The sequence below is a fragment of the Intestinibacter sp. genome (assembly GCF_034113885.1).
Taxonomy (GTDB): domain Bacteria; phylum Bacillota; class Clostridia; order Peptostreptococcales; family Peptostreptococcaceae; genus Intestinibacter.
Genome location: NZ_JAXEWM010000217.1, coordinates 1 through 51,283 on the forward strand (window position 1 = coordinate 1; position 51,283 = coordinate 51,283).

General features: G+C 30.2%; 43 protein-coding genes and 2 other annotated features. Of the genes, 4 read left to right on the plus strand and 39 right to left on the minus strand.

All coding sequences use genetic code 11. The annotated features are described in order from the left end of the window. Positions 1 to 219 precede the first annotated feature (219 nt). The 14 genes from SPD90_RS13130 to infC all read right to left on the minus strand — a co-directional run bounded on the left by SPD90_RS13130 (position 220) and on the right by infC (position 15,378). Complete coding sequence (locus SPD90_RS13130; protein WP_320925526.1) at positions 220 to 1,665, minus strand: aminoacyl-histidine dipeptidase; 1,446 nt, start codon at positions 1,663 to 1,665, stop codon at positions 220 to 222. A gap of 120 nt (positions 1,666 to 1,785) precedes the next feature. Next, the gene (locus tag SPD90_RS13135) at positions 1,786 to 2,829 is read right to left on the minus strand and encodes a M42 family metallopeptidase (RefSeq protein ID WP_320625008.1); all 1,044 of its coding nucleotides are present in this window, start codon (positions 2,827 to 2,829) and stop codon (positions 1,786 to 1,788) included. 27 nt (positions 2,830 to 2,856) lie between these two features. Next, the gene (locus tag SPD90_RS13140; protein WP_320925527.1) at positions 2,857 to 3,405 is read right to left on the minus strand and encodes a flavodoxin family protein; all 549 of its coding nucleotides are present in this window, start codon (positions 3,403 to 3,405) and stop codon (positions 2,857 to 2,859) included. A gap of 129 nt (positions 3,406 to 3,534) precedes the next feature. Further along, positions 3,535 to 3,987 carry a hypothetical protein gene (locus SPD90_RS13145; RefSeq protein WP_320625693.1) on the minus strand — a complete coding sequence of 151 codons (453 nt, stop codon included), beginning with the start codon at positions 3,985 to 3,987 and terminating at the stop codon, positions 3,535 to 3,537. Positions 3,988 to 4,000: 13 nt separating this feature from the next. Then, complete coding sequence (locus SPD90_RS13150; RefSeq protein WP_320925528.1) at positions 4,001 to 6,415, minus strand: DUF3656 domain-containing U32 family peptidase; 2,415 nt, start codon at positions 6,413 to 6,415, stop codon at positions 4,001 to 4,003. A 138-nt stretch (positions 6,416 to 6,553) separates the two neighbouring features. Further along, positions 6,554 to 7,165 (minus strand): cell division protein ZapA, encoded by a 612-nt coding sequence (gene zapA / locus SPD90_RS13155; RefSeq protein ID WP_320625913.1) that lies wholly within the window; start codon positions 7,163 to 7,165, stop codon positions 6,554 to 6,556. 28 nt (positions 7,166 to 7,193) lie between these two features. Then, positions 7,194 to 9,587: a phenylalanine--tRNA ligase subunit beta gene (pheT, locus tag SPD90_RS13160; RefSeq protein WP_320925529.1), complete on the minus strand. Its 2,394-nt coding sequence runs from the start codon at positions 9,585 to 9,587 to the stop codon at positions 7,194 to 7,196. A gap of 85 nt (positions 9,588 to 9,672) precedes the next feature. Continuing rightward, entirely contained in the window at positions 9,673 to 10,695 is a 1,023-nt protein-coding gene (pheS, locus tag SPD90_RS13165; RefSeq protein WP_320625911.1) for a phenylalanine--tRNA ligase subunit alpha, read from the minus strand. Between the two features lie 74 nt (positions 10,696 to 10,769). Further along, positions 10,770 to 10,999, minus strand: a binding site (T-box leader). A 76-nt stretch (positions 11,000 to 11,075) separates the two neighbouring features. Continuing rightward, positions 11,076 to 11,873: a TrmH family RNA methyltransferase gene (locus tag SPD90_RS13170; RefSeq protein WP_320925530.1), complete on the minus strand. Its 798-nt coding sequence runs from the start codon at positions 11,871 to 11,873 to the stop codon at positions 11,076 to 11,078. A 12-nt stretch (positions 11,874 to 11,885) separates the two neighbouring features. After that, a complete protein-coding gene (locus SPD90_RS13175) occupies positions 11,886 to 12,575 on the minus strand; it encodes a potassium channel family protein (protein ID WP_320625581.1) in 690 nt (229 codons plus the stop codon). A 23-nt stretch (positions 12,576 to 12,598) separates the two neighbouring features. Then, positions 12,599 to 13,978 carry a TrkH family potassium uptake protein gene (locus tag SPD90_RS13180; protein WP_331680583.1) on the minus strand — a complete coding sequence of 460 codons (1,380 nt, stop codon included), beginning with the start codon at positions 13,976 to 13,978 and terminating at the stop codon, positions 12,599 to 12,601. Between the two features lie 157 nt (positions 13,979 to 14,135). Further along, positions 14,136 to 14,492, minus strand: a complete 357-nt coding sequence (rplT, locus tag SPD90_RS13185) for a 50S ribosomal protein L20 (RefSeq protein WP_320627021.1) — start codon at positions 14,490 to 14,492, stop codon at positions 14,136 to 14,138. A 75-nt stretch (positions 14,493 to 14,567) separates the two neighbouring features. Then, entirely contained in the window at positions 14,568 to 14,765 is a 198-nt protein-coding gene (gene rpmI, locus SPD90_RS13190; RefSeq protein ID WP_290693282.1) for a 50S ribosomal protein L35, read from the minus strand. A 43-nt stretch (positions 14,766 to 14,808) separates the two neighbouring features. After that, a complete protein-coding gene (gene infC, locus SPD90_RS13195) occupies positions 14,809 to 15,378 on the minus strand; it encodes a translation initiation factor IF-3 (protein WP_331680584.1) in 570 nt (189 codons plus the stop codon). Between the two features lie 489 nt (positions 15,379 to 15,867). Here infC and ftsH point away from each other — a divergent pair, with 489 nt between their 5' ends. Beyond that, positions 15,868 to 17,271, plus strand: coding sequence for an ATP-dependent zinc metalloprotease FtsH (gene ftsH / locus SPD90_RS13200; protein WP_320627019.1), 1,404 nt, complete (start codon positions 15,868 to 15,870; stop codon positions 17,269 to 17,271). Positions 17,272 to 17,357: 86 nt separating this feature from the next. Here the strand turns inward: ftsH and thrS are convergent, their stop codons facing one another. The 14 genes from thrS to queG all read right to left on the minus strand — a co-directional run bounded on the left by thrS (position 17,358) and on the right by queG (position 34,976). Continuing rightward, complete coding sequence (thrS, locus tag SPD90_RS13205; RefSeq protein WP_320925531.1) at positions 17,358 to 19,277, minus strand: threonine--tRNA ligase; 1,920 nt, start codon at positions 19,275 to 19,277, stop codon at positions 17,358 to 17,360. Between the two features lie 79 nt (positions 19,278 to 19,356). Beyond that, positions 19,357 to 19,583 (minus strand) — a binding site (T-box leader). Between the two features lie 131 nt (positions 19,584 to 19,714). Further along, positions 19,715 to 20,422 carry a putative sporulation protein YtxC gene (locus SPD90_RS13210; protein ID WP_320925532.1) on the minus strand — a complete coding sequence of 236 codons (708 nt, stop codon included), beginning with the start codon at positions 20,420 to 20,422 and terminating at the stop codon, positions 19,715 to 19,717. A 204-nt stretch (positions 20,423 to 20,626) separates the two neighbouring features. After that, positions 20,627 to 21,778: a M20 family metallopeptidase gene (locus SPD90_RS13215; protein ID WP_320925533.1), complete on the minus strand. Its 1,152-nt coding sequence runs from the start codon at positions 21,776 to 21,778 to the stop codon at positions 20,627 to 20,629. A gap of 104 nt (positions 21,779 to 21,882) precedes the next feature. After that, positions 21,883 to 22,818, minus strand: coding sequence for an ABC transporter permease (locus tag SPD90_RS13220; protein WP_290693721.1), 936 nt, complete (start codon positions 22,816 to 22,818; stop codon positions 21,883 to 21,885). Next, positions 22,818 to 23,909, minus strand: coding sequence for an ABC transporter permease (locus SPD90_RS13225; protein WP_320625759.1), 1,092 nt, complete (start codon positions 23,907 to 23,909; stop codon positions 22,818 to 22,820). Before SPD90_RS13225 ends, SPD90_RS13220 begins: the two co-directional genes overlap by 1 nt. Further along, positions 23,899 to 25,470 carry an ABC transporter ATP-binding protein gene (locus SPD90_RS13230; RefSeq protein ID WP_320925534.1) on the minus strand — a complete coding sequence of 524 codons (1,572 nt, stop codon included), beginning with the start codon at positions 25,468 to 25,470 and terminating at the stop codon, positions 23,899 to 23,901. Before SPD90_RS13230 ends, SPD90_RS13225 begins: the two co-directional genes overlap by 11 nt. Positions 25,471 to 25,484: 14 nt before the next feature. Next, positions 25,485 to 26,531: a BMP family lipoprotein gene (locus SPD90_RS13235; protein ID WP_320625761.1), complete on the minus strand. Its 1,047-nt coding sequence runs from the start codon at positions 26,529 to 26,531 to the stop codon at positions 25,485 to 25,487. A gap of 134 nt (positions 26,532 to 26,665) precedes the next feature. After that, positions 26,666 to 27,700 (minus strand): BMP family lipoprotein, encoded by a 1,035-nt coding sequence (locus SPD90_RS13240; protein ID WP_320625762.1) that lies wholly within the window; start codon positions 27,698 to 27,700, stop codon positions 26,666 to 26,668. Between the two features lie 335 nt (positions 27,701 to 28,035). After that, positions 28,036 to 28,881, minus strand: coding sequence for a DegV family protein (locus SPD90_RS13245; RefSeq protein WP_320625763.1), 846 nt, complete (start codon positions 28,879 to 28,881; stop codon positions 28,036 to 28,038). A 28-nt stretch (positions 28,882 to 28,909) separates the two neighbouring features. Further along, positions 28,910 to 29,380: a tRNA (uridine(34)/cytosine(34)/5-carboxymethylaminomethyluridine(34)-2'-O)-methyltransferase TrmL gene (gene trmL / locus SPD90_RS13250; RefSeq protein ID WP_320625764.1), complete on the minus strand. Its 471-nt coding sequence runs from the start codon at positions 29,378 to 29,380 to the stop codon at positions 28,910 to 28,912. Between the two features lie 106 nt (positions 29,381 to 29,486). After that, positions 29,487 to 30,842, minus strand: a complete 1,356-nt coding sequence (locus SPD90_RS13255) for a VanW family protein (protein ID WP_320925535.1) — start codon at positions 30,840 to 30,842, stop codon at positions 29,487 to 29,489. A gap of 8 nt (positions 30,843 to 30,850) precedes the next feature. Further along, positions 30,851 to 31,480, minus strand: a complete 630-nt coding sequence (gene nth / locus SPD90_RS13260; RefSeq protein ID WP_320625766.1) for an endonuclease III — start codon at positions 31,478 to 31,480, stop codon at positions 30,851 to 30,853. Between the two features lie 266 nt (positions 31,481 to 31,746). Then, positions 31,747 to 33,966: an ATP-binding protein gene (locus SPD90_RS13265; RefSeq protein WP_320625767.1), complete on the minus strand. Its 2,220-nt coding sequence runs from the start codon at positions 33,964 to 33,966 to the stop codon at positions 31,747 to 31,749. Positions 33,967 to 34,064: 98 nt separating this feature from the next. Continuing rightward, a complete protein-coding gene (queG, locus tag SPD90_RS13270) occupies positions 34,065 to 34,976 on the minus strand; it encodes a tRNA epoxyqueuosine(34) reductase QueG (RefSeq protein ID WP_320925536.1) in 912 nt (303 codons plus the stop codon). A gap of 62 nt (positions 34,977 to 35,038) precedes the next feature. Here queG and SPD90_RS13275 point away from each other — a divergent pair, with 62 nt between their 5' ends. Continuing rightward, entirely contained in the window at positions 35,039 to 35,443 is a 405-nt protein-coding gene (locus SPD90_RS13275) for a RusA family crossover junction endodeoxyribonuclease (RefSeq protein ID WP_320625769.1), read from the plus strand. Positions 35,444 to 35,616: 173 nt separating this feature from the next. Here SPD90_RS13275 and SPD90_RS13280 read toward each other — a convergent pair whose 3' ends face one another. From SPD90_RS13280 to SPD90_RS13305, 6 genes are all read right to left on the minus strand, one after another. Further along, entirely contained in the window at positions 35,617 to 36,618 is a 1,002-nt protein-coding gene (locus SPD90_RS13280; RefSeq protein ID WP_320625770.1) for an aldo/keto reductase, read from the minus strand. 63 nt (positions 36,619 to 36,681) lie between these two features. Beyond that, positions 36,682 to 37,248 carry an ArsR/SmtB family transcription factor gene (locus tag SPD90_RS13285; RefSeq protein ID WP_320925537.1) on the minus strand — a complete coding sequence of 189 codons (567 nt, stop codon included), beginning with the start codon at positions 37,246 to 37,248 and terminating at the stop codon, positions 36,682 to 36,684. A gap of 345 nt (positions 37,249 to 37,593) precedes the next feature. Then, complete coding sequence (locus tag SPD90_RS13290) at positions 37,594 to 39,258, minus strand: nucleoside kinase (RefSeq protein ID WP_320625772.1); 1,665 nt, start codon at positions 39,256 to 39,258, stop codon at positions 37,594 to 37,596. Positions 39,259 to 39,342: 84 nt separating this feature from the next. Beyond that, positions 39,343 to 39,906 (minus strand): signal peptidase I, encoded by a 564-nt coding sequence (lepB, locus tag SPD90_RS13295; RefSeq protein WP_320625773.1) that lies wholly within the window; start codon positions 39,904 to 39,906, stop codon positions 39,343 to 39,345. A 34-nt stretch (positions 39,907 to 39,940) separates the two neighbouring features. Further along, positions 39,941 to 41,239, minus strand: a complete 1,299-nt coding sequence (locus SPD90_RS13300) for an RsmF rRNA methyltransferase first C-terminal domain-containing protein (RefSeq protein ID WP_320925538.1) — start codon at positions 41,237 to 41,239, stop codon at positions 39,941 to 39,943. Between the two features lie 110 nt (positions 41,240 to 41,349). Further along, positions 41,350 to 42,054 carry a PrsW family intramembrane metalloprotease gene (locus SPD90_RS13305; RefSeq protein WP_320925539.1) on the minus strand — a complete coding sequence of 235 codons (705 nt, stop codon included), beginning with the start codon at positions 42,052 to 42,054 and terminating at the stop codon, positions 41,350 to 41,352. A gap of 151 nt (positions 42,055 to 42,205) precedes the next feature. On the opposite strand from SPD90_RS13305, the gene sleC reads away from it, so the two are divergent. Further along, the gene (gene sleC, locus SPD90_RS13310) at positions 42,206 to 43,477 is read left to right on the plus strand and encodes a spore cortex-lytic germination protein SleC (RefSeq protein WP_320925540.1); all 1,272 of its coding nucleotides are present in this window, start codon (positions 42,206 to 42,208) and stop codon (positions 43,475 to 43,477) included. A 71-nt stretch (positions 43,478 to 43,548) separates the two neighbouring features. On the opposite strand, the gene SPD90_RS13315 is transcribed toward sleC, so the two are convergent. The 4 genes from SPD90_RS13315 to SPD90_RS13330 form a co-directional block, all read right to left on the minus strand. Continuing rightward, positions 43,549 to 44,331: a DUF3298 and DUF4163 domain-containing protein gene (locus tag SPD90_RS13315; protein ID WP_320624054.1), complete on the minus strand. Its 783-nt coding sequence runs from the start codon at positions 44,329 to 44,331 to the stop codon at positions 43,549 to 43,551. Positions 44,332 to 44,376: 45 nt separating this feature from the next. Then, entirely contained in the window at positions 44,377 to 48,603 is a 4,227-nt protein-coding gene (locus SPD90_RS13320; protein WP_320925541.1) for a DUF445 family protein, read from the minus strand. A 198-nt stretch (positions 48,604 to 48,801) separates the two neighbouring features. Further along, positions 48,802 to 49,488 carry a hypothetical protein gene (locus SPD90_RS13325; protein WP_320925542.1) on the minus strand — a complete coding sequence of 229 codons (687 nt, stop codon included), beginning with the start codon at positions 49,486 to 49,488 and terminating at the stop codon, positions 48,802 to 48,804. Next, positions 49,481 to 49,810 carry a PadR family transcriptional regulator gene (locus SPD90_RS13330; protein WP_320925543.1) on the minus strand — a complete coding sequence of 110 codons (330 nt, stop codon included), beginning with the start codon at positions 49,808 to 49,810 and terminating at the stop codon, positions 49,481 to 49,483. The genes SPD90_RS13325 and SPD90_RS13330 overlap by 8 nt, the downstream gene beginning before the upstream one ends. Before the next feature lie 323 nt (positions 49,811 to 50,133). On the opposite strand from SPD90_RS13330, the gene SPD90_RS13335 reads away from it, so the two are divergent. Then, entirely contained in the window at positions 50,134 to 50,559 is a 426-nt protein-coding gene (locus SPD90_RS13335) for an SHOCT domain-containing protein (RefSeq protein ID WP_320925544.1), read from the plus strand. A gap of 98 nt (positions 50,560 to 50,657) precedes the next feature. Here the strand turns inward: SPD90_RS13335 and SPD90_RS13340 are convergent, their stop codons facing one another. Then, a complete protein-coding gene (locus tag SPD90_RS13340) occupies positions 50,658 to 51,140 on the minus strand; it encodes a hypothetical protein (RefSeq protein ID WP_320925545.1) in 483 nt (160 codons plus the stop codon). Positions 51,141 to 51,283: the final 143 nt, after the last annotated feature.

Sequence of the window (51,283 nt, forward strand, 5' to 3'; positions counted from 1 at the left end):
GGCCCTGGTGTTCATGCATCACATGGTATGGAACGTACACATATTGATGGACTTATGAATACGATGAAATTAATTGCTTCCTATATTGGAATTAATAAATAAAGATAGGTTTATTATTAAATATAATTAATTTTAATATAGAAAAATATTTTAGAGGTTGTTGCAAAATATATTTTACTTTATTTTGTAACAACCTTTTATTTAATAAATATTTTATTTTTAATACTCATTCATATTTTCAAGTAAAGCTATCAAATAATGCCATACATTTTGTATAGAAGAAATACTTATATGTTCATTCGGAGTATGAGCATCGTAAGTATTAGGACCTATTGAGATTGCTTCACAGTCTTCCATTTTTTGAAGGAATAATCCGCATTCAAGTCCAGCGTGGATTGTGATGATTTGAGCATCTTTACCAGTTAGTTTTTTATATGTTTCTAAGCTGATTTTTTCTAGTTTAGAATCAATAGCTCTTTCCCATTCTGGATATGGATCAGTTTCTTCATAGTCAGCACCTACACAGTCTGCTAGTAATTTTATCTTGTAATTTATATCTTCTCTTCTAGTTCCTATAGAGCTTCTTGTTGCGTTTTCAAATAGCATAGTATTTTCTTTTGTTGTTACTACACCTATGTTTGTAGAGCTTTCAACTAATCCAGGAATATCGGCGCACATTGTTTGAATTCCATTAGGAATTAGATTTAATATTTTTATAATTTTATATTTGCAATCATCAGTCAGTACTTTATCGAAAGAAGCTTCACCTATTTCTATTTTTATGTCAGGGTCTGATACTTGGTATTCGTGGTTGAATATCTTTTGTATATCATATATTTGAGCTTTAAATTCGTCTAAATCTTTTTTATCTACAGCTACAACGGCATCGCATTCACGAGGTATAGCATTTTGTTTTAGGCCACCGTTTATACTAACTAAATCGTAATCTACATCTAATAAATTTAAAATTCTACCCATTAATTTATTTGAATTAGCATGGTTTTTATCTATTTCAGAGCCAGAGTGTCCGCCCACAAGACCTTTTAGCTCTATTAAGATACCTTGCTTGTCTGAATCAGTAAACTCAAGTGGTAGACTAATGCAGTTTCTATTACCACCAGCACATCCCACTAATATAAATCCTTCTTCTTCAGAATCTATATTTATCATGTATTTTCCGTTTAAATTGCTAGCATCTAAATTTATAGCACCAGTCATACCAACTTCTTCGTCAGTAGTTATAAGGACTTCTAGGTTTGGATGCTTTATATCATCAGAAGCAAGAATAGCCATGGCATAAGCTACTGCGATACCATCATCTGCACCTAAAGTAGTATCAGTTGCGTAAATCATATCGCCGTCAACTCTCAATTGGATAGGATCGTTTAAAAAGTCGTGGTTAGAAGCTTTGTTTTTTTCGCAGACCATATCCATATGCCCTTGAAGTATTACACCAGGACAGTTTTCGTATCCTTCAGTCGCTTTTTTCTTGATGATGACATTTAGGTGTTCATCTTGTATGTATTCTAGATTTAATTCTTTTGCAAAATTGCATAAATAATCGCTTATAGCTTTTTCATTTCCAGAGCCTCTAGGAATTCTAGATATTTGTTCGAAGTAATTTAAAACAGATTGAGGTTCTAGCCCTTCTAATATATTTTTCATCTTAACGTCAACTCCTTGTTTTGTTTATTCTATCAATTAGTATAGTATACCAAAATTTACGAATCAATATTAGATTATAATTATTTATTTTGAATTATCCATAACAAACTATCTCTATCTTTATTTATTAATTCCAATATAGGAAGCAATTAATTTCATCGTATTCATAAGTCCATCAATATGTGTACGTTCCATACCATGTGATGCGTGAACACCAGGTCCGATAAGAGCTGCTCTAGTATCATATCCAGCACGCCAAAGTGCAGCAGCATCAGAAGAATATCTAGGATAAATATCAGTTGTATAATTAATTCCAAATTGTTCAGATAACGTAATTAAACGATTTACCATTTCATAGTCATATGGTCCAACATTATCCTTGGCACAAATAGAAACTTGTTGTTCTGTGCAACTAAGATCATCTCCTACGCATCCCATATCAACAACTAAAAGTTCTTCAGCATCAGATGGAAGAGTAGCTCCACCATAACCTATCTCTTCATGTGTAGTGAAACAAAAATAAGTAAGATTTTTAGGTATTAAATTTTCATCCTTCATAATCTTTAAAATAGTGATAAGCAATGCAGCACATCCCTTATCATCAATAAATCTTGATTTTAAGAAACCACTATCAGTAAAAGTTGTCTTTGGATCATAGCATATAAAATCTCCTGCTTTTATTCCCAATGACTTTACTTCTTCTTTTGTATGTACAACCTCATCAATTCTAACTGCCATATTTTTATCATCTCTTTGACGTGTAGATGCATCAGGGAAAACATGTATAGCAGGTGAAAGTGAAAGGACTGTTCCTGTATATATATCACCACTATGAGTATGAATTCTACAATATTCTCCATCTAATGTTGGAAGAATTGGAGATCCAATTGGTGTAGTCATTAAATATCCATCATTAGTAATAGAACGAACCATAAGTCCTAGTGTATCAATATGTGAAGACAATGCAACTGAATGATCGTCAATATTTCCTTCTACTGTTACGATTACATTTCCTAAATTATTGCAACGAACAGGATATCCCATTTCTTTTACAATATTATACACATAATCTGTCACATTTTTTGTAAATCCAGAAGGACTGTCAATTGCAAGAAGTTCTTTAGCAGTTTTAACCAAAAAATCTTTATAAAGTTCAAAATTCATAATACCCTCCTAAAAAATACATTTTGTCTAAACTAATGCTTCTCCTGCTTTAATAGCATCTTCTATTAATTTATCATCTAATTTAAATCCTGGTGAGCTTGTTCCAGCAACCACAAATGTTTTTTCTAAATCCCATCCAAATGCTTTGAAGAATTTATTTATTTCATCTATTTGAGGCTTAAATACATCGGCATTATCTGCCCCTTGAGCGTATATTGTAATAGCTTTTTTACCTGGATATCTAGGTGCAAAGCTTGAATCTATAACTGGATATAATCTGTCTATAAGTATCTTACCTTGTCCTGATATATTGTAGAAATATATTGGAAATGCAGCAACTATTGCATCTGCTTCTTCTATATCTTTGTACATTGGTTGTAATTTATCCTTTGTTGCACAGCCTTCGTTTTTTCTACAATAGTTACACCCTTGACATCCTTTTACTCCCTCTTCATTTAAATCGTATACTATTACTTCTGCACCTTTTAATTTTGCACCTTCTATAACTTTATTTAATACCTTTGAACAATATCCATTTTTTCTTGGACTTGTCATAAATGCTACAACTTTACTCATTGTTCAATCTCTCCTTTTATTTAACTAAATAATATATTTTAAAAGAGAGAATTCAAGCATATCATGCCTAAATCCTCTCTTTAAATATATTATATCACTAATTGTAATAATTTGAACTGCTTTCCAAAACTATTCTTCTTTATAATCCTCAACTAATTTTACATAGAATTGATCCTTTGGTATTCTAACGAAATAATATTCTTTTTCGTCCTTTTCTAAGGTTAGAGTTTCTCCGTGGTCATCTGTTTTTATAGTTGCAGGAGTAGTTTTATCACCATTTTTTATATTTATATCTATACTGTTTTCATTTGACTCGATTACCTCATAGCTACACTCTTCACGAGAACCATCGCTGTAATATAAATCTAAATTCATTTTCCAGTCGAATTTTAATAATGCGCTTTCATCCTCGCCTTTATACTCCCAATATCCCTCTACGTCTTGTATTTGTAAGGTATTTTGTGCTGAAGTTTGTTCGCTTTTAGTAGAAGTCTTATCTGTTGATTTTTCTTGTGTAGTACTATCTTTGCTACATCCCACAGATAGAATTACGATCAATAATATCATCAATATTTTCTTCATAAAAATCCCCTCTTTAATCTATTCCTTTATATAGATGTCCCAATGTTGTATCTAATTCATCAAATAATTCTTGTGCCTTTGAATTAACCGTACAATTATTTTTTATCGTGTCTATAAAGGCATGTGTAATTTTGACTATTAAACCCGTATCCTCATGTGTGAAATCCAATCTAAATACGCTTACTCCAGCATCTAAAAGCTCCTCTATTTCGTTTATCAGGCAATTCGGTCTTGAATTATATATTGTACTTCTACAGAATAATCCCTGAGATATTCTGTATTCCTCTCCCTTAAAATCTCTAAGTGCGTATTTACTTTCGTTACAGGCTACACATCTTTTGTCTTTTTTACAGTTTCTAGTAAGCACACCCATTGGGCAGTATTCACTTATCATCATCGGAATATATCCGTAAGCTACTGTCTCTATTTCTAAATCTGTGTATTTTGTAGTCTCTTTTATCTCGCTTATATTTAATTCTTGTGAAATACAAAGAGATTTTGCGCCTTCTTTTTTATAATGATTTATTGTCTCGCTATTAAAAGGATTTAAGTAGTAATCTACATTTAAAGTCACATTCTCATTGTTTTCTTTGTAAAATTTCACTTGTCCTAGTGCAGATATTTGTACATCTTCTTTGCAGTATTGTTTATATTTTTCTAGAATTTTATATTCTTTATTTCTAACTATTCTAGGAGCACTGTAGATTAATTTTTTATTGTTTGTTTTAGCTATTTGTATAGCTTGCTCTAAGGTCTTTAAGTCTTCATAGTAAATTGTGTCAATTTCTAAACTAACTATTGCTTTTAATGCATCTAAATTGTTTATTTTTACTCTAATTTTCGGTTCGTATTTTTTGCTTTGTTTCTTAGGAGTATAGCTTATATTACTTTGTTTATATGCTCTACCCTTTACAGGAATTCTAGCCTCATCTAATAATTCAATTGCATCTCTACGCATTTGATTTATCAAGCTAATAGGCATACTAACTCCATCGTCTAAATTTATTATTAGGTTGTCGATTTCGTAAGGTGTATTTCCTAATTTTTTCATTTGAGTTTCTATTTTTTCTTCACTCAATGCTACCTTCAACGCTTTTTCTACTAATTTATCCCCTTTAACAGTTACAAAATTTTCCTCTTTATCTGCCAATGTCAATTGTGGATATTCATCTAATTTAATTGTAATTTCTGCATCTATTAAATTTTTTACTAATTCTTTATCTTGAGTATAAGTCTTTTGTGCTCTATCAATTAAATCTGTATCAGATGTTTTATAGACAACTTGATTTTTTCTAGCCTCTCCTATAAAATCTATTTCTATAGTTTCACCCTTGTGACCTACTTTGCAGATTTCTTTACCCTTTATAATTCTTCCTATAGTTCCTCCACCTAGGTTTATTCCATCGCCTTTTTTTAGAGTGCCCTCTAATTTTATCTTTAATCGCTTGGCTTTTTTATTGTAATCCACAACCTTTCCTACATATAGACCTTGATTATTTGGTATGTTGCTGTTCATAACTTCTGAACCTACTTCACCTAAAATAAGACCCTTTGTGAATTTTCTATTGAAGATAGTGTATAAATCCTCCATTGTATCTGTGGATATTTTTACCTTTTTATTTTCAAGATAATCGTCTATAGCCTCCCTATAACTGTTGATAACTGTCGCTACATACTCTGGTTTCTTCATTCTACCCTCGATTTTCAAGGATAAAACGCCACTTTCTATTATTTTATCCACATCCTCTATAGTATTTAAATCTCTTGTACTCAAAAGATATTCTCCCTTGTTGTGGATTTCTTCACCTGTAGATATGTCTATTAGCTTATATTTTTGTCTGCAAGGCTGTGCACATCTTCCTCTATTTCCAGAACGATTTCCGATCATACTGCTCATCAGACATCCACCAGAATAGCAAACACAAAGTGCCCCGTGGACAAAAATTTCTATATCAACATCTGTATTGTCGCAAATATATTTGATTTCTTCTATAGTCAGCTCTCTCGCAAGCACGACTCTTTTAAACCCAATACTTTCCAAATATTTCACATCCTCTAAAGAATGTGCTACCATCTGAGTACTTGCATGTAATTCAAAATCAGGTAATAGTCTATGTATAAGCATAGCCACTCCTATATCCTGCATTATAAGAGCATCGACATCTATATCATATAAAAATTTAGCATATTCAACAAAATCCTCTATTTCATTTTGCTTTATAAGTGTGTTCGTAGTAACGAAAACTCTGACACCTCTTATATGAGCATATTTAACTGCTTCTATAAGCTCTTCTCTATCAAAATTATTTGCAGATGCTCTAGCACTAAAATCTTTTCCACCTAGATAAACTGCATTTGCTCCATTTTGTACAGCTGCCTTTAATGAGTCAAAGGACCCAACAGGAGCCAGTAATTCTATATTTTTCATTTTATTTCTCCTATTTATTAAAATTCGTATTCCATCATCACCTCATAATACACTACTATCCCATAAAACTCAAGCATAATAAATAAAAAGCTCTATCGACTTATTCCATCGATAGAGCTTTATTTATATTATTTGATATTATTCTTGATCTGTTATTGGAACTATACCTTCTTTAAGTCGATTTTCCAATTCAGTTATTGCTAATTGCAAATTGAAAGATTTATTTTGCCATTCAGAAGAAAGATTTTCAGCTACCTTAGCTCTTTCTGTTACTTCCTCTAATGACGCCTTTAAACTTTCTATTTGCGCTTTGTAATCTTCTATTTCAGATTTACTACCTTTTGTAACATTACTCAAATTGTCAATTTGCTTTTCTTGATCAGAAATTATACCATTTAATCTCTCTATCTCGAATTTACTCTCAACAAGCTCTCTTTCTTTAGCACTTATTGAATTCATCAATTCAGCTATTTTAGCCTCTACTTCTTCATTTGGTTGACCTAGCTTTTCTTTGAGCTCCTCCACTTGATTTAATAGAGCCTCATTTTCACTTGAACATTCAAATAATAAATCTGCCATATTTAGTGATGTTAATATGGATACTTGAAGTGAACTAAGATTAGGAGCACTTTCTTTTAATTTATCCATTTCACTATTTACATAATTTGCTACTCTAAGTATTTCTTTTTCAGTCTTCTCTCCGACCATTGCATAATTCGATCCTTGGATTGTCACTGTTACTTTGTTCATTAACTAATTCCCCCTACCAAAAGATGAGTTAGTTTGTTCTTAGTTTAGCGTCTAGTTTTGTTTCTAACTCACTTAAAATTTTATCATGAACCTTAGCTACATCTTCATCAGTAAGAGTTTTATCTTTGCTTCTATAAGTTATAGAATAAGCAACTGATTTATATCCATCAGCTATTTGAGAGCCTGTATAAACGTCGAATAATTTATAGCTTTCAACTAAGCCTTCACCATTAGCTTCTATTATTTCTTCTATTTGACCTACGAATACGTCCTTTTTAACTAATAGAGCTATATCTCTTGAAGTTGAAGGATATTTTGGTAATGGATTGTAAATTATAGTTCTATCTGAATTATCGTATACTAAATCTAAGTCTATTTCACCAAGATAAACTCTTTGTGTTAAGTTATAGTTTTCTATAACTTCTGGATGCGCTTCACCAAATGTTCCTACATATTGTTCTTTATACATTATTGTAGCACATCTACCTGGGTGGAATGTAGAATTATTAGTTTCTGGTATAATTTCGTAACCTTTAAATCCTATTGCTTCAAATATTTTTTCTATAGATCCTTTTAATACGAAGAAATCTACATCCTTACCATACATACCTATACATAAGTGATTGTTTTCTATTGGAAGACCTTCTTGTGGAGTAAATGTATGACCACATTCAAATACTAGAGCTTGTTCTACCTTACGAGAAGCATTAGTATATAATACATCTAATGTAGATGGCATCATAGTTGTTCTCATTATAGAAGTATCTTCTCCAAGTGGATTTAATAATTTTATATAATTTCTCTTAGGACTATCTGCTGGTAATTTTATTTTGTCTAATGATCTAGGACTTACGAAAGAATAAGTTAATATTTCATATAATCCTATACTTGTTGCAGTATCTTTTATTTTATCCATGAATTTTTGTCTGTCAGTTTTTACACCAGCAGTTGCATTTCCTTCTAATTGTGCTGAAGGTATTTTATCGTAGCCGTAGATTCTAGCTATTTCTTCGTATACGTCAGCTTCTTGTTCCATATCTAATCTGTAATCTGGAACTTCTATTTCTATTTCTTCTGGTGATTTTAAATCACATTTGAATTCTAAGTCTTCCATTATTTTAACAAATTCATCTAGAGTTATAGGAGCACCTATGTTTTTGATTATTCTAGATGGATTTACGTTTAATACTACTTTTTCTTGTTTAGTTGGATAGTCTTCAGCTATTCCTTTAAGAACACGCCCACATCCTAGCATTTCAACTAATTGGCAAGCTCTTTCAACACCAGTTTTTGAAGTTTCTGTAGCAACACCTTTTTCGTATCTTCCTGAAGCTTCTGTTCTAAGTCCTAATTTCTTAGAAGTTCTTCTTATGTTTTCAGCGTTGAATGCTGCACCTTCGAATAAAACTTCTGTAGTTTCATCAGTTATTTCTGAATTTAAACCACCCATTACACCAGCTAAACCTATAGATTTTTCACCGTCAGTTATAACTAACATTTGGTCATCTAATGTTCTTTCTACGTTATCTAGTGTAGTGAATTTTTCTCCTTCTTTTGCAGTTCTTACTACTATTTTTCCTGTTGGAACTTGGTTTAAGTCGAAAGCATGTAGTGGTTGACCATATTCAAGCATTACGAAGTTTGTTATATCAACTATGTTGTTTATTGGTCTTACGCCAGCTTCTATTAATCTTCTTTGCATCCAGTATGGAGATGGTCCTATTTTAACGTCTTTAACTATTCTAGCCCCGTATCTCATACATAAGTCTGGATTTTCAACTTTTACGTCGAAATCTATTTCTTCATCACATTCTTTTACTGTGATTTCTGGATATTTTATTTTTTTACCTATAGTTACAGCTGCTTCTCTAGCTATACCTATCATAGATCTACAGTCAGGTCTGTTAGCTGTTAATTCGAAGTCTATAACTGCATCGTATAAGCCTAATGCTTCTTTGATGTCTTTTCCTAATTCCATACCTTCGAAGTTATTTAATAGGTATATACCATTTTTACTTTCGTCTCCTACATAGAATTCATCTATTCCTAATTCTTTAGCAGAACACATCATACCTTCTGATAATACACCTCTTAATTCAGAAGTATGTATTTCAACTCCTCCTGGTAATTTAGATTTGTCTAATGCTACTGGAATTATATCTCCTTCGTGTACGTTTGGAGCTCCTGTACATATTTGAACTGTTTTTCCATTTCCAATATCTACTTGACCAACTACTAATTTGTCAGCATTTGGATGTTGTTTTAATTCTACTATTTTTCCAACTACTACATTTTCTATTCCTTCTCCAAAAAATTCTACAGTTTCAGTTTTTGTTCCTGTCATTGTCATCATATCAGCGAATTCCACTGAATCTATATCTATATCAACGTAATCTTTAAGCCATTTTACAGGTACTAACATTTTTTTCCTCCTAATTTTTATTTAAATTTATATTATTTAAATCTATATCGAATTTTCTTATAAAATCTTATATCTAAAATAATTCTTATTTAAATTGATCTAAGAATCTTATGTCATTTTCAACTAAAAGTCTTATATCGTCTATTTCATATTTAAGCATTGCAAGTCTTTCAACACCCATACCGAAAGCAAATCCAGAATAAACTTCAGGGTCTATTCCACAATTTCTAAGTACATTTGGATGAACCATACCTGCACCTAATATTTCTATCCAACCTTCTCCTTTACACATTGAACATCCTTTACCACCGCATTTGAAGCAACTAACGTCGACTTCTGCACTTGGTTCTGTGAATGGGAAGTTATGTGGTCTAAATTTAGTTTTAGTGTTTTCTCCGAATAACTTCTTAACGAAAGTTTCTACAGTTCCTTTAAATTGAGCCATTGTTATATCTTTACCTACAACTAATCCTTCTATTTGATGGAACATTGGTGAATGTGTTGCATCTAATGAGTCATTTCTGAAGCATCTACCTGGAGAAACTATTTTTATTGGTAACTCTTGACTTCTCATTGTTCTTATTTGAACTGGAGATGTTTGAGTTCTAAGTAATAATTCTTCGTTAAAGTAGAATGTATCAGTCATATCTCTTGATGGATGGTCTTTTGGTGCATTTAATGCATCGAAGTTATTTTCTACTGTTTCAACTTCTGGTCCTTCAACTACTGAAAATCCGATTCCCATGAATATTTCTGAAACTTCGTCTATTATTTGAGTTATTGGATGTTTTTTACCTACATTGAAAGTTTTACCTGGCATAGTTACATCTATAACTTCTGATTGTAATTTAGCTTGTTGTTCTATTCTTTTAACTTCAACTTTTTTATCGTTTATTGATGTTTCTATAGCTTCTCTTACTTCGTTGGCAATCTTACCTACAACTGGTCTTTCTTCTGAAGATAATTTCCCCATACCTTTTAATAATTTAGTTAATTCACCTTTTTTTCCTAAATATTTTACTCTTGTGCTATCTAATTCTTCCATAGCAGAAGTAGCTTTTATATCTTCTAAAGCAGCTTCTTTTAATTTAAGTAATTGATCTTTCACGTTTATTTCACCCTTTCCAAATTTTATTATTAAAATTCTAATTATTTTTCTAAATAAAAAAAGCCTTCATCCCAGCTAGGGACGAAAGCTATCATTTCGCGGTACCACCCTAGTAGCTTATAAACACAATGCTCATAAACCACTCGAAGAAACTTAACGCGCTTCAAACGTCAAAGCCTACTTTTATTTCAGCCTCGATACTCTAGAGCGAACTTCTCTTAAACTATCTATTTAATACTTCCAGCCTAGGTATTATTCTCTGTATAGAATTATTTAAAATACTTTTCTCCTTCATCGTAACTTTTGGTATTTATTTGAAAATATTTCACGTTTTCGTGATACAACTCATTATAACATATGTATTTTTGGCTTTCAACATATTAAATTAAATATTTTTTAATCTCATACATCAGTATAGCGGCACTTATTGCTGCATTTAATGACTCTGCCTTGCCATATATAGGAATCTTTATTAGCTTATCTGACTTAGAAATTAGGTCATCGTTAATGCCATTTGCCTCGTTTCCTATTACTAATGCAATCTTGCCTTCGTAATTAGTTTCGTGGTAATAATTATCTGTCTGTAGATAGCTAGATACTATATTAAAGTCATTTTCTTTTAAGAAATCGACTGCTTCATCCTGAGTAGAGTGAATTATATTCATATCAAATATAGAACCCATAGTAGATCTGATTACCTTTGGATTATAGATATCTACACATCCCTTTAAAAGTATAATAGCATCTACGCCAGCGCTATCAGCAGTTCTTATTATAGTTCCCATATTACCAGGGTCTTGTATTCTATCTAAAATTAAAACAAACTTGTGATTCCCACTTATATTATTTACTAAATCTCTTTCTTTATACTTCAATACTCCTAAAATCCCCTGAGTATTCTCTGTATCTACCATTTCTAAGAAAATTTTATTTACAGCTTTATATATTTTTATTCCTTTATTTTCTAATAAATTTAAAAATGACTTATGCTCTTGTTTCTTTTCAAATTCTTCATTTATAAAAACATACTCTAAATTTGCATCACATTCTAATGCTAGAGTTAAAATTCTATATCCTTCGATTATAAATTTCTTTTCTTTATTTCTAGCTTTAGTTTTTAATAGAGACTTTGTATATTTAACTTTGTCGTTGTCTTTACTCTTTATAATATTAATCATTAGCCCTCCTAATTAAAATTCTTGATTTGAAATTATGTCATTTATCTTATCTATATTACCTATGATAACTAAAATATTTTCTTCCTCCATTTTATACTTTGGAGAAGGCATTACCTTTAGACCACTCTTTGTTTTTACAGCTAGCACTGTAATATCGTATTTCGCTCTTAAATTTAATTCTATTATTGTCTTTCCAACCCAGCTTTGAGGAGTTACAATCTCTATAATAGAATACTCTGGATCTAAATTAATTTGGTCTAAAATATTTTCTGATGCTAGACTATACGCCAATCTAACTCCCATATCTCTCTCTGGAAAAACTACCTTGTCTGCTCCAACCTTGTACAAAACCTTTGCTTGTAATTCATCCTTTGCCTTACATACTATTTTAGGTACACCTAATTCCTTAGCCATAATTGTAGCCATAATAGAAGCTCTTATATCAGCGCTAAGTGCAACTATTGCCACATCAAAATTTCCTAATCCAATACTTTTCAAGCTTCTTTCATCAGTTACATCTAATATTGCTGCATGTGTTACTTTTTCAGCTATATCATCAATTGCATCTTCATCTTTATCTATGACCATTACTTCATTTCCAAATTCACTCATTTTTGTAGCTACAGCTGAACCAAATCTACCACACCCGATTACGATATATTGCTTATCTTTACTATTATTATTAAAAAATGTTTTTTTCATACTCATATACCTCTTATATATTATTAACCTACTATTATTTTACCATTTGGTCGTTTTATATTTTTATCCTTTTTAGCTATGTTTATTGATAAAATAGCTGTAAATATAGTCAATGAGCCTACTCTTCCTAAGAACATCAAAATTATTATTATAAACTTTCCTATAATATTTAAGTTAGGACTTCCACCTATACTAAGACCTACTGTTGCATAAGCAGATGCTACCTCAAATGCACATTCTAAAATAGAAAATTGAGGATTTGTTAAAGATAAAGTCAATGTCCCAGCTATAACTATAGATATCGCTATAAAAAATATAACCATTGATTTTCTAATAGTTTCAGTGCTTATACTTCTCTCAAAAATTTGTATTTGATCCTTTCCAATCAAGAAATCCTTAACAGTTAAAAATAATACAGCTATTGTAGTAGTCTTTATACCTCCACCAGTAGATGCTGGTGAAGCCCCTATAAACATAAGTATTATCATTAAAAATATACTTGATTCCCTAGCTAAGGATAAATCTATACTATTAAATCCAGCTGTTCTAAATGTTGTAGATTGGAATATTGAAGATAGAAGCTTACCCTTCATATTCATACTACCTAGAGTATCTGGATTATTATATTCTACCGCAAATATAAATACAAATCCTATCAGCAAAAGTATCGCTGTAGATACAATTACAAGCTTTGAATGAACATTTAATTTAGAAAATCTTCTATTTTCTAAAAAATCTAGGATAACAGGATATCCCAAGCCTCCAAGTATTATCAATAGAGACACTACTATCATCACAAAAGTATTATCGTATAAAGACGTCAATGATGAAAATTGTCCACTTATAGACCCCATCAAATCAAATCCGGCATTACAGAATGCAGAGATTGAGTGGAACATTCCGTACATCAAGCCTTTTACTGGTCCCAATTTTGGAATAAAATTTATAGACAGCAAAATTCCACCGACAGCTTCAATAATAAAAACCATAAAAATTATCTGTCTTGTCAATTTTACAATACCTGATAAATCAAATTGATTTAGAGATTCTTGTATTATTAGTCTTTCCTTTAAGTTGATTTTCTTTCCTCTAATTAAAGATATCATTGTGGCTATTGTCATAAATCCTAAACCACCAATTTGAATCAAAGATATTATTACAACCTTACCCAATAAGCTCCAATGTACAGATGTGTCAAATACAACTAATCCCGTAACACATACTGCAGATGTGGCCGTAAAAAGTGAATCTACAAAATTTGTACTCAAACCATCGGCACTACAAACAGGCATAGATAATACCAATGCACCAAATAATATTATCAATAAAAATCCAACTGTTATAATCTGAACTGCACTCCATTTTTGTAGAAATTTAAACATATTTTTATTTATGATTCTCAATGAAAAAATGCCTCCTCTGTATTTATTAAAATCAATCATATTATATGATAAATATGATTTTTTAACAATAATATTAAAATTTCTTTAAATTATTTAATACTAAAAAAGCGAACTCAAATTGAGTCCGCTATTATCTCTTATATAATCAATGTTATAATTAAGCTAATTTAGATTTAGCTACTTCTACTAATTGAGCAAATCCAGCTGGATCTTGTATAGCCATTTCAGATAACATTTTTCTGTTAACTTCAACACCTGCTAATTTTAATCCATTCATTAATCTTGAATAAGATATTCCATTCATTCTAGCAGCTGCATTTATTCTTTGTATCCAAAGTTTTCTGAAGTCTCTTTTCTTTAATTTTCTTCCTATATATGCGTTTTGTAATGCTTTCATTACGAAAGTATTTGCTGGTCTATATAATTTGCTTCTAGATCCTCTGAATCCTTTTGCAAGTTTTAACACTTTTTTATGTTTTTTACGAGCGTTCATTGCGCCTTTAACTCTTGCCATGTTCATGACCTCCTTATGTTTTTTAATTATTTTTTATTTTTGTTTTTTGTACTAACCCGTTCTGATTAGCTATTCTTATTTGTATGGTAATAATTGAGCTACTCTCTTAGCATCTCCTTCACTAACTATAGCTGATTTTCTTAAGTTCATTTTTGTTTTTGGAGATTTTTTAGTTAATATATGACTTTTATAAGCTTTATTTCTTTTTAATTTTCCAGTTCCTGTTTTTCTAAGTCTTTTTGCTGCTCCTCTATGAGTTTTCATTTTTGGCATGATAACTTCCTCCTCTCAGTTAATCGTCATTAAATCTATTTCTTTATTTTGTTTGTTTTTTTGGATCTATAATTACAACCATGTTATTCCCTTCAAATGCAGGGGCTTTCACTGGTTCACCAAACTCTTTAACTATTTCTATAAATTTAAGCATTACTTCTTTACCAATGTCTTTATGTCCTAATTCTCTACCTCTAAAACGAAGTTCTACTTTTACCTTGTCGCCTTTTTTAAGGAATTTGATAGCATTATTCGCTTTAGTATTTAAGTCATTTGATTCTATACCAGGTCTTAATCTTATTTCCTTAACTGCTATTGTTTTTTGTTTCTTTTTAGCTTCTTTTTCTTTTCTAGTTTGTTCATATTTGTATTTACCGTAGTCCATAATTTTACAAACTGGTGGTTTAGCATTAGGAGAAATTTTTACTAAGTCTAAATTTTTTCCATTTGCTATTATTTGAGCTTCTCTGGCAGACATTATTCCAAGTTGTTCTCCAGTTTCAGAGATTATTCTTAATTCTTTATCTCTTATTTGATCATTGATTGATAATTCTTTGCTAATTGTAGGACACCTCCAAATTATTATATTAAATATAAAAAAGCGAATGAACAAATTCATCCGCTATAAGTCATCAAAATTAATATCATCTCCTACATAAGGATATGATAGTTTACTTATATTAACCTTACTAACCTTCGTCGTAAGGTGAGAATGAATTCTTCTTATTTTATATCTTCTACCTCGTTACCGTATAAATTATATAACTTTTATTAAGCTATGTCAACTACTTTTTATTTATTATTTTTATTACAATATTAATATATAATATGCACTAAACTGTATTTCTGTAACCATATTTTATTATAACCTATTCTTCTCAATAATTCATCTGTAAAATATATCCTCTCTTATTTCACTATTTACTTGTAATAGATTTTAATTGTAGTATTTCATTTTTTTAGAATAATAAAAATCGAGCTGGTTATACTTATTTATGACATCTTAGTTTACATAGTTTATTTTTCTATAAAATCATAATAAAACTTTACATCATTGGAAAAAATAAAATAAATCAAAATTCTATTACCTGAGGTGCAAAATATGAACTTACTTAACAATTTTTTTAAAAAACTTAATAACCCCGTTCCCGTTTTTGCTCAAACAAAGCTCGAAAAGGACTGTAGTAATGATGGTTCAGTAGGTGCAAAGCCCAAAACAACATTTAGAGATGTCGCTGGACTAGACGAAATAAAAGAAGAACTATTCGAGGTTGTAGATTTTATGAAATCTCCAGAAAAATATCAAAAAATGGGAGCGAAAATTCCTAAAGGAATTTTATTTTACGGTCCTCCTGGAACTGGTAAAACATTATTAGCATCTGCCGTTGCCGGAGAGACAAATTCATCATTTTTTAACGTTACTGGCTCTGAATTCGTTGAAAAATATGTAGGTGTCGGTGCTAAAAGAGTTAGAACCTTATTCGAAAAAGCCAGAAAGGAAGCTCCAAGTATAATATTCATAGATGAAATAGATGCCATAGGAGCTAAACGACACTTAGAAAGCAACAATGAAAAGGACCAAACACTTAACCAGCTATTAGTAGAAATGGATGGCTTCAACAAAGATTCAAACGTAATCATAATAGGTGCAACTAATAGACTTGACCTTCTAGATGATGCGCTTTTGAGACCTGGACGATTTGACAGACATATTCATATAAGTTCTCCAAATGTCCGCACTAGATATGAAATTTTAAAGGTCCATACTAACAACAAGCCACTAGATAAATCAGTAGACTTAGATTTATTAGCCAAGAAAACGCATGGATTTAACGGTGCACATTTAGCAAACATAGCTAACGAAGCAGCAATATTCGCAGTCAGAGAACAAAGTGAGCTTATAACCTCTGAGCATTTTGACAAAGCTCTTGAGAGAGTTATAGCAGGTGTTGAATCTAAAAGCTCTGTTTTAATCGAAAAAGAAAAGAAAATTGTATCTTACCACGAAGCAGGACATGCTCTTGTAAGCAATATATTAAACCTATGTAAAATACAAAAAATATCTATAATCCCTAGAGGAGAAGCATTAGGATATGTTCTTCAGCTTCCAGACGAAGATAGATATATATATACAAAAACAGAATTAATCTCAAAAATGCAAATTTTATTAGCTGGTAAAGCAGCCGAAGAGTTAATTTTCGACCATCAATCAACTGGAGCCAAGGATGACTTACAAAAAGTCACAGATATAGCAACCAATATGGTATGTGATTACGGTATGAGTAGACTAGGGCTTATAACAATCGATAAAGATGCAAAATCATTTTTATCTAAAGACATCCAAAAAGAAATAAACCATATCGTCAATAGTTGCTACGACAAGACATTAAATCTTTTAAAAGAAAACATCAACGACCTACATATAGTTTCTAACTTCTTATTTGAAAACGAAACTATGACTTGTGAAGAATTAGAAGATTTAATTAGAAAAGAAGAAGCAAATTAAAATTATATAAAAAAGATATCGCGATACAGAATTTCAAATCCACATCGCGATATCTTTTTTTATATAAGCCACTATTTATTATTTAATTATTTTTGAATTACGTTAACTTTATCTTCAACTTCTTTGCATACCATAGCTATAAATTCATCTAATGCTAAGCTACCCATTTCACCTTTATCTCTAGATCTAACAGAAACAGCTTTAGCTTCAACTTCTTTTTCACCTACAACTAGCATGTAAGGAACTTTTTCTAATTGAGCTTCTCTTATCTTGAATCCTATTTTTTCTGCTCTGTCATCTATTTCAACTCTTAAGCCTTTAGCAAATAATGCATCTTTAACTTCTTTAGCGTAATCGTTAAATTTATCAGATATAGGAAGTATTTTAACTTGAGTTGGAGCTATCCAAACTGGGAATTTACCAGCATAATGTTCTATTAATATACCTATAAATCTTTCTATACTACCTAATAAAACTCTGTGTATCATAACTGGTCTATGTTTTTCACCATCTTGACCTATATAAGTAGCATCAAATCTTTGAGGTAATTGCATATCTAATTGGATAGTACCACATTGCCATGTTCTTCCTAAACAATCTCTTAAGTGGAAGTCTATTTTTGGTCCGTAGAATGCTCCGTCACCTTCATTTATTTCATAAGGTAATCCTAAGAATTCTAGAGCGTCTTTTAAACCATTTTCTGCTATTTCCCATTCTTCATCAGTACCCATAGAATCTTCTGGTCTAGTAGATAATTCTATTGAATATTCGAATCCAAATACTTTATAAACGCTGTCTATAAGTTTAACAACACCGATTATTTCATCTTTTATTTGTTCTGGCAGCATGAATATATGCGCATCATCTTGAGTGAATGCTCTAACTCTCATAAGACCATGTAAAGCACCTGATAATTCATGTCTATGAACTCTACCAAGTTCAGCAACTCTCATTGGGAAATCTCTATAAGAGTGTGGTTTAGAATTATAGTAAATTAATCCACCTGGGCAGTTCATTGGTTTTATAGCATAATCTTGTTCATCTATTTGTACAGTGTACATATTTTCTTTGTAGTGATACCAGTGTCCTGAAGTTTCCCATAATTTTCTATTTAAGATTATTGGAGTTTCTATTTCAACATATCCATCTTCTCTATGAACTTGTCTCCAGAATTCTAATAATGCATTTTTAAGTTCCATACCTTTTGGCATGAATAATGGGAATCCTGGTCCTTCATCTGGTATCATAAATAATCCTAATTCTTTACCTAATTTTCTGTGGTCTCTCTTCTTAGCTTCTTCCATTAAATGTAGGTATTCTTCTAAATCTTTATTTTTTTCGAAAGAAGTACCGTAGATTCTTTGAAGCATTTTGTTCTTTTCATCGCCACGCCAGTAAGCACCTGCAACGTTTAATAATTTTACTGCTTTAACCTTTTTAGTTGATGGAAGATGTGGTCCTCTACATAAATCAGTGAAATCACCTTGTTTGTAGAATGATATTATTTCACCTTCTGGTAATTCTTCTATTAATTCAACTTTGTATATTTCATCATTGTCTTTAGCCCATTTTAAAGCTTCTTCTTTTGGAAGTTCAAATCTTTCTATTTTTAAATCTTCTTTAGCTATTTTTTTCATTTCATCTTCTATTTTAGCTAAATCTTCTTCTGTTATTCTATGTTCTAAATCTATATCATAATAGAATCCATTTTCTATACTTGGTCCTATAGCAAGCTTAACATCTGGATATAATCTCTTTAAAGCTTGAGCTAATATATGAGCTGATGTATGTCTAAATACATCTTTACCTTCTTGATCTTCAAATTTGAATAAATTTAATTCACAGTCTTCACTTACTTCATAGTCAAGACCTACTGTTTCACCATTAACTGAAGCTGCAACAACAGCTCTAGCTAAACCTTCACTTATAGATTTAGCGATATCTAATACTGATACTTTGCCTTCGAATTCTTTAACAGAACCGTCTTTTAATGTAACTTTAATCATTTTTTGCCTCCTATAATTTTATATCCCAAAATAAATTTTAAATTTATAGTTAATCTAAATAAAAAAACTCGTCCCTAAAAGTTGGGACGAGTATTATTTCGTGGTTCCACCCAAGTTGATTTATTTAATAAAAATAAATCCTCTTGATGACTATAAGGTAGTCAACCGAACACTTTCACACTCTGTGCTAATAAGTTCCGCTCCAAGGTAGTTTTTCAATTTGATTATTTTATAAGGCTCGCAGCCAATGACCTTACTCTCTGATAAAATAGATTCAAATTTACTTGTCCTCTTCATCGCAAAATATTTTAATTGCTTTAACTACTTATGATTTAGATTATAACAGATACTCAAAAATCATTCAACCTTAAATATCAACAAAATTTTATATAAAATCATAAATTTTTATTTTTTATGAAAAGTCTTTTTTTAAATAACTACTGTTTAAAAGTAACCTTAACATTATTTTCAAATATTATTTTTATATTTTCTATAATTTCCTCAGAAATCTCATCTCTTAAATCATCTATTATCTCTATTCTCTTAGGACACAAGTTTATCAAAGTGCTTATTAAAAAATCTTCGTAATTTAAATCATCTTTAATAATCATGCTTACCATTTCCTCTGTATTATTATCCTTTATCTCGATTCCATATTGATCGTAAAATTTAAAATTACCATCTTGCATTATATGTATTATCAATAAATCGATTTTACTGTCTTGCGATTCTATAAAATATTTTAATGTATTTATAAATTGATTTTTATCTCTTTTTATTAAATATTCTTCGAGCGCAATATCGCTAATTATAGATATATACACTATAAAATCCCTCATCCTAAATCTAAAAAATCCATCTATATTGAGCGATTCTCCTGTATCTATAATTTCAACCAACTTATTGTAAATTGTATTTATTATAAATGGTTCTTTCTTATCGAGCAAATACTTTGCTTCTAGATATACTTTATCCTTTTCCTCATCATTTAAATTTCTGTAATTGTTCCATATGTATTCTTTTAAATTTTTATTTTTTAATATAATCAAAATTAGCTCTATGATTTTATTTGTTGTTTCTTCTTTACTATACTCATTTTCCATATCTATATTTACTGCCAAATCTCTTAAATGCTTATTACACATAATACACTTCTCCCTGTTATCCTTCATAAACAAATTTACTAGATCTTCATGCTGGGGCAAGTAATTTATATGTATTGTCTTATTTGTCAATATTATCGTCCCTTTCCATCAAATCAAAGGATAAATTGAAATATATCTATATAGTATTATGTCTATTTTTTATTTTTTAATTCATTTTTTATATGGAAAATTGTGTTATAGCCATTATTTTAATATATCTGGATTTTCAGCTACTTCTATTGCACTAAGTACTAAAGCCTTTATTGATTTTTGAAGTCTATCGTGCGCAACTTCACTATCTGCAACCTTTAAAAATCCTTCTTCATGTACAAATACCGGTTTACCTTCAGTTGCTTCTATTTCGCAATAGTAAGTTGGGCAAACATGAGAAACATTTCCTATATCACTTGAACCAGAACTTCCTTCTGGTTTTATAAATTCAGTAATTCCTGATTTTATTAGGTTTTTTTCAACTATTTTTCTTAAATTTTTATTGTTCACTAAATCATCAAATGAATTTTCAAAATTTGTATAAGATAATTCAGCTCCAGTCATAAGTGCTGCTCCCTTTGCACAATTTATAACCCTTTGAGTTAATTTATCTAGGTACTCTCTCTTTTGTGCTCTTATAGTTATTCTGCATTGTGCTTTGTGTGGAATTATGTTAGGTGCTTGACCACCATTAGTTATAATTCCATGAATTCTAGCATCTGGAGTTATATGTTGTCTAAGTGCATTTATACCTGCATATGTAAGCTGTACTGCATCAAGTGCATTTACACCTAAATGTGGACAAGCCGCTGCATGTGCTGCTACACCTATGAAAGTAAACTCTATAGAATCCATTGCTAAAGCTATTGGATCTAAGTTATTTACTCCTCCTAAATGCATTTGGAAAACTGCATCTATATCGTCAAATGCACCTCTATCAACCATATCACATTTAGCACCTACTGTTTCTTCAGCAGGAGTACCCATAAAGACTATAGTTCCTTTAAATAAATCCTTTAATTTGCTAAGAGATACGCAAGCGCCATAAGTTAACGCCGCAATCCAGTTGTGTCCACATGCGTGACCATTTTGGTCGTGATTTTCGCCATATCCTGGAAGAGCATCGTATTCTGCAAGAAAGGCTATTTTAGGGCCGTCTCCACATTTTAATTCAGCTCTAAATGCTGTTTCTATATCACAATAAGGATATTGAACTTCAAATCCATGCTCTGCAATTTTATCAACTAAATATTTTGATGATATATATTCTTTGTCTCCTAATTCAGGATGATCAAATATAAATTTACTGACTTCTTCAAATTCTGGTGAAAGCTTTTCTACTGTATCAAAAACTATTTTTTCCATTTTTATTCCTCCGTATACAATTATTTCTAATATAAATTGTATCACTCCGAAAAGCTAGAATAAAGAAAAAGTACCATGCTCTTTTCAAACATGGTACTTTTATTTTATCGTTCACCTTTTTTATATGGATTACCTAAAGCCGCTGGTGCCTTCGATGTTTTAACAAATAAAACTAACATTATTAATGTAACTACATAGGGCAACATAGATAATAGATTTTCGTTTATATTTATTCCTAATGTTGGATTTCCTAAATAAACTGTAAGTCCTGTCGAAAATCCGAATAATATACAAGCTGCTCCAGCCCACTGTGGTCTCCATTTACCAAATATAACAGCAGCTAAAGCTATATATCCTTGTCCAGATATTAAAGACGGTCTAAATGTTGAAACTATCGCCAAGCTCATAGACGCCCCACCTAAGCCGGCAAGTATTCCCGAAAGTATTACACTTATATATCTTACCTTCGATACATTTATACCCAAAGTATCAGCTGCACCTGGATGCTCACCAACTGCTCTTATTCTAAGACCAAACTTAGTCTTATACAATACAAACCAAACTACAAATATCATAGCCAATGCTATATAAGTAGTTGCGTAAGTATTAAATATAGTATCTAATATACTTCCATATTCAAAAACTCCATTAAAAGGTCTTGGTATTTTATTTTCCATAGGTATAGTCGGAGTTGTAACTGAACCATTAAATAATATTTTAGATGTAAATAACGCAACACCTGGAGCCAAAAGATTTATCGCAACACCCGATATAGTGTGATCTGCATTAAAGCTTACAGTTGCAATCGCATGTATTAACGCAAATAAACCTCCCGCTATTCCTCCTATCAAAAATGCAATCCATGGATTTCCAGTTAAAACCCCTGCTGTCGCTCCAGCAAACGCTCCTATTGTCATCATACCTTCAAGCCCTATATTTACTATACCTGAATTCTCCGAGAATATTCCTCCAAGCGCTGTAAATATAAGAGGAGTAGAATACATTAACGTCGTACTAAGGATTATTGCTAAATCATTCATTATTCACTACCCCCTTTACTTGTTCTTTTTTGTCTGATTTTTAAATATAAAATTCTAATGACACTAGTTAGTGCTATGAAGTAGACTATAGATCCGATTATTATATTGACTACCTCAGATGGAGCCCCAACTGACTGCATCTTTGTTCCACCGTATTTAAATGCACCGAATAATAATCCTGAGAATATGACTCCAATAGGATTATTGTTGGCGATAAGTGCAACAGCTATACCATCGAATCCATATCCTTCTTGTGCTGGAAGTACTGTTATAACATTAGTTACTCCCATAACCTGTATTGCACCAGCTATTGCAGCTAATAAGCCAGCTATTGCCATCGATTTTACCATAGAACTTCTTATATTTATACCTGCATATTCAGCTCCAAACTTGTTAAATCCAACTGCTCTAAGCTCAAATCCTAGAGTTGTTTTTTTCAATATAAATGCAATTATAAGAACTAGTACTATAGATATTATGATACCCCAGTTTACACTAGTAGCTGGACCAACTAAGCCTTTCATCCAATCTATGCTTATTTTCGCACTATCTTTTATTGGAACTGATGTCTCGCTGTTAGGAACCTTTAACCATGTAGTCATCAATATAAAATTACTAAAATAAAATGCTATCCAGTTCAACATAATATTTGATATAACTTCATTTATTCCAAATCTCGCCTTTAGCCAGCCTGATATACCTCCCCATAAAGCACCTGCTAAAGCAGCTGATATCAAAGTAAGAGGTATGTGTATAAACGCTGGTAAATCTACTCCTGCACCAACTAATACTGCAACTAGCGCCCCTATTATAAATTGCCCTTCAGCACCTATATTAAAAAGTCCTGTTTTATATGCAAATGCAATTGATAAACCTGTAAGTATTAGAGGTGTCCCTCTGATTATAGTCCACGCTATATACTTAGGCTTTCCTATTATACCTTCTATTAATGCACTGTAAACTGTAATAGGATTGTGTCCAGAAAGAATCAACGCTATAGCTCCGACTAAAAGACCTAAAACAACAGATGCTATTGAAAATATAAAAGTATCATTTATTATTTTTTTGCTTTTAAATAACTTATTCTCCACTATTAGCACCTCCTGCCATCATAAGTCCTAGAGCATTTTCGTCTGTTTCATCGGCATTTACAATTCCTACTATTTTTCCTTCGTACATTACTGCGATTCTATCAGATACATTCATTACTTCGTCTAGTTCTAGAGAAACTAGTAAAACTGCATTTCCTGCATCTCTTTGCTCTACCAACGATTTATGAACAAACTCTATAGCCCCAACATCAAGCCCTCTCGTAGGTTGAGTCGCTATTAAAAGCTGTGGCTCGTGATTTTCTTTTCTAGACATTTCTATATTGTTTACTTCTCTACCGATTATTATCTTTTGTTGATTTCCACCAGAAAGCGCTCTCGTTCTCTGAGTGTAATCTGTAGGTCTGACGTCAAATCTAGAAATTATAGATTTAGCATGTTCATTCATCGCATCTTGATTTATTATGAAATTTTTAGAAAATCTATTTTCTTTATAATTTTGTAAAATAGTATTTTCTGCAACTGTGAAGTCAAGTAGAAGACCTCTCTTATGTCTATCCTCAGGTATATTTTTTATACCCTTTTTAAATATTTGTTTTGGCGTATTGTTTTTCACTTCTTTGCCATTTATCTTTATACTTCCGCTATAAGACTTTCTAAGTCCAGTCAAAGCTTCTACTAGTTCACTTTGTCCATTCCCATCTATACCAGCTATTCCAAGTATTTCTCCTGCTTTTACTTCTAATGATAGATTGTCTACAGCGTTTATTTTTCTATTGTCTTTTACTACTAAGTTTTCTATTTTTAGCACTGTGTCTGTTGGTTCAGATGCTTTTTTATCGACTTTGAAATTAACCTCTCTACCGACCATCATAGTCGCTAAATCGTCCTCTGTTACCTCGTCAACTTTTACAGTGTCGATATATTTTCCACGTCTTATAATCGTGCAATGATCTGCTATTGCTTTTATTTCCTTTAATTTATGCGTGATTATAATGACTGACTTACCTTCTTTAGTTAAATTTCTTATTATTTTTATTAAGTCTTCTATCTCTTGTGGTGTTAAAACTGCTGTCGGCTCATCAAGTATAAGCATATCTGCTCCTCTATATAGAGCCTTTAATATCTCTACTCTCTGTTGCATTCCGACTGATATATCGTCTATTTTAGCCATTGGATCTACTGACAGACCGTATTTTTTAGATAACTCCTCTACATCTTTAATAGCCTTTTTCATATCTAAGGCACCCATAAATTTAGTAGTTTCACTACCTAAAATTATATTTTGAGCGACTGTAAAGGTTCCAATCAACATAAAATGCTGATGCACCATACCGATTCCCTTTTCAATAGCAACAGTAGGGTTTTCTATATTTGTAAGTTCTCCATTAATATAGATTTCACCAGAAGTAGGAGTATATAGCCCATATAAAATATTCATTAAAGTTGATTTTCCTGCTCCATTTTCTCCTAAAAGAGCATGGATTTCACCTTTATGTACAGTCAGATTTATATTGTCATTTGCTACAAAATCACCAAACTTTTTAGTTATATTTTTCATTTGTATACTTTTATGACTATACTCTATATAACTATTTTCCATGATATACCTCCTTGCTATTCTCCAAATATTTCTTTATATTCTTCGGCATTTTCTGGAACAGTTATTTCACCATCTTTTATCTTTTGAGCTTCCTTTTCAACATAGTCAAGTATATCCTTTGGAACGTTTTTGTCAGTACTATCTGCTATACCTACACCGCCACTAGCAAGTGTATTTATTACAACCTGACCACCTTTATAAGTTCCGTCTATTAATTGACCTATTAAATCAATAACTGATACATCTATGTTTTTTACTGCTGATGTTATTACATTATCTGGAGCTAAATCATTTTGGTCTGTATCAACACCTATAGCCATCTTGTTGTTTTCCTTAGCTGCTTCTATTGCTCCTGTTCCAACTGCTCCTGCTGCTGTGAATATAACATCTACACCGTCTTTGTGCATTTGGTTTGCTATAGATTTCCCTAATGCAGAATCGTTGAAGCTGTTTGCACATCTATCTATTACTTCACAATCTGGGTTAGCAGTCTTAACTCCGGCTTTATATCCGTATCTAAATCTATTTAACACTACACTATCCATTCCAGAAATATACGCAACCTTGTTTGTTTTAGTCATCTTACCTGCTATTAATCCTGCTAGATATGACGCTGTATTATCTTCATATACTAATGAAGTTACATTTTCTGGTTGTTTTTCATATGCATGGTCTATTATTGCAAATTGCTTTTCAGGATAATTTGCTGCTGCTGTTTCTATAGCATCGGCAATTTTGTATCCAACACCAATTATTAAATCTAAATCCTCTTCTACAAATGTCTCTATATTAGGAGCATAATCTGCATCCTGATTAGATTCTAGGTATTTAACTTGGACCTTGTCTTTGCCGTATTTTTCTTCGGCCTTTTGTAAGCCTTCCCAAGTAGATTGATTGAACGATTCATCATTAACACCACCTGTATCAGTGATCATCCCTACCTTGTATATTTTCCCATCTTCAGATACATTATCTGTATTTCCTTTATTAGTACATCCAACTGATAACGAACCTATCATCGTACATATAAGTCCAATTGCAAGTATCTTTTTTAATTGCATAGTATCCTCCTAAAGCTGTCTATTATATTTTTATTTTGTGCAAATTTTTGTATATTATTTATAACTAGATAGATATTTTGATTTTAAATAAATAACTATCAAGTATCTCTACTCAATAGCTATTTATTTGAAAACTATTTTCCAACTATTTCTTGGTATTCTTTTTCATTTGACGGAACCTTAATTTCTCCATCTTTTATCTTTTGAGCTTCTGCTTCAACATACTCCATAACGTCTTGTGGAACATTTTTACTTGTTGTATCAGATAATCCGACACCACCACTAGCAAGTGTATTTAATACAACCTCGCCACCTTTGTAAGTTCCATCAATCATTTGTCCAACTAAATCAATAATTGATACATCTATATTTTTCATAGTTGATGTTATTATGTTGTCTGGCGCTAGAGGACTTTGGTCTACATCGACACCTATAGCCATTTTGTTGTTTTCCTTAGCTGCTTCTATTGCTCCTGTTCCAACTGCTCCTGCTGCTGTGAATATGATATCTACTCCATCCTTGTGCATTTGGTTAGCTATAGATTTTCCTAATGCAGAATCACTGAAGGTATTAGCATATCTAGCTATAACTTCACAATCTGGATTTGCAGCCTTAACACCTGCCTTATATCCATATTCAAATTTAGCTAATACTGGACTCTCTATTCCACCTATAAATGCTACTTTATTTGTTTTAGTCATTTTACCTGCTATTAATCCTGCTAAATAAGATGCTGTATTATCTTCGTACATTAATGATGTAACATTTTCTGGTTGTGTTTCATATGAATGGTCTATTATTGCAAATTGTGTATCAGGATAATTTTTAGCTGCCGTTTCTATTGCATCGGCCATTTTATAACCAACACCTATTATTAAATCTAAATCCTCTTCTACAAATGTCTCTATATTTGGAACATAATCAGCTTCTTGAGTAGATTCTACATATTTTACTTGTACATTATCTTTGCCGTATTTTTCTTCAGCCTTTTGTAGACCTTCCCAAGTAGATTGGTTGAAGGATTCATCGTGTACCCCTCCTGTATCGGAGATCATACCTATTTTATATACGTTCTCTTCTTTCGCCGCATTATTACCGCCGCATCCAACTAGTAATGAACTCATCATAACTATTGAAAGTCCTGTCATAAATAATTTCTTAAATTGCATATTTTCCTCCTGTAGTTGTCTATTATTTACTATTTTTATTTTGTGCAAATTTCTATATATTATTTATAAGTCAAATTAATCTTATTTAATGTATATTAATTTAAATATTATTGTATATTTAAATTAATATATTTGTTTTATATGTCGAAATAGCACGAATTTTTATGTATTTACATTATCCTATTTTCTTTTTAAAAAATCAATACTTATTTTTCATATTTTAAATCTTTATTCGTATTTTTCCATAAAAAAATAAGCTGTAAAATAAATATCTGCTTTACAACTTATTTAAATAATCCTATGTATTATATATTTTTGCCAATAACTAAAATATATTATTTTTTAAAGCTTAATATTCCTAAAACTCCAGGTCCTGAATGTGAGCCTATACAAGAACCAATTCTAAATGTTCCTATCTTTTCAGGATTGTATTTTTCTTTTAAAACCTCTATTAGTGCATCTTTTTCTTTTACATTGTCCATATACCCAACGTACATAACTTTATTGTCGATTTGACCATTAGTTAATTCTTCTGTAGCTTCAATTAATTTATTTATAATGTTCTTCTTACCTCGAACTTGACCTAGCTGAGTAACTAATCCATCCTTTACTTCACATATAGGCTTTACATTTAATATATTCCCTAAAACAGCTTTTGTAGAAGATATTCTACCTCCTTTTTGAAGGTGATTTAAAGAATCTATAGAGAATACTAGACAGTATTTTTCTTTTATCAAATCAAGCTCTGGAATTATTTCTTCAACACTCTTTCCTTGTTCAACTAGCTCAGCAGCTCTTAATACAAATATTCCAGCTCCAAAAGTTAAATTACTTGCATCGTATAAATATATTTCTCCATCTGTGTCATTCTTAGCCATAACTGCACTTTGATAGCTTCCAGTAGCATTTGCTGATGATGCTACATAGAAAATTGTTCTTCCTTCAGCTATATATTTGTCAAATACAGTTTTAAATTGTCCATATGTTACTTGTGATGTCTTTGGATATACTTTTTTATCTTCTAATATTTTATAAAATTCATCTAACTCAAAATCTATTCCATCTTTGTATTCTTTATCTTCTAATATTACGGTTAAAGGTAAAACCTCTATATCGTACTTTTCTATTTGTTCTTTAGTTAAATCTGACATACTGTCACAAATTATTTTTATCTTGCTCATAGTTAAAAACTCCTTTATTATAAAATTGCTATCTCATTCCTGGATATCCAATTTGTCTCATAGCTTCATATACTACTACAGCAACAGAATTTGATAAATTTAAACATCTCGCTTTTTCTAAATTCAACATAGGTATTCTAATACAATTTTCAATATTTTTTTCTATTAAAGCGTTTGGCAGTCCCTTTGTTTCCTTTCCAAATACGAAAAAACACCCGTCCTCATATTCTACATCTGAGTGAGCTTTAGTTGCTTTTGTTGTAGCAAAATAATATTTTGCATCTGGATATTTTTCTTGTAATTCCTCAAAGCTATCGTAATATCTTATTTCTGAAATATCCCAATAATCAAGTCCACATCTTTTTAAATATTTATCCTTTAATGAAAACCCTAGAGGTCTTATTAAATGTAAAGTTGTTCCTGTATTTGCACAAGTTCTTATTATATTTCCAGTATTTTGAGGTATTTCAGGTTCTACTAATACAACATTTAATGACATTTTTTCCTCCTTATACTAATATACTTATTAATTATTTGCATAAAAATTTTTATAAAATTATAAACCTAAGCTTTATTATATCAAAAAAAGTTACTATTTAAAAACTTCATTTGTTTATTTTAATTATTTCGTCACGAGGCGGATAATAGCTAGTATTTATTAGCTCCTTTTTTAAAACCTCTCCGTCTAATTTGTATAAACGAAAAGTATTTACAGTATATCCTAATTTTCCCTCTTGTTCAACCACTTCCGTTCCTTTTTGTAAACTAGAATCTTGCTTATATATTTTCTTATTTTTAATAACCTTTACTACCTCCGTCTTAATTTCTATGTTCTTTTTGTCTTCTCCGCTTCCATATATACTCGATACAATCCTGCCTTTGAAAACTTGATTGTATATTATTATTGGAGTTTTATTCTTATTTTGAAATACAAAATCGATATATCCGTACGATACAGTCGCATCTCTTCCTTTATTAGCATATAAGCTAGGTATGGAGTGATTTGTCACATCAACTATATCCATTCCTGCGTATAATGCTGCATTATAAATAGTAGTGGAAACCTGACATATTCCACCACCTAAGCCTCTTCCTGGTTTTCCATTTAAAATAATCGGCGCATTTTTTAGCCTACTTCTCGCTCCTGTACTTTCCAGTATATTATTAAAAGAAAATTTCTCGTCTGTATTTACAATTATATTGCTAGTTGAATTTGCAGCTACACTTATATTATCTACCCTATTTGTATTGTTAGGATTAAAATAAGTCTCATATGTGCCTAATAAGGTGTTTATTTTTTTTAGTTGCGAATATGTGTATTTAGGAGCTATAGTTTTTATCGGTATTTCAGCCTTTTCACAATTTAAATTTTCTATTTTATAAGTTATGATTTCTTTTAATTTATTTTTATCTATAGTTTGTCCATAGCTATCCTCTGTCACAATTATCTCTCCATTTGAAATCTCTGCTGTTGCATCTACTGGAGCTATATAAATTTTTGAATTGAGATCATCTATTAGTTTGTCTATTTTTGAAATACTATAACTACAATCAAATGGAACTATTTTCTTATCACCTCTGCGTAAACTTATCCTTGTTTTTATATCTGAAATTATATCTTCACTTCTTCCTACTTTATAAGCCTGCTCAATTAAATTATCGACCTTATAATCTACATCAAATTTACTTTTATCTATTATTATCTCTTGATTTTTGTAAATTAATACAAAGCATCTATTTTCTTCTATATAAGAATTCACTTTTTGCTTTGCTTCTTCTCTAGTTAAGCTGGATAAATCGATATTATCGATATATACATTTTTATAAATTTTTTCATTAAAATTAAAAGCATCTACTATATCAGCTTTTCCTATTATAAAAACAATTACTAATATTACTAAAAGTATAAGTCTCTTCAACGCCGTCATTCCTTCCTTTATAGTAATTAATAGTATCCTCAAATAAACTCCTAGTCTAGCTCATTATTATAGTAATCACAATCCTCTTTTATTGGACATATATCACATTCCGGCTTTCTAGCCTTACACATTCTTCTTCCATGGAATATAAATAGATGATGCGAATGAGACCATCTATTTTTAGGAATTGCCTCCATCAATGCAAACTCTGTTTTTTCAGGAGTTTTAGTGTTTACGATTCCTATTCTGTTGGTAACTCTAAATACATGTGTATCAACTGCTATAGCATCGTGGTTGAAGGCATTACTCAAAACTACATCGGCAGTTTTTCTTCCTACTCCTGGAAGTGTAGTTAATTCCTTTAAGGTTTGAGGTACTTCTCCATCGAAATTTTCGCATATCATTCTAGATGTTTCTCTTATTTTTTTTGATTTACTCTTGTAAAGTCCACAGCTTCTTATTTCTTCACTTATTTGTTCTTCTGTTAAATTTGCAAATTGCTCTGGTGTATTGTATTTTGCAAATAACTCCTTAGTTACTTTATTTACTCTGACATCTGTACATTGCGCAGATAATATAGTTGCTACTAAAAGCTCAAATGGAGTTTCGTATTTTAACTCACATTGCGCATCTGGATATGTTTCTTCTAATTTATCTAATATTTTATTTACATCTTTCATTTTTAAGTCCCCCTTGGTTATTCATTTCTATTTTATAAGCTTAAATCGAAAACTACAATACCTTCAAAATTCTAAATTTAAGCTTTTTTTTATTTCATCTATAAATTTATTATCTATAAAATCTCTCAATATATTACAAAATATTTTATTTATATTTTTCCTTTTTCGTCAAAAAAAATCAATTTTGAGTATAGTAATATTCCCAAAATTGATTTCTTATTTTCAATTCAACTAATTTTTAAATAAATGTATTTCATATCAGAAAATTACATTTCTTTATTTTTACACTGGCTGTATTTTGTCAGTTTATCCATAGATAATTTTTTTATAGTATCAAATTTTTCATCTGTTAATATTTCCATAGCTTCTTCTACTTTGTTTACTTTATAAATATGAAATTTTTTAGTTTTTATTGCTTCTTCAACTTCTTCACATAGCACTAAGTTATCTTCATTATTAGCAGGAATAATCACTCCTTGATCACCTGTAAGACCTTTGTTCTTGCAGCAATAATAAAAGCCTTCAACCTTTTTAGTTATCCCTCCTACCACCTGAATCTGACCTTTTTGATTAATCGAACCAGTTACTGCTATATTTTGCTTGATTCCAATATTACTCAAGGAGGATAACAAGGCATATAATTCCGCAGACGATGCACTATCTCCATCTACACCACCGTAATTTTGTTCAAAACAAATATAGGCATTTAAAGATAGAGGAAACTCCTGAGCAAAATTTTCTGCTAAATATCCTTCTAATATTAATACCCCTTTATTATGAATAGAACCACTCATTTTGACTTCTCTTTCAATATTTACAATGCCCCTGCTTCCACATGCTGTCGTCACTGTTATTCTAGATGGCTTTCCAAATGAGTGTTCCCCTGTACTCAATACAGATAATCCATTTATTATACCTACTTGCTTTCCTTTTATTTCTATTAATGTGTTTTCTCTATTGTAGGATTCATCTATTTTTTGTTCTATTTTATTTATTCTGTGTTTTTTCTCGTATATAGCCTTTTCTATGTGATTTTTTTCTATATACTCCGAATTATCCATAGCTGCATATAAATTTGCTTCATTTATTATTTCCATTATTTTATTAAAATTTGTAGATAGCTTATTCTTATCCTCTACCATCTTCATACTCTGATCCATCACTCTTGTAACGGCCTCATAAGTCAGATGCTTATAATTATTTTTTCGACATTGGTATGAAATAAATCCACTTATAGCGTCTTCATTTTCCTCTGTTTTATCCATTTCATCGTCGAAATCCACAAATACCTTAAAATACTTCATAAATTCAGGATCATAGTAGTAGATAAGATTGTATAAATAATGACTTCCTATAAGGATAATTTTTAAATCTAATGGAATTGGAGTTGGATTTATAAATCCTTGACCTTCTATTTCTATTTGACCGCTTTTGAGAGTTTGCTTTAATATTTCCCATGAATTTGCATATCTCAATAATTGATCTGCATATAAAATCAAATATCCTCCATTTGCCTTGTGAATTGAGCCTGGTATTATTTTTGTAAAATCTGTTTTTAAGTTTCCGTTTTGGTATTCGTATTCTGCTTTTCCAAATAAATTACTTGGCTTTGGATTGCTTTCTATAATTATAGGAGAAAAATTCTCCTTGCTTACAAATAAATTGACCTCGTATTTTGATAAATGGTTTTTATCGTATTTTTCCTTTAAATCCTCCTCGTCTAAATAAAACAAATATATATACTCTAAAATATCCTCCTCTAAATCCTTCAAATACTCGACTACTTTTTGATTATCGCTGTATTTATTTTTAAGTACTTCTACACATGGAAGTACTACCATTTTTCCCATTTGGCTCTCTGTATCGATTACAACCTGTTTTATTCGTTCCTCTAATGCCTTTAATTTATACAAAACCTGTATTACCATTTCCTCTAATTCCGTCTTTGTCTGATAAAATTCCTCAGCTGAGGTTTCCTCCTCATAATTATCGTCTATCGGAACAAATATAAAGCTTGAGCTACTACTTTTTAGCTTAAATCCTTTTTCCTTTCCATATTGCTTGACGCTTTTTAATAATTTTTCTTTTTCGATTTCATAGCTCTGAAGTAGCTTGTTTTTCGTCAATTCATATTCTTCATTTTCAAATGTGTCGTTTATTTTATCTGTCAGATTGTCGATTAGATTTTTGATATCATCTTTAAATTCTTTACCACTTCCAGCAGGAAAATCTATAGCAATAGGACATCTAGGATTTTTAAAATTATATACATAACACCAATCTTTAATTCTACCCTGGTCTATTTCCTGTGATTCTATCGCTTTTATTGTGTAAGTAATCCTTCCACTTCCACAATCTCCTGAAACATATATATTATAAGCTGGATTATTCATTTTTAAACCTAATGTCATCGCCCTTACTGCTCTTTCTTGACCGATAATACCATCATTAGGTTCTATCTCAGAAGTATTACTAAATTTTCTCATAGTCCTCTCCCCTCAACACAATAATATTTTCAACTTATTTAATTATATGTTTCAGTTGTATTATTAATTATGAATATTTATTTTATTTAGCAAATTTTTTAAGAGTTAATTTTATTTTTGTCTAAAATTATATCCATATTTCTCTTGATAATTTTTCTTCCTCTCCAACTAAAAGCTTTATTTTTATATCTTCTTTTAAATTCTTTATTCGAAATTTCGTCTATTTCATTTTTATCTAAATTTGTAATTATAGCTTGATTAAATTCTTCTATTTTTGTAAGCTCTATATTTTGATTATGTGGACATACATCTTGACATATATCACATCCAAAAATTTTTCTATTTTCTCTTAATAAATTTACTTCCTCTTCTGATAGCTCATCCTTTTTCTGAGTTATGTAAGAAAGACATTTTCTAGGATCCATTTCAAAATCACCTAAAATTGCATTTCCCGGACAATATTTGACGCATTTATTACATTTTATACAAGTTTTTTCAACAGGCTCATCAGCTGGAAAATCATAATTATTTACAATATACGCTATAAAAATATAAGAGCCGTATTTATCCGTGATTATATTGTTATTTATTCCAAAATATCCTATCCCACTTAAATAAGCTAAATATCTATCTACTAAGGGTCCATTATCTGCAAAAATTTCGTATTTGAAATCCTCGACCTCCTTTTGAATATCCAAACATACCTCAGTCAAAAGCTTCTTTGTGACAATATGATAATCCTCGCCATAACAGTATTTAGATATATTAGCATCATCGTATTCTCCAATATAATACGGAAACGCACAGACTATTATGGATTTAACATCCTCCATTATTAGCTTAGGATTTATCCTCTTTTGAATATCCTGCTCTTCCATTCCTGTCAGATGACCTTTTTGCTTTCTATCTATCAAAATTTTCTCCAAATCAAAATAAGGTCCAACAGGCGCAATCCCCATAATATCTATATTTTTACTCTCGCAAATTTCCTTCAATCTATTCTTATTCATAAAATATCCTTTCATAAATTACAATTTCGACTTATAATAACTAAAGGTAAGGGAGTGATAACTTGATAAAAATAACAATCCCAGGTAGACCTATTAGTAAGTCTAATTTTAAACTTCATAATATTCACGGTCAAGCCTGGATGCCAGCAAAAGGAAAGCATTCTAAATATTTAGCTTATGAAAATATGATTGCAGGATATATAAATCAACAATATCAAGGCGAACAAGTAGAAGAGGATCTAATCACCGTTTTAAAATTATACTTTCCTGATAGACGACGAGGTGATTTACACAACTACCCTAAAAGTATCTGTGATGGAATAGAAAAAAGCGGTATGATAAAAAACGATAAGCAGCTTAGACCTGTTTTACTATTCGACTATATAGATAAAGAAAATCCTCGTGTTGAAATTTACTTGTATCCTGTATCTAAATACGATGTATCATACAATATAATAGAAAAATAAATTTTCATATATTATTTTAAAAGAAAAGCTAAACAAAAAATCAGCTATAGGCTTGATTTTAATTGTGACAGGAACATTACTATTATTAGTATAAAATCTATAAAACATATCAAAAAAGGAAATCACAAATCTACTTAAGTAAATCTATGATTTCCTTTTTCATATATTACAATCTATTTTTCCAATACCTTAACTACATTTTTTAACATATCTCTTATATGTAATTCATATGGACATCTAGTTTCACATTCACCGCATTCAACACAGTTACTTGCTTTTCCATCCCCTAAAGCATTATATCTTTCAACAGCCCAATCTTGTAATCCGTATCTAGTATAGTATCCTTCTAATAAGAAGTTTTGAGGAATTATTACACCTTGTGGACATGGTAGGCAGTATTCGCATCTTCTACAGAAATTAGTTCCTAATTCAGCTTTGATTTTAGCTATTTTAGCATTATCTTCTTCTGTTAAAGTTGCATTGTTTATTACTGCAGTATTTTCTCTAACTTGTTCTGGTGTATCCATACCTGGTATAGCAACATCTATATAGTCTTTTGATAATATATATTTCATTGCTAATGTACCATCATTTATTGCTCCACCAGCTAATGGTTTCATAGTTATAGTTCCAACGCCTTTTTTATGTGCTTTTTGGAAAATTTCATCTGCTTGGTTTTCTACTATATTGTAAGGGAATTGTATACTTTCAAATTTTCCACTTTCAACTGCTTTTTCTACTGTTTCTAGGCCATGACTTGTTATACCTATGTGTTTTATTTTTCCAGCTTCTTTGGCTTCTACTAGAGCTCTGTAAGCTTTGTCTTCTCCAAATATAGAATCATATTCTGCAGGCTTTACATTGTGCATTTGATATAAATCTATATAATCAGTTTGAAGATTTTTTAAGCTTATTTCTATGTCTTTTTTCATTGATTCATAATCTCTAGACATTGATTTAGTAGCTATGTAGAATTTTTCTCTTCTACCTTTTAGTGCATTTCCTAAATACTCTTCACTTACTGTATAGCCTCTTGCAGTATCTATGAAGTTAACACCACATTTTTCCAATTCATCAATTACCTTATTAGTTTCTTCTTGGCTTATTCTTTGTATTGGAATTCCACCGAAACCTACTCTTTTTATCTGCATACCTGTTTTACCAAATTCTCTCATAATAAACAACCTCCATTTTTATAACATGTAATTTAATAAAAAAAGTACCAACATAGTTGATACTTATTCTGTAACATCGTCATTAAGATCCGTAGGTATTGCTACCATTACTAAATCATGTTTCTTTTGTTCATCATTTTCTTTTCTATTTGCTAAAATTTCTGAAACTTTTGCTTTCATAGTATCTTGTAATTCATCTATTTCTGCATCTGTTAATTGTATATTTCTATATTCTAAAACCTTGTCTAATTTTAATGTTCCTTGTTCAACTGCATCGTAGAAATTTTCTACTGTGTTTTCAAAGTCTGAAATTGAAACAGTTCCCTCTTCACTTGCAGGGTCTAAAGTATAATCGATTATTTTTCTACTCATAACAACATTATTTGCTGTTGGATAATAATATTTTTCAACTATACCTGATTTAATTTTTTCTTCTACTAATTCTAATATCCCTACGTTATATAATGTTTTGATATGATAATTTATCTTAGCATGTGGTTCATCTAACATTTCTGATAGTTGTTTTGCAGATAATGGTTCTTTATCAAAAGCATTTAGTATATCTATTCTTCTTGGATGTGCAATTGCTTTAACACACTCTAAGTCGCGCAATACTAACAAATCTTTCATTTTTCTTACCCCCAAAAAAGTCACTTACTTACTTAATATAAAAATAATTATATATTAAATATATATAATTGTCAAAAAAAACATAATACATACTTTTATCGACAAATTCTGTAATATTTTAAATATATAACCACAATTAAAATATTTTGAATAATCTAAATTTTGCATACTCATATATTACATTATTTATAATTAAATTTCAATATAAACATAATATAAAAAAAAATTTTTTTTCATATTGTATTTATTATAATTATAATATTATATATATATATTTATATACAAAAATAAGGACTAATTTATAAAACTAAATTAATCCTTATTTTACAATGTATATAGTTTTAATTAATCTACTATTTTACTTCCACCTACAAATTCTCTAATTATTGCTGTAGGAGGTATATCAGATAAATCATCTAATTCTACAAAATACTGTAAGAATTTTAGAAGTCTTTTAGCTTCTATATAAGCTTCACTATATTTATCTATCTTTTCTAATAGAGGTTTTACATATGTTTTCAATAAAGCTAGCTCATATACACAAGCTGTATTAAACATCAAATCAGCCTCCTCTTGGTAAGGGAATATGTTTTTTTCTTCTCCTCTTCTTACAGAAGGCCATCCCTTTATTGTCATCTCTGCAGTATGACCTCTAAACTGATTATCTCTGACAATTCTTCTTATCAATCTCAAATCTGTAGTCGGAATTCTATTATGGTCATCTAAATTTACTTGTGTTAATACACTTAAATAAATTTTAAATTTTTCACTGTCTGGTATTGAAGATGTAAGCAATGGATTCAATCCATGAATACCTTCTAATATTATAGGTTGATTTTTATCTATTTTTAGAACCTTTCCTTGTTCGCTTTTACCTGTCATAAAATTGTACTTAGGAAGCTGAACCTCTTTACCTTCTAGTAAATCACTTAAATCCCTATTAAATCTATCCAAATCTATAGCATATATAGATTCATAATCAGGTTTTCCAAATTCATCTAACGGTGTCTTATCTCTGTCTATAAAATAGTCATCTAATGAAATAGATATTGGATTTAAATTATTAACCTTTAGATGAATACATAATCTTGTCGCAAAACTTGTCTTGCCTGATGAAGACGGTGCAGCTATTAGGATTATTCTTTTGTTTTCTTGTTTTATTATATCGGCAATTTGTCCTATCTTTTTTTCATGTAAGGCTTCAACAATTCTTATTATCTCTCCGTATTTTTTTTCTTCTATTATTTTATTTAGAGATAATACTTTATCTACACCCATTAAATCAGACCAATTTTCTGCTTCCTTGTATATATTTGCAAGCTTTGGCTGAGGGACAAATTTTTTAGGTATTTGTTTATTATCCTCACTTGCCGCCATTAAAATTACACCATCTTGATATTTAAATAAATCATAGGTTTTTATATATCCAGTTGAAGGCATCATATATCCATAAAAATGATCTAGATAAGTATTACATCTATAGATTTTTACAGTGTCCTTTTCCTTGTACTTAATCAATTCAGCCTTTTCATATAATCCCATATCTTCAAATATTTTTATGGCTTCCTTTTTCGTATATAACGTCTTTTCTATAGGATAATCTTTTGATATAATTTTATCCATTTTTTGTTTTATATTAGAAATATCTTCATCTGTAAGCTCTCTATTTAGATGTATTTCACAATACACTCCTTTAGATAACGAGTGCTCTATTACAACTCTGCTGTCCTTGAACAAGCATTTACATGCCATAATAAAAATAAGATTTAGCGTTCTAGTGTACACTCTAAGTCCATCTGGTGTTTTTGTATCTAAAAATTTTATAGTACTGTCTTGATTTATATAAGTAGTTAATTCCTTTAACTCGTTATCTACTATAGCTAGAGAAATATATCCTGAGTGTTCCGTTTCAAAATCCTTAGCTATATCTGATAATCTAATTCCCTTTGATGGATCTTCTACTTCGTATTTCTTTATCTGCCCATTAACATTTAAATTAATCATAGCCATACTCCTTTTTGCAAAAATCTTTATTCTAAAATATAGATTTTCTTATATTATTTATTATTCACATTCACCTATTTATGTACCTAATTAATCTATAAGACTTATGTCATTAAAAGGATATAATCTTACAAAAACCTTTCCTTCTACATCACTTACATCTACTAAACCTACTTTATCGTATCTACTGTCTAAGCTAACCTCTCTATTATCGCCTAATACAAACAGTTTGCCTTCTGGAACTACTAAATCTATTTCTCCTTCAGTGTACATTCCAGTTTCTAGATATGGCTCGTCTAGTAAATTCCCATTTACAAAAACTTGTCCTCCTGTTATTAAAACCTCGTCACCTTCAACTCCAATAACTCTCTTAACTAAGTCCTTATTTGAACCGTCTTCTTGTTCTAAATCAGATTTAAATACTATGACATCTCCATTTTCTGGTTGTCCTATTTTATATCCAATTCTATTTATTATTAAGTAGTCATTTTCATGAAGTGTAGGAACCATAGAATCACCTCTAACTAAAGTAGGTTTTATAAATAAAGTTATTACAAATGCTAATATAATAGCAAGTCCAAAAACTTTTATCCATTCGATTATACTGCTTTTTAAGCTTTTATTTTCTTGTTGATTGACTTCTTTTTTACTCATAATACCATCTCCTATTTATTAGTTTAGTTGATTTTTAATAATTTATCCTTAACCCCTTTGGATAGTGGTTTTTTAGTACTCCATTTGATTCCTTACCCCATCCTAAAGGTATTCCTTCAACAGCTACAACAACCCAACCTCGACTCTGACCTGTATTTATTACATTACCTCTTAAGTAATCAAATACCTCTTTATCATCTAAGTTGAAATTTTGTATATTTTTTATTTGGTCTAATTTTAAGTAATGTGATAATGCATGCGAAGGCTCAAATCGATTTTTCTTTAGTACACCTAAATGAAGACCATATCTCAAGACCTTTATTTTATCTAGGTTTGGGCATTGATCTGGAAGTAAATATAGATTTTCTCCTCTGAGCATGTATTTATTATCAAAATCTACGTTTAGGAATTTTTTTTCAAAGCTTTTATATTCTTTAAGCTCGTTGTTTAATTTTTTTATTTTCATTTCCTTGACTCTACAGTCTTCATCATCTAATTTTTGAATTTTAGCAACAAAGTGACCCTCTCCCTTTATTTTATGAGGCCATAATCTCTCCTTTGTTATCAGAACTGCACCTTCAGTTTCTTCTATAAATTCATCTATTACATCTTCATTTTCCTCTGTTGAAAATGTACAAGTGGAGTATACTAAAATTCCGCCCTTTTTAAGCATTTTATATCCATCTCTTATTATTTCCTTTTGGATAGATTGACATTCTAGAACCTTACTGTAGCTCCAATCCTCTATTGCAACTGGATCCTTTCTAAACATACCTTCGCCTGAACAAGGTGCATCTATTACCATTTTATCAAAGTATCCAGTAAATACCTTTCTGAGCTTTGTAGAATCTGTATTTGTTATTATACAATTTCTAGCGCCAAATCTCTCTAGATTTTCTCCCAGCGCCTTTATTCTAATTGGGTTTATCTCGTTTGATACTAAAATTCCTGTATCATCCAATTGAGATAATATATATGTAGATTTTCCTCCTGGGGCTGCACACATATCTAATACCTTGTCCCCTTTTTGTATATCGAGCTTTGGAACTACACTCATAGCTGATGGCTCCTGTAAATAGTATGCACCCGCTTCGTGAAGAGGGCTTTTACCTGGTCTACAGCTATCTTCATCGTAATAAAATCCTCCTTTTGCCCAAGGAATCTCTTCTAATTCAAATAAATTTAAATCCTTTAATTTTTCCTCAGACATCTTCATAATATTTAGTCTAAGACCTGTTGTCCTCTTTTCGTTATAGCTATTTATAAATTCTTCGTATTCATCCTTTAATACGACCTTTACATCTTCTAAAAATTTCTCTGGTAAATTAATCAAATTATTTTTCCTTTCTATATATTTTATTCTCGCTAATATTTTATATTCTCGTACTTTATGGCTTTTTTAATTTTAACACTATTTCGGATATATTTAACAATAAATTTTAATTATCTTCTATGTTTTAGTCTATCAAAAAATCGCTTCTTTGAATATAACATATATTTATTAAGTTTATTTAAATTTACTTTAGCTAAAATTATTATATATAGTATAAAAACTATAATAGTCCATCTATATTCTATCATCAATATAAAATCAAAAATACCGTGAAGCAATATTGGAATCAAAAAAGTTAAAAATAAATCCTGTCTTCTCTTGACCTTATTTTTTTCAAACTTATATTTCGATAGATAATATCCCATAGTAATCGCAAACATAATATGTGCAGGAATAGATATACATGCCCTAACAAATGCTATCTCAAATAATGAAAATACTTTTTCGTAACTTACATAAATTACATTCTCGATAGTAGCAAATCCTAGCGATAAAAAAACAGAATATATTATCCCATCTAGCTTCTCATCGTAGGACTTTTCTCTCTTTGTGAAAAAAGTCAATACAATCCCCTTCAATATTTCTTCTGTACAGCCTGCAACTATAAACGCAGTATATATCAACTTCGTCTCATCTATAAATATATTTTTTCCTATTAAAAACTTTTCTATAATTATGGCAAAAAAACTAATTATTATTCCAAAAATAAAATACTTTAAAAGTACATGAATGCTCTCCTTGTTGTACTTATCCTTATAATAAATCCACAGTATAAAACAAATCACAGGTAAAAAAATCAATAAAAAAGTCAGCATACAATTTATTTCCCTTCTTTAAATTAATTCCTATCAAATATCTTTTCACAAAAAACTGACTCTATTCATAAAATAAATAATAGAATTATCAACAAATAACTAGCGATATATAAGCACAATATATTGCCAATCTAAAAAAGAAGGTGATTAAATGCAAGACGGTTATTTAACAGTAAACGTTATCGATTCTACTACTAATGCTCCGATGGAGAACGTGACTATAAATATTTACGGACAAAATGAAGATGGCTCAGCCTCTTCTACTGTATATCAAAATTTAAAAACAGATAACTCCGGTCAAATAAGTAATCTTCCTCTATCAGCACCAGACTTAGCTTATTCCCTACAGCCATCAGACGTAAAGCCATATAAAGATTACATCGTAGAAGCGATAAAGGACGGATATGAAACCATTATAATAGACGGAACACAGCTTTTACCTGTTGTAAATGCGAGACAGTCGATTCCAATGCGACCAAGAGAAAGAAGTAGACTCTCTTATAAAAGACAAAACGAGATAATTTACGATATAGGTCCTCATACCTTGTGGGGCGATTATCCGCCTAAAATACCAGAAGACAGCTTAAAGCCAATTCCTGCACCAACTGGCTTTGTTGTTTTAGATAATCCTGTAGTACCAGAATTTATAGTCGTTCACGATGGATTGCCTGAGGATACATCTGCTGAAAATTTTTGGGTTCCATTTAAAACTTATATAAAAAACGTGGCATCTTCTGAAATATACTCAACGTGGCCAGAGCAAACTATTTTTGCCAATGTTATCGCAATTATTTCATTTACATTGAATAGAGTTTTTACTGAGTGGTATAGAAATAAAGGGTTTAATTTTACGATTACATCTACAACTAACTACGATCACAAATATATACACAATCGAAATATTTTCGATGAAATATCTGTTGTTGTAGACTCAGTATTCAATACCTTTATAAGAAGACCTCCTACCTCTAGACAGCCACTTTTAGCACAGTATTGTGATGGTGTCAGAGTTCAATGTCCTGATCAGATGACTCAGTGGGGAAGTAAGGACTTGGGAGATCAGGGATATAATTATGAGGATATTTTAAAATATTTTTACGGCGATAATATAGTATTTGCCAATGCTCAAATTGTATCTGGAGTTCCAGTTTCATATCCTGGCACTTCACTACAGGTCGGCTCAGAGGGCTCTTATGTTAGAACTATCCAAAATCAATTAAATGCTATCTCAAATTCATATCCTGCAGTGCCAAAGGTTGTCGAAGACGGAATTTTCGGCGAGCAAACAGCTGAAGCAGTTAGAACCTTCCAAAAAATATTTGGATTACCTCAGACTGGCGTTGTCGATTTTAAAACTTGGTATGAAATATCTAGGGTTTATGTGGCTGTTACTAAGATTGCCTCTTTAAATCCTTTAATTTAACATTAAAATAGATGTACCTTAACTAAAATTATTATATTAGCTAAGATACATCTATTTATTTTTCAATAATTTTATCTATACGATAATTTATTAGTTATTGGAGTACTAAAAATTGTATCTACATAGTTTGGACTCATAATATTTTCTACAACATCTCTACCTATCGAAAACTCAGGTATCCCAGCTACATATGGAGCAATATCATATAAATTAAAAAATACTACTATTTTATCATCCTCTAAATAAAATTTCTCAGCTTCTTTTATACCATTAAAGCTGTACAATTGCGTGCTATCTTCTGGCAAATTGTTTTTTACATTTAAATCTCTTATTTGCTTTCTTATTTCTTCATTTATTACCTCTTGATATTTTGAATTTTCTTTAAAAATATCCTTTAATATAAACACCTTTCCCGAAGTCAAATCTATATTATAAGGAACATACTCATAAATACCATGTGCGCCTCCGCTATAAATATAGTATTTAATAAGTATGCTAAAAACCTTATCTGTATTTTTTTTAACTTCAAAATCAGAGCTTATAGCAAATTGATTTTCTTGTTCTGGAAAATCATTGAAATAACTCTGTGCCTCTTTAAATGATTTGTTATAAAATTCAATTATATCTGACTCTATTTTTTTATTTATAGCACTTTGCATTTGTTTATTGCTTATTATCAATACTGGAATTTTTAGATTTGCTTCGATAAATTTATTGTCCTTGTTTATTACCTTTGTATCTACCGATGCATCTTTGATATTTAGTTCAAAAACTTCTCTGACCTGTGCAAAATTAAGTACAGATATCATTAAAATTCCTGTTATTAAAATTATGATTGCAGTTAATTTTTTCATAAAAAAACTCCTCCTCTAGTTATAGAGTTAGGAGTTTTTTCGATTTTATTCTTTAAAAATATTTTCAGCACTTATTTCCTTTTTATCTATTTTATTACTGTAAAATAAATCTGCTATACCTAATATAATTGATAGATATATGTTTATACCAAATACCGCACCCATTGAGCCGTATAGATATAATTTTACGAAGAAGTCGCCTGCAAATGATTTAAATAGCATATGGATTTCTCTTGGGTCCATTATTTCTACTTGTTCTGTAGTTATTTCTTTCAGCTTAAGCGCCTTCATAGCATCTACTGTGAATCCTATACCTGTAGTCAATAATGCATCTATAACATTTTTAACTATATATTCCTTAGTAGCTATATCTATAAACTTAAATTCACTTTCTATGCAATTAGAAACAATTTTATCTACTATATATTGGTTGTTTTCGTTGAAATCTAAATCTTTAAATAGTCTATCTAGAGCCTCCTCTAATCCTGAAACTAAAAGCTCTTGTCCTATTAGATCATTTGCCTTCATGCTTGCAATTTTATTGTCGTAAATATATTCAACTGATTGTAAAAGTAATTCTCTGCTCTTAGTGCTTTGATTAAGCTTATCTAATATAGATTTAACAGCTACTGATATTACATCGTCTACATCTAATATACTGTCTAGTTTTTGATCTAATACTTTGGCAGTTATATTGTCGCTTATATAAGTGTTCATAAAATTATTTATATTTTCTACATTATCACTGTAGTTAGTACTTATATTATTTATAACTAACACTACTTCTTGTTCAAATAAATTGTATACGCCTTCTAATGCTTCTATATTTGTGCCTTGAACTATATCAGATACTTTTACATTCTTAAATTCATCAATTGCTGATAATGTTATTTGATTTACATTATCGAATATAGCTTCGTTTTCTTTTACATCATCGACTAGTGCTTCTACAACTACACTCGTATTTATTTGTTCGCTGTCTAATCCTAAGTCACCCATAGTAGTAGGATATACTACAGAATTAGTACAAATAGATATTGTCTTTATTGTTGAATAAGTAGTTTCATTTAAAAAGCCTTCTAATTTTGTATCTATAATATTTTCAACTACAAGCCCCACTAAACGGTCTCCGTTGATGAAGTCATACGCCATTTTTATAAGGAAATTAAGCTGACCTTTAATTAAGCCTACAACTAAGCTGATTACTTGTTCTTTATTTTCTTGAACATAATCACATATTTTAGATAATAGCGCTGATGTAATAGAATATAGATTTTTATCTAATGTTACTTTTATCTTGCCACCGAAAATTTCAGCTATACTTTTATCCTCTGATAATTGGTTTTGTAAGAATTTATCTAGTGAATTTTCTAATACATTTGGTAGATTTTTAATTATATAGCTGTTTAAATTATTTTCAATTGCTGATTTAACCTTAGATATATTTTCATATCCTACAAGCTGGTCAATAGTCTTAACTGTGGCAGCTTTATAAATATCTTCTTTGCTTAAAATTAGAGCTCTCACTACTTCTTCTTTAAGCATTTTGTCTAATGTAGATTTTACACTATCATCTACTGATTTATTTATATCATCGTTTATAGATTCTACTAAAGCTTGAGGTAGTAAATCATTTAATTTTTGTTGCTTATCTATTTTAGTTTGTGCAAATTTTATAATCGCATCATCAAATCTGTCTAAGTTAGATAAAAAGCTTTGTGAAGCACTTAAAGCTCTTTCCTTTGTCAATACTCCACTCACTTCTATATTTTCTACTGTCTTAGATAAAGATTTTGCTATACTAGCTTTATTTTGAGTACATTTATCTATAATAAACTCATATAAAAATTTGCTTATCTTATCCTTCTTTTCACCTGCTATACCCACTAATACCTTAAAGTTATTATTAGATACCCAGTTAAATATAGTTTCTGAGAATTTATCCTTTTTAGAGTTAAATAAACTTTCTACTCTCTTGCCCTTTAAAAGCTCGTTGTCTATAAAATAAGCCATTCCGCTAGCAAATCCATCCTTGTGGGCTGGAATATATCCTTGGGCAAAAATTTTAAACACAGGTATCTTAGCTACAAATTCATTCTTCTTATATGGATGGAATATCATCCACAATGCTATTACATTTGTCAATATACCTACTAATCCCATAAGCACGCATGCCATTATGATATTTTGATATCCATTGTAGAATCCAAAGCTGTTGATTGTACCCTTTATAGCAAATGCAAATATCAATCCAGCTACAGTTCCCAGTAATGCACCGAAGTAAGATAATGGTTTAAGCTGTTTACCCATAAAGCTTTGTGCTATATCGCATATTTCATCTTCGTTCAGCTTGATTAAGTTATTGTAGATAATTCTTTTTACATTGTTGTCTACAACTTGTTCTACATTGTTCACCAAGCCCTTGTGTAGTTTTTCACTTAAAGATAAACCTAAGCCTTCTTTATCTTTAATCATGTCTAAGACATCGTCTATTTCTTTGTCCTTTAATTCATCGAATATGAATTGTTTTAAATCTGTGAATTTATTGCAAATTAACAGCATTAGCTTTTCTTTGTTGTTTAATATAATACTTTCAAAATCTACGCTATCTAGACAGTTAATAACTAGTTTTTCAATATACGACTTACATGCATTTTTGTTATTAACTATATATTTAGAGATTATTTTTGGCAATTTCTTAGATAGTAAAGTTATCTTATCCACAGAAATCATATCTTCTATTTTATTAGATAATATTTGTTTAACCTTATTATCCACAGCTCCATGTAGATATATATTTATCTTATCTTTATTTGATTTTATAAATTTATATATCCATGGTATAGCCTTTGATTTAAATAATGGCTCTAAATCTATTTTTACAAGCTCTGAAATTTGTCTTTCCTTGAAGCTTGAAATTATTTTTTCTATTAAGATATCTCCATTTACTTCAAATAAATCTATTAATTTATCACAAATGACTTCTTCACTTATATCTAGTTTATCCTCTAAGAATTTAACTATATCCCCAATATTTGTATCTTCTAAAAACTTCATTATAGCTAGGTATATCTTGTTGCTAGCTTCTGGAGTTAATTCGTAATTCATAACCATATCTGAAGCTCTATCTACAACCTTTAGAGTTTGAGATATTGAAGATAACATACCTGCGAATTTCTCGATCATTCCCTTTATAGATTCATCTTCAATTTTATCTACAGTTTCTCCAACTGCACTGTTTATTACAGTGTCTATTTTATCCTTATTTTCATATAGCCAATTAGATATATGAGGAGCTAGCTCTGGAATAATATCCTTGATATAGCTTACTATTGAATTTGCTAATTCCTCTGGAAGTATCTCGAATAAAGTCACATCCATATCTCTAGCTACTACTAATAATTCTGATATGATTTCTTTTAATCTATCCCTATTAGCATCGTCCTTTGCCAGAATCTTTATATGTTCAAATAATAGAGCATTTATATTTTTTAGCCCTTCTTCACCTAATATATCTAGTAAAGTCTTTTGACCTAAGTTTGTTTGTAGCTTAGATATAACTGATGTTAAATCTAGCAATTCATAAACCTTTTCTAATAATTCCATGCATTGTTGTTCATCGTCGATTATATCGTTTATAGAATTATTTAAGATATTTGAAATACCTTCATTCAAATTCACGCTAGCCTCATCGCTCAAAATTTCACCGAAAGTAATCTCCTTATTTTCATCGTATAAGCACGCTAAAAATTCCTCTAGCTTATTATCTGTCTCTAAAACATCTAAAATCAATTCAACTATATTAGTGCTGATATTATCTAATTGATCCTTTTGTAGTATATTTTTTATTTCTATTTTATTAGATAAATTATCTATTAATTTAGGTAATTCCTCTTGTAAATTTTGTTCAATAAAAGTAACACATTGCTCACCACTATTACTTATAGCTGGGATATGCTTAATTTTCACACCCTTAAATGCATCGTTCAATGAATTAGTCATAAAATCCACACATGCAGCATCTATAACACGTGCGAAGTCCTCGCTTTCTATAGATCCTCTCAAAGTCTGTGAGTTTATTATGTCCTTTTCAACTAATTCACTTACCTCTTCTATAAATTTCACCTTATTCTTTTTAACCGCACCACCGATTTTTAAAGGAGTGTACTCTTTGAAAATCATATTTACAGCATATTTATTAGTTATATATCCTGCTACAGCCCCTGAAAAACCTTGTGTAAATATAAAAAGAAGGTCTTGTATATTTACCATTTCTATCACCCATTCACTATAATTTATATATTTTTCCTTAAACAACTAGTATATACTAATTTTTGCTATTTCTCAATAATCGCACAATAAAACGCTTCGATTTTAAACCATACAAATTAATTTTACCTTCTTATTATGTACTTTATTTTAAATAATTAAAAGCCCTTCCAATAATTAAAATTGAAAGAGCTTTTTAAACTAAATAAGTCTATCCATAATTCGTTCAGCTATAAAGACTATCGCTGTAAATATAACTGCCATATATAATGGTATTGTTAAAATACTTTTACTTAGTATATGAGAAATTCCTATGAATATTAATAGTGCAGCCATTATCGCTACCCAAGTAACTATAAATCCCAAGATTTTATTATTCATTATAGATTTTTTCTCTGTGTTTTCATCTGAGTCAAACGAATTTCTACATATATATTTCACAATCGCTACTGAAGCAATTATAATAAGTAGCGCATTTAATATATCACCTGTAGATAGTGTAAATACAAAGTTTCTAGGTTCTATAACCATACACACTATTACTTGCTTTATCACATAAATAGCACCAATAATCCATATACACATAAGAGCTGTATTTATGCCTTCTAATATCTTTTGCTTCATTGTTTTTGGTGGCAATTCAGCTATTATATTGTCACAAATTTCTTTGCAATTTCCTCCAAATACGCTATTTATATTCTCTCCTCTTTCCTGTGCATCTAACACCATTTCGATTATATCAGCCCTTACCAATTCCTGTTCATATTCAGAAATATTAGATCCTCTCAAATAACAAATCATATCTGTAAGTACCTTATCATTTTCTTCATTTATCAACTCTTCACGTTCGTTATTTGCCTTCAAAATTTCCTTAGTCTTTTTATTCATTTCCAATTCCTCCCATCAATTTATTTACTGATGTAAAAAGATCTATCCAATTTTCTTTAAACTGCGCTAATTCCTGCTGACCTTTCTCAGTCAAAGTAAAATACTTTCTTTTTGGTCCGCTGCTAGATGCTTTCAATGTCGAGCTTACTAAATTATTTTTCTGAAGTCTCAGCATCAAAGGGTATATCGTTCCTTCTGAAACCTCACCTAGTCCGTACTCCGATAGCTTCTGTGAAATTTCATAGCCGTAAGTTTCTTGCTCGCTTATAATTTGTAAAATACATCCTTCTAAAACGCCTTTTAGCATTTGTGTCGTTATCATTTTTTGCCTCCTTATGCTACCTTGTTTTACAAGGTATATCTATATTGTATTGCAAGGTAGTAGGTTTTGCAACTGGATTTTATAAAAATTACCAAATATTTTTTTAAGAATTTATGATATATAGACTTGAAAATCTAAAAATTTTCATTATATTTAATCTATAATTTTTATTATTGATATAAACTCTTACATATACCATAGCAGTTATTTACCATATATAGTGATATCTCTAAAATTAAAACAATGAAATTGATTGATATTACTATAATATACGGATAAAATTATCTTATAGAGAGTTCAAATAGTATGGAGGGAAAATAGTTATGAATAACAAAGGATTATTAGGTTTAAAATTAATTGAAAAAAATGCAGATAAGGCGATTGATTTTTTAAATAAAGAATTATCTATGCCAAATATACCTACACCTACAATGGGTGGAGAGTTTTTTTGGAATGACTTAGCAGAATTTAAAGGTTGGAGACTTCAACAAAATATGCTTTCAAAACATGCAAGAATTTTAGATCCAAATAATGTTCGTAGAGCTTGGGGTACAGTAAATGGTATGTATGCAGCTTTAGATAGATTAGTAGAATCTATGGAAAATACTAGATATAAAAAATCTACTTCACCAGAAGATAGTCAGGCTGCGTCTGAAAGATTATTACGTTTAAAACAACTTGTTGATGCTGGAGCCATCACAAAAGAAGAATATGAAGAGAAAAAAGCAGAATTGATAGATTTTATTTAATGTAGGTTTAATAAAAAAAGACTTCATACAAAATCCGTCCCTTGTATGAAGCCTTTTTATATCTATGGTATTTTCAATGATTTTCTTCGATCTAATTACTATGCTGCTCTTAATACGTTAAATTGTCTAACAACTACATCATGTTCTTTGTATTCTGCTAAGAATGGTACTCTCATTTCTTTGCTTAACATTGCTACTACTAATGCTGGTACTAATGCTGCTACTATGTAAGCTGCTGCAGTTCCTAATGTTAAAGTTCCTACTACTAATGAGCTAGTCATGAATCCATAAGCTAATACGAATGCTACTACTGAATCTCTTAATACTAATCTCATTTGATATTTTCTAGCAACTTCTTCTTTTGAAAGTGATTTTTTGATTTCTAAGTCTACTTCTACTAAGTTTCTAACTATTTCACTTACTAAAGTGAAGAATCCAGCTGCTGCCATTGAAATTATGATTCCGTTTGTCATACCTGCTACTAAATTGCTGTATGTTACATAAGTAAAGCATACTGTAAATGATAATACTAAATCTCTAAACATTTTGTTATCCATATCGTTTCTAAATAATTTTTCCATATCCACTGCCTCCTGAAATTTTTAATTTATTTATTTTTCATTTTTTATTTTCTTGCCTTTTGTTAATTCAATTATATATCCTGAGCTATAAATCTTCTATAAGTATATTAACCCAAAATATCACAATATTAACATAATCTAAC

Bases quoted from the DNA above. Each gene is read 5' to 3' on its own strand.
- SPD90_RS13130 (WP_320925526.1), bottom strand. From the start codon at position 1,665: ATGAAAAATATATTAGAAGGGCTAGAACCTCAATCTGTTTTAAATTAC.
- SPD90_RS13135 (WP_320625008.1), bottom strand. From the start codon at position 2,829: ATGAATTTTGAACTTTATAAAGATTTTTTGGTTAAAACTGCTAAAGAA.
- SPD90_RS13140 (WP_320925527.1), bottom strand. From the start codon at position 3,405: ATGAGTAAAGTTGTAGCATTTATGACAAGTCCAAGAAAAAATGGATAT.
- SPD90_RS13145 (WP_320625693.1), bottom strand. From the start codon at position 3,987: ATGAAGAAAATATTGATGATATTATTGATCGTAATTCTATCTGTGGGA.
- SPD90_RS13150 (WP_320925528.1), bottom strand. From the start codon at position 6,415: ATGAAAAATATAGAATTACTGGCTCCTGTTGGGTCCTTTGACTCATTA.
- zapA (WP_320625913.1), bottom strand. From the start codon at position 7,165: ATGAACAAAGTAACAGTGACAATCCAAGGATCGAATTATGCAATGGTC.
- pheT (WP_320925529.1), bottom strand. From the start codon at position 9,587: ATGTTAGTACCTGTAAAATGGCTTAAAGATTACGTTGATATAGATATA.
- SPD90_RS13170 (WP_320925530.1), bottom strand. From the start codon at position 11,873: ATGATTAATATTATAAAGAGTAAAGACAACGACAAAGTTAAATATACA.
- SPD90_RS13175 (WP_320625581.1), bottom strand. From the start codon at position 12,575: ATGAAAAAAACATTTTTTAATAATAATAGTAAAGATAAGCAATATATC.
- rplT (WP_320627021.1), bottom strand. From the start codon at position 14,492: ATGGCAAGAGTTAAAGGCGCAATGAACGCTCGTAAAAAACATAAAAAA.
- rpmI (WP_290693282.1), bottom strand. From the start codon at position 14,765: ATGCCAAAAATGAAAACTCATAGAGGAGCAGCAAAAAGACTTAGAAAA.
- ftsH (WP_320627019.1), top strand. From the start codon at position 15,868: ATGAACTTACTTAACAATTTTTTTAAAAAACTTAATAACCCCGTTCCC.
- thrS (WP_320925531.1), bottom strand. From the start codon at position 19,277: ATGATTAAAGTTACATTAAAAGACGGTTCTGTTAAAGAATTCGAAGGC.
- SPD90_RS13210 (WP_320925532.1), bottom strand. From the start codon at position 20,422: ATGTGTAATAAGCATTTAAGAGATTTGGCAGTAAATATAGATATGGAA.
- SPD90_RS13215 (WP_320925533.1), bottom strand. From the start codon at position 21,778: ATGGAAAAAATAGTTTTTGATACAGTAGAAAAGCTTTCACCAGAATTT.
- SPD90_RS13220 (WP_290693721.1), bottom strand. From the start codon at position 22,818: ATGAATGATTTAGCAATAATCCTTAGTACGACGTTAATGTATTCTACT.
- SPD90_RS13230 (WP_320925534.1), bottom strand. From the start codon at position 25,470: ATGGAAAATAGTTATATAGAGTATAGTCATAAAAGTATACAAATGAAA.
- SPD90_RS13235 (WP_320625761.1), bottom strand. From the start codon at position 26,531: ATGCAATTAAAAAAGATACTTGCAATTGGACTTATATGTACGATGATA.
- SPD90_RS13240 (WP_320625762.1), bottom strand. From the start codon at position 27,700: ATGCAATTTAAGAAATTATTTATGACAGGACTTTCAATAGTTATGATG.
- SPD90_RS13245 (WP_320625763.1), bottom strand. From the start codon at position 28,881: ATGAGCAAGATAAAAATAATTTGTGACAGTATGTCAGATTTAACTAAA.
- trmL (WP_320625764.1), bottom strand. From the start codon at position 29,380: ATGTCATTAAATGTTGTATTAGTAGAACCTGAAATACCTCAAAATACT.
- nth (WP_320625766.1), bottom strand. From the start codon at position 31,480: ATGAAAGATGTAAATAAAATATTAGATAAATTAGAAGAAACATATCCA.
- SPD90_RS13265 (WP_320625767.1), bottom strand. From the start codon at position 33,966: ATGAGAAAATTTAGTAATACTTCTGAGATAGAACCTAATGATGGTATT.
- queG (WP_320925536.1), bottom strand. From the start codon at position 34,976: ATGAATAAGAATAGATTGAAGGAAATTTGCGAGAGTAAAAATATAGAT.
- SPD90_RS13280 (WP_320625770.1), bottom strand. From the start codon at position 36,618: ATGAGAGAATTTGGTAAAACAGGTATGCAGATAAAAAGAGTAGGTTTC.
- SPD90_RS13285 (WP_320925537.1), bottom strand. From the start codon at position 37,248: ATGAAAGATTTGTTAGTATTGCGCGACTTAGAGTGTGTTAAAGCAATT.
- SPD90_RS13290 (WP_320625772.1), bottom strand. From the start codon at position 39,258: ATGGCTATGATTAATTTAAATGTTAATGGGCAGATAAAGAAATACGAA.
- lepB (WP_320625773.1), bottom strand. From the start codon at position 39,906: ATGAGTAAAAAAGAAGTCAATCAACAAGAAAATAAAAGCTTAAAAAGC.
- SPD90_RS13305 (WP_320925539.1), bottom strand. From the start codon at position 42,054: ATGCTGACTTTTTTATTGATTTTTTTACCTGTGATTTGTTTTATACTG.
- sleC (WP_320925540.1), top strand. From the start codon at position 42,206: ATGCAAGACGGTTATTTAACAGTAAACGTTATCGATTCTACTACTAAT.
- SPD90_RS13315 (WP_320624054.1), bottom strand. From the start codon at position 44,331: ATGAAAAAATTAACTGCAATCATAATTTTAATAACAGGAATTTTAATG.
- SPD90_RS13320 (WP_320925541.1), bottom strand. From the start codon at position 48,603: ATGGTAAATATACAAGACCTTCTTTTTATATTTACACAAGGTTTTTCA.
- SPD90_RS13325 (WP_320925542.1), bottom strand. From the start codon at position 49,488: ATGAATAAAAAGACTAAGGAAATTTTGAAGGCAAATAACGAACGTGAA.
- SPD90_RS13330 (WP_320925543.1), bottom strand. From the start codon at position 49,810: ATGATAACGACACAAATGCTAAAAGGCGTTTTAGAAGGATGTATTTTA.
- SPD90_RS13335 (WP_320925544.1), top strand. From the start codon at position 50,134: ATGAATAACAAAGGATTATTAGGTTTAAAATTAATTGAAAAAAATGCA.
- SPD90_RS13340 (WP_320925545.1), bottom strand. From the start codon at position 51,140: ATGGAAAAATTATTTAGAAACGATATGGATAACAAAATGTTTAGAGAT.